This window comes from Duganella sp. Root198D2 (assembly GCF_001428585.1).
GTDB lineage: Bacteria > Pseudomonadota > Gammaproteobacteria > Burkholderiales > Burkholderiaceae_D > Rugamonas.
Map to the genome: position 1 here is coordinate 1 of NZ_LMIC01000003.1, position 57,671 is coordinate 57,671.

Here is a 57,671-nt window from a genome sequence, read left to right on the forward strand (position 1 = left end):
GTCGATTCCGAGGCGGCAACTGCATTTCGCGGTGCGCCAGACCCTTGGTCAGGTTCCAATCAAACCGATTGAATTACCCGACAAGTAGTCTGACACAGGGGGATTCATCGTACGCTACATCGGCAGCAATGCCCCGGTAAAAGGCGCGTCGTATGTCATCAAGCTGAATAACGGCAATGTCATCAGCGGCAAAACCAATGCCAAAGGCGAAACCGAGCTCAGTAAAGAACAAGAAATGCTTATCGCCGATATCGAGATCCGCGATGACGCAGACGCCTGACAAGAAGATCGAGAAATGACAGACAACACACCAACTCGGGAAATCCCATCGCAATATGACGGCACCACCGTGCGCGCGAAGTCCGTGCTGTCGCCGGAAGGCTTTCCGGTACGAGCACTGGTCAAACTTTACCCAAAGCGCATCATCCCGATCATCTTCATCCCAGGAATTATGGGAACAAATCTGCGCGTGAAAGACAGCGACGAGCGCGCGTGGCGGCCACCAAATGGAAAGTTGGCTGGACTTGTACAAATCATCCAATATCTGGGAAAAGATGCGGTCGCTCGGAAGAAAGTTCTTCACCCCGACCGGGTCGAGGTCGATGAAGCAGGGCCAATAAAATTAACTGGAAAAGTTGAGCGCCAACTCAAGGGCGCACCAGATTTGGCTCCAGAAAAGCTTGCACGTCTATTCGGATGGGGTGAGCTCCATCAAGACAGTTATGGTCGCATTCTCAATACGCTGCAGGAACGCTTGCACGACATTTTGACGATCGACGGCAATCCGGATGATGCTTGGCGGACGCTTGTTTTGGAACAGCAAAAGGCACATCAATTCGGTGCAGAGAAGTCGTTTGAGGCATTGACGCCAGAAGATCTGAAACGATTCGCCAATGCGGCTTACCCAGTGCATGCCGTGGGTTATAACTGGCTTCAATCTAACAATGTGTCTGTCAAACGCTTGCTCGACAAAATCGATGCCATCACTGATTTCTATAAAAACACATTGCAAAAAGACTGTGAGAAGGTGATTCTTGTGACCCATTCCATGGGTGGATTGGTGGCACGTGCCTGCACACAACTGCAAGGTAAGAGTGACAAAGTCCTGGGCGTGTTACATGGCGTTATGCCTGCCATTGGAGCGCCCGCAACTTACAAGCGTATGCGTGCCGGCTTCGAAGGAGTGGAGCAAGTCCTACTTGGGCGTAACGGGGCGGAAGCTACCGCGGTTTTAACGCAGGCGCCTGGACCGATGGAGTTGTTGCCTACTGCGGAATACCAAGCCAAACTCACAGGCGGGGCACAACACTGGTTGCGTGCACACTTCGGAGATGCTAAGGGGGAGGAAAATCAGATCACGTCTTTTCTTGGCGAGGGCGACCCTTATGACACGATCTATCGCAACAAAACAGACTGGTGGAGGCTGGTTAAAAGCGAGCTAATTGATCCCAGCAAGTCAGACGGCAGAAGTCAAGCTTCGCCGTCCGCGGAAGAAAGCGAAAGCCCTTTGAATGCCGATCTCGATTTTGCCAATTATGAGAAGGCCTTACAAGTAGCTCGGGATCTTCACATAGGGATCAAGGGCCAATACCACGAGAATAGTCATGCCTACTATGCTGCCGATCATGCCCAACCCGCATGGGGAGAGGTGCGGTGGGTGGCAAGTAATCCGACGACCGACTTTTCACGAGGTGAAATTGTTGAGGATGACCAGAACGGTAAGATCAAAGTAAAGTTCGGTGAAAGTATTTGCAAGCTAAAAATTGCTGGTCAAGACCTACCAGGCGATGGAACCGTGCCAGAGTTCTCTGGCCAAGCTCCAAAACAATACGTGAAGCAGATCTTTCGTCACGAAGGTAAGAAAAAGGGACACTTTAGCTATGATCACCAGGGTAGCTACGGTAATGACTTCACGACCGGACTTACACTGTATTCGATCGTTAAGCTCACCTTAGAATCTGGAGTATTAAACGGGGTAGGTGATGCATAGTCCAACAAAGGTCATTTTCGAAGGTTTGGGTAGCCTACTGCTGGCTCTTTCTCTCATCTTCCCTGCTAATGCTGAGAACAAATCAATTTCGAAGGAACACGCCATGAGTGCGGTCGCACAAGAGAAAATGTCAACGCACTGCCTTGGTCGATTCCAGGTAGACCTTCCTGCCGATGCCGAATACGTCGCGGGAAGTCATGAATATAGTTTCGCGACAATTGAGTCGAAGGCGATTAGCTACGAGGCATTTCTGCAAGAACTGGATGCCTTCGAAGCGAAACTAAAATCCGCCAAGCATAAATCCGGCTCTATGCTGCTCTTAAAGAAAACCGCTGCCGACGAGAAAAGCCGGGTCCTGAGTTTTTGGGACGATTACAACTCCACCATACTGATTAATACATTTGGCTATCGCTGGATCGATGGTATGCGATATCAGGTCCGCACTACGCCGGATCCCGATAAAATGGAAATTGCCACGTCCCATGTGGGAAGCATCTTGTCCCATCTGAGTGCCCGCTCTAACGAAGTGCCTTCAACTCCAGGATTCTGTATTGCACATGGGATGATTTCAGACGAAGGCAGCAGCAAGAGTGAAAGCATAAAGGCTCGATTCCGTCTAAAGAGTCGACCGGATATCGTCATCGATATCGCCACCACGCGCAATTCCGGCACTCCTCCTGAATCGTTGTTGTCGCGTAAGCCTAGTGTATTTAGCGCGCTAGGTGCACTCGGTGCAACTCTGAGTGGCATATCCACCGTCAGAGAGGGCGACCGCAAAGTGGGTGGGATGCCCGGCCAAGAGTGGCTCTTGAAAGCTCCCAACGATGATGGGCATCAAGCCCATCTATTCACCTGGGAAGCACCTGGATTGCGCCGGGACGCGTTACATCCGCAGGTCCGCATAGATCTCCAGTCCGCCAACAACGATGGTGGTCGTGATCCTGCGCCGGCCAGTCTGACAAATCCACAAATGCTCGAACTATGGGAGCGCATCCTCAATTCGTTGCGCCTTCGTTCAACCAATGGTGGGCAAGCTGCAGAGGTGGGGAATTCATCGCCTCAAGCCCATAGTGGCAGTGTTCTCCCATTAGGAGAGCTTGTGCGTACCGGAGCGAGTTGCCCGCAGACTGGCTACTGGCAATGTCCCGAGAATGACGTACACGGCAGCACGCGTCTGTTTAAGTCCGGCGACCCCATGCCGCCTGCGATAATCAAACGCGACTTGTCATTTGTAGAGCGCCTTAGAGGAAGCAGCGACCAGCATAGTTCCAGCACTGTCTGGCGACTGGTTCGCTATGACGAGCCGATTGCAATCAATACGCCCACTGCGTTAGGGAATGATGACGCCATCAAACCCTCAAGCGATGCTTAAGCATGCCTAACGTCATTCGCCTTAACGACCCGACCTCGCATGGTGGCAAAGTCGTCAACGTAAGTGCGACCTGGTTCACGGTAGATGGAATCCCAGTTGCTCGCGTTGGCGATCAATGCATCTGCCCTTTGCCTGGTCATAGCGTCTGCGTCATCATCGAAGGAAGTTCTGAGCATGTCATTGACGGAATTCCGGTGGCGTACGATGGCCACAAGACAAGCTGCGGCGCTTCTCTGCAATCTACGTTATCAAGCTTTAGCACGACGTAGGGTTACCACTACCGTTGCACAAATATAGAAATGTACCCTGGCAATCATGCATTGGGAGTATTGGCGCTTTGCGCAGCAATGCTCGGTGCTGGAGACGCGTCCGCTGGCAAGCAAACGATGAACGAGACCGGCATTGAAAATACGGTTACGCACTGCGTTGGCCGTTTCTTGATCGACCTTCCTGCAGATGCAGAGTATGTCGACGGAAGTTATGACTATGCGTTTGCGACAATTGAGCGCCAACCTATGGAACAGAGCGAATTCCGCCAGGAGGTGGACAAGCTAGAGGCGAAGTTAAAAGACGGAAAGCACAAATCCGGGGCACCACTTCTTTTGACAAAAGCGACGCCGAACGAGAACACTCAGATTCTCGGGTATTGGGCTAATGAAAACCGAAGCTCCGCAGTCGAGATTTCCGGTTACAGATGGATCAGCGGCATGCGGTATCTAGTCCATAAACGTGCCAATTATGACAAGGTGGAAAGAGCTGTGTCGCGCATGGGCACGACGATCTCTTTGCTTCAGTCGAGAGAGGCGAGTCCTCCAACAACGCCCGGCTTCTGCGTTGAGCACGCAATATTCGCTGATGAAGGTAAGAGCGGTAACGAAAGCCTCAACATCCGATTTCGTCTAAAGGAGTATTCAGATATCGTAGTTGACATTGCGACTAATCTCAACGCCGGCGACCCTCCTGAATCGCTGTTGTCCCGCAAACCCGGGGTGCTTAGCGCGTTGGGAGTGCTCGGGGCGACCCTGGGTGGAATTCGCAACATTAAAGAGGGGGATCGCAAGATTGGCGAACATCCTGGCCAAGAGTGGTTAATGAAAGCCCCGAACGATCGTGGTCAGCAGGCGCATCTGTTCACGTGGGAGGCGCCAGGGTTACATGCCGATGAACTCCACCCACAGATTCGTATTGACCTTCAGTCGGGGAATTCAGATGGAGGTCTTGACCCTAAGCCAGTCACCGTGACCGACCAACAGATGCTGCAAATTTGGGACAAGATCCTGAACTCTCTGCGGCTGCGACCGACAGATGGCAGTAAAGGTGCGACAGACAAAAAGGCATTGCTGCAATCCGATAATGCTGATGCGCTCCCTTTGGGCGAACTTGTGCGTACCGGCGCAAGCTGTCCGCAGACTGGTTTCTGGCAATGCCCTGAGAACGACGTGCACGGCAGTACGCGTCTCTTTACGTCCGGGGATGCCATGCCGCCTGCCATCATAAAGCGCGACTTGTCATTTGTTGAGCGTCTTCGAGGCAGCAGTGACCAGCACAGCACCAGCCCGTCTGGCGCCTGGTCCGCTATGACGATCCCATTGCAAGCAATACGCCATCGCCGTTATCGAATGACGGCGCCAACGGCCCATCAGGCGATGCCTAAGCATGCCTAACGTCATTCGCCTCAACGACCCGACCTCGCATGGGGCAAGGTGGTCAGCGTCAGTGCGACCTGGTTCACGGTCGACGGAATCCCAGTTGCACGCGTTGGCGACCAATGCGCCTGTCCTGTGCCGGGCCATAGCGTATGCGTAATCATCGAAGGGAGTCCCGAGCATGCCATTGGCGGGATTCCGGTAGCTTATGACGGCCACAAGACAAGTTGCGGGGCCACTTTGACATCCACCATCACGACGTTCAGCTCGGCCTAGAATTGCTCTACTTCACGCCACGGTTGCGCCGGCCTTGGTCAATCGTTAATATTATGTAAATTTTGTTAACCCGAAGCTGGCGCGCGCATGCTGGATGTCTTGATTACTGTCGATGTGGAGATCTGGTGCGATGGCTGGCAAGGCATCGATGCCCGCTTCCCGGATGCATTCCAGCGCTACATCCATGGCCCCACCGCAGATGGCGACTATGGCTTGCCCTACCAGCTTAAAATGCTGTCCGAGCATGGCTTGACAGGCGTGTTCTTCGTCGAACCGCTGTTTGCAGCCCGTTTCGGCCCCCAGCCGCTGGCGGAAATCGTCGGCATGATTCAGGCGGCAGGACATGAGGTGCAGCTGCACCTGCATACCGAATGGGTGGACGAGGCGCGCGAGCCGCTGCTGCCGCCTGCGGCAGGCAAACGCCAGCACCTGCGCTACTTTTCCCTGGATGAACAGACGATCCTGATCCGCAAAGGCCTGGCCATGCTGCAACAGGCCGGCGCCAGGAACGTGAACGCATTCCGCGCCGGCAGCTTCGGCTTCAACCGCGATACCCTGCATGCGCTGGCCGCCAATGGCCTGCCGTTCGACAGCAGCTACAACGCGACCTTGATGGGCCCGGACAGCGGGGTCATGCCCGGTACCCTGATGACCGATCCGGCCAACTGCGATGGGGTAACGGAATATCCGATGACGGTATACCGCGATGGCCGCGGCCTGCGCCACGCGCAACTGACATCATGTTCGTCGGCTGAGCTGGAGGGCTTGCTGTGGCAAGCGTTGGAGCAGGGCAGGCAGGCATTCGTGCTGCTGTCGCACGGCTTCGAATTGCTGAACACGGCCAAGACGCGCAGCGACCCGGTGGTCGTGCAGCGCTTCCACCGGCTGTGCCAATTTCTGCAGCAGCACAGCGACAGTTTCCGTACGGCTGGATTTGTGGGCCGCGACCCATCCGCGGCGGGCATCCAGCATGGCCCGCTGACTTCGCCATTTCATCGTACCGGCATGCGCATGGTGGAACAGGCTTATCGCCGGAGGTATGGATGAGTCGCTGGGAATTGCGCCCGGTCCCGTTCAGGTTCCAGCTCAGCGACCTGACCCTGGCCAGTTATGCACTGCCGCTGCAGGTACGCCCGGAGAAACTGGGGGCCCCGGTACGGCAGGCGCAAGCGCTGCACGCGCCCGTGCAGGAGCTGCTGCACGGCAGCCAGGGCTTCGTCGAGCGTGGCGTTCCGCTCGACGGGCAGGCGCCGCCGTTCCGCAGGGCTGGCGACTACCTGTGCTACGTGCCGCAGCATTACCGCCATTGCTTTATCGACCTCGGCATGGGATTTGCCGCCTACCAGGCCAAGTTTTCCTCCAAGACCCGCGCCACCATCGTGCGGAAGGTGCGCAAGTTCGCCGAGCAGACCGGTGGTGAGCTGCGCTGGAAGAGCTACCGTACGCCGGATGAAATCGACGCTTTCCTGCAACTGGCCCTGCCGCTGTCGCGCCGCACCTACCAGGACCGCCTGCTCGATGCCGGCCTGCCGTCCAGCGAATCGTTCCGCCAGCAGGCGCGTGGCTGGGCTGCCGATGACCAGGTACGCGCCTACCTGCTGTTCGATGGCGAGCGCGCCGTCTCCTACCTGCTCTGTCCGGCCAGCGATGGTGTGCTGAGCTACTCCTACCAGGGGTACGATCCTGAGTATATGAAACTGTCGGTCGGCACCGTCTTGCAATGGCTGGCGCTGGAAGATCTGTTCAACGAGGGCAAGTTCCGCTTCTTTGATTTCACCGAAGGGGAAACCGAGCACAAGCGCCTGTTCGCTACCGAGCAGCGCCTGTGCGCCAATATTTTCCTGGTACGCCGCAGCCTGGCCAACAGCCTGCTGCTGCGCGCGCACTTCTCGATGAACCTGTTGTCGGGATGGCTGGGACGCATGGTTGAGCGCTTTGGGCTGAAAGCCCGCCTGAAACGCATGCTGCGTTTTGGCCGGGTTGCCGCCGTATGAAAGCGCTGCTCAAGCAACTGGCGAAAGCCCTGTTGGGCGATTATTCCATCTACCGTGTGCTGCAGCGCGGCGCCGGTGCCGGGCCGGCACCGATGCCGCCGCAGGCTGCCGGTTATGTCATCGGCCCGGTGCAGCGTGCCGAAATCGAGGATTGTCCCGACCCGGTCATGCGCGAGCAAGCTTTTTACGCAGGCGAGGGCGCCCATGCGTATGCCTGCCGCGATGCCGGCCAGATCGTCGGCCTGTGCTTCTATTGGTATGGCGAACGCTACCGTCCGCGCGGCTTCTGGCCCTTGCAGGACAAACAGGCCAAGCTGGTGCAAATCATTACCTCGCCGGCTATGCGCGGGCGCAAGGTGGCGCCGGCATTGATCGCCGCCTCGGCCGCCGACATGGCGGCGCAGGGCTTTGACTGCCTGTTTGCACGGGTGTGGCATAACAACCACCCATCCTTGCGTGCCTTTGCTGCGGCCGGCTGGCGCCGCCGCGCGCTGGTGGTGGAGCTCAACCCCCTGCGGCGGGCGCGGCCATGGCGGCTGCGCCTTCGATAAGCTGGCCCAGCCAGACTTTTTCATGCAAGAATATGAACTCGACCTTCGAGGTACTGCGCCATGACGAACAAACCGAACCTTGACCTGCTGCGCGCGGTGGCGGTGCTGTTCGTTCTGTTCTCGCATGTATTCCGCACTGCCAGCGGCCATTCCACCCCGGCCTCGTATGCGATGGGTCAGTTGGGCGTCATGATCTTCTTTGTGCATACCAGCCTGGTGCTGATGCAATCGCTCGAACGCCAGCAGGCCAGCGGGCCTGGGCTGTTCAAGCGTTTCTACATCCAGCGCATCTGCCGCATCTACCCCTTGTCGATGACCCTGGTGCTCGGTGTGTATTTCCTGATGGACCAGCACTGGACTTATTTTGAATTGTTCACCAACCTGGCGTTGGTGCAGAACCTGGCGTACACGCGGCTGATGAGCGACCCGCTGTGGTCGCTGCCGCTGGAAGTCCAGATGTACTTCATGTTGCCGTTCCTGTTTATCTGGTTCCGCAACAGGCCGCTCAAATGGTTGTTTGCCTTCTGGCTGGTGTCGCTGCCGGTGGCGCTGCTGCCGCCTGTCGTATCGCCGCGCTTTAACGTGTTGTGCTACGTGCCTTGCTTCCTGGGAGGGGTGATTGCCTGGCGCCTGGGCGAGCGGGAGCGCTTGCCAGCCTGGCTGTGGCCGCTGGCCTTGGGTTTGGCCAGCCTGGCCTACATCCTGTTTGCCGAAACGCGCAGCAATTACTATTCGCGCTGGGCGGTCTGCCTGGCGCTGGGCCTGACCATCCCTTGGGTGCGCCAGCTCGGCACGCCGGCCCTGAATGCCGCGAGCAAGACCATTGCCAAGTACAGCTATGGCATTTACCTGTTCCACTATCCGATGCTGGCCCTGTGTTTCGAGACGCTGGCAGGCTGGCATCCGCTGCTGCAGTGGAGCCTGTTCTGGGCCTTGATGGTGGTGCTGCCTTACCTGGGCTATCACCTGGTTGAACATCCGATGATCAAGCTTGGCGCGGCCTGGCACGAACGCAAGCCGGTCGGCGCCAGCCAGCTCACCGGCGCATGATGCAGCGCAAAGCTTAGGCCCCGAGCGTAGTGCAGACTGAAGGTCCTGCGCCACGCGAGCGGAGCCATGATGCTCAAGCCGAACCTTGATTTCCTGCGTGCGGTCGCCGTGCTGCTGGTGCTGGCCGCCCATCTCGCCGGCTACACCATCCGTACCAGCCCAGCCTCCTTCGCGTTGGGCCAGCTCGGCGTCATGCTGTTCTTCGTGCACACCAGCCTGGTGCTGATGCAGTCGCTGGAGCGCCAGCAACTGGCCGGTGCGGCGCTGTTGCGCGCCTTTTACCTGCAGCGCGCCTGCCGCATCTATCCGCTGTCGGCGGTCATGCTGCTGGGGATCTATTTCTTGCAGGATGCGCAGTGGACGCCTTTCGAGCTGCTCGCCAACCTGCTGCTGGTGCAGAACCTGGTGTATGCGCGCTATATGTCGGCGGTGCTGTGGTCGCTATGCCTGGAGCTGCAGATGTACCTGGTGCTGCCCTTGCTGTTCCTGCTGTTGCGGCGGCGACCGCTGCGCTGGCTGCTGGCGCTGTGGCTGCTCTCGATTCCGTTGGCCCTGCTGCAGCCGCTGGTGACGGCGCGCCTCGGCCTGTTCGAATTCGCGCCCTGTTTCCTGGCCGGCGTGCTGGCGTGGCGCCTGCAGGGCAGGGCGCGCCTGCCTGCGTGGCTGTGGCCGCCATTGCTGGCGCTGGCCAGCGCGGCGTTTGTCGCGTATGCCGAGCCGCGCGCCAACAATTACGGCCGCTGGATGGTCTGCCTGGCGGTCGGGCTGGTCCTGCCGTGGCTGCGCGAAATCTCGGCGCCACGGCTGAACCGTGCCAGCAAGTTCATTGCCAGGTACAGCTATGGCATCTACCTGTTCCATCCGCCAGTCATGGGGCTGGCGTTCCGCACCTTGGACACGCTGCACCCGTTCTGGCAATGGAGCTTGTTCCTGTCGCTGCTGGCAGTGTTGACCGGCCTGGGCTACCACCTGGTCGAATTGCCGATGATCAGGCTTGGCGCACGCTGGAGTGCAGGCCGGCAGCAGCGGCCAGCGGCCGTGCCGCCAGTTGTTCCGGGGTAGAGTAGATGGTCAGGTTTTCGCCGGCCAGGCGTTGCAGGTGATCGAAGAAGCCTTGCGCGGGAATCCACCACGAAGGCGCCTCGCCCACCTGGCCGGCATGCAGCAGGCCGGCTTGCCTGAACTCCGCCATGAAATAATTGCGCAAATCTTCGCGCGAGCCATGGTCGATGCGGCGCTTGGCCAGCTCCGGGTCGAATGGGCGCAGCGGCACGTCGCTGCGCTGGCCGGCCTGGTCGATGCACGGCAGGCGGAAGGTCTCGTCGCCCCATACCGGGACCGGGAAGGCTTCGCCCATCGCGTCTTCCAGCACGTGGTAGAAGGTCACCGGACCCATCGAAATCCCCAGGCCCAGCACCTTGGCGTTTTCCAGGCCGACGAAGCGCTGCCATGGCGAACCCTTGCCGAAGACCGACGGTGCGCGGTGGTGGGCTTCGGTCAGGTAGGCCGCATGGCGGCCCCAGGCGGAAACCGAGTGGGTCGGGTGCACGCTGCGCGCGATGCCGGCGCTGGCCAGGAAGGCTTCCGGCAGGCGCCCCATATTGGTGCCGTGCTTGCGCACGTCGAATACATAGTCCTGCATTTCGCAGGTGCCGCGGATCGACCCGCCCGGCATGTAATAGGTGGGCAGTACCAGCGTGCCCTGCGGGCCGACGGCTTCCTGCAGCGCCTGCACCACGGTGGCGGCGCCGCCTTCCACATAGCCCAGGCTTTTCAGCGAAGAGTGGATGAACACGGCATCGCCCTTGGCAATGCCGAGCCGGGCCAGGCCCGCCACCAGTTCCGCACGGCTGACGTGGCGTTGCGTCTGCCTGATTTCCTGGGCGCTGCTGCGCCGGCGCAGCTTTTCCAGCACGGCCTTGGCCAGGCGTTTGGCCTGCTTAAGCATGGCGCGCCTTGAGCAGGTCCAGCTCCAGCAGGTTGGCGTCGATGCAGAACTTGGCTGCCCAGTTCAGGAATTCGTATTCGCCGTAGGCGCCGTCAACCGGGAAGGCGCCCTTGACGGCGCCGCGCGTCTCTTTCGGGCCATCGACCTTGATGGTACGGCGTACGTACCGGGTCAGGCGGCGGCCGCTGTCGAAGTAGCGTTCGTCCCCCGTCAGCTGGTACAGCAGGAACAGGCAGTGGGCATTCTGTAGCGAACCGGTCAGGCAGGCCCAGCTGGCCGCAGGGCGCCACTGGCTGTCCAGGCGCCCGGGCAGGAAGCCATCCGCGCCGACCACGTCCAGCAGGGCGCTGCCGGTGCGTTCGGCGGCCGCCAGCAGTTCCGGCCGTTGCGACAGCAGGTAGCCTTCCAGCACGCCGCGCAGCACATAGCCGATGGTGTGGCTCAGCGGATGCACCGGGTCGTTCAGGCAGTTCGAGGCAAACCAGCCGTTGGGCTGCTGTTTGCCCAGTGCCCACGCCACCTGGCGCAGGCCGGCCTCGCCATAGCCGTGGCCGGGCGCGACGCGTTCGGCTTCAAACAGGCCCCAGGCGACGTGCGTTTCGTAGGCTTTTTCGCCGGGCTTGGCGAACGGGGTGGCGTGCTTGCGCCAGCAGCCATCTTCATCCAGCGAATCGCGCAGCCAGGCGGCGGCGCGGTGCATGGCGTCGAGGTATTTGGCGTCGCCGTATTCCCGGGCGCCGGCCGCCAGCCCAAGCAGGATCTGGCCGGTGTTGAACGTAACCGGCACGCGCGGGCTGGAATCGATGCGGCCGCCCTGGAAGCCGCCTTCCGGGAACTGGATCGCGACGAACCAGTCCAGCATGCGGCGCGCCCGCTGGTGCAGCTCGGCGCTGCCCTGGCGGCGCGCCAGCTCGATCACGGTCGGCACGATATAGCCGGTGGTTTCGGGATACGAAGTGGCCCAGCCCTTGACCAGGCTGAAGTCGCGCGCCACGCCGCCATCGGCGGAAACGGAATGGTCCTGGGCTGCGCCCAGCCACTCGGTGCAGGCGGCCAGTACCGCCTCAATGCCCGGATCGCGGCCTGGCAAGCCGCGCTGGTCGGCCGCGCGCTCAGCCTGGGCACCCATGGGCAGCGGTGCTTCAGGGGTGAATTTGTTCTTGATCGAGCGCAGGAGCTGGAGCATTTTATTCCCGTTAAATGTTGTCAATTGACCATTAAGATCATGCCAGCCGGCCCGCCCGCTGTCAATTTCGCGATTGCCGGGGTCGTATCATTAAGATAATATGCTGGACGTTTTGGCAATCCCGCGCCCGGTTGCGGCGCTTGCGGCGTCCAGCCCGCTCACTTATCCTGATTGCAATCCCTTTCTCCAACGCCACGATGCTTCGATGACCGATGAAACTCCAAACTGAGCTGGCGCGTGGCGTGAAATGGGTGGCGGGGGCGAAGCTGGGCTCGCAAGTGGTTACCTGGGGCGTGACGATTTTCGTCATGCGCCTGCTGGCGCCCTCCGATTATGGCTTGCTGGCCATGTGCACGGTGGTGCTGGGCTTGCTGGGCATGTTTGCCGAAGTGGGCCTGGGCCCGGCCCTGATCCAGCGCAAGGATGTCAGCGAACAGGATTTGCGGCAAGCCGTGGGCGTGGTCTGGCTGGTCAACCTGGGCCTGTTCCTGCTGGCCAATGCGCTGGCGCCGCTGGTGGCAGCTTTCTATGGTGAAGCGCGGCTGCAGCTGCTGCTGCACGTGCTGTCCGTGCAATTCCTGCTGCTGCCGCTGGCCATCATTCCCGATGTGCGGCTGCAGCGCCGCCTGGAATACAGGCAGCGTTCGCTGGTCGAACTGAGCGCGGCGCTGGTCGGCTCGCAGGTGACGCTGTTCATGGCGCTGTTCGGCGCCGGCGTCTGGTCGCTGGTGGCCGGCATGCTGGCGACCCAGGCGTGGCGCATGGGGGCGCTGAACTGGTGCGCGCCGGGCCAGCCGCGGCCGGACTGGTCGCTGGCAGGGATGGGCAAGCTGCTCGGCTTTGGCGGCAGCCTGACCGCCACCCGCCTGTTGTGGTACAGCTTCATGCAGGCCGACGTGGCGATCGTCGGCCGGGTGCTGGGCGACCAGGCGCTGGGCTGGTATTCGGTCTCGATGCACCTGGCTTCACTGCCGGTGCAGCGCATGGCCGGCATCCTGAACCAGGTGTTGTTCCCCATCTTGTCGCGCAGCCAGCACGACTTGCCGGCCATCCGCGCCGGGGTGTTGCAGATGCTGGGCTACATCAGCCTGTTGTCCTTCCCCATCCTGTGGGGCATGGCCAGCGTGGCGCCGGAACTGGTCAGCGTGGTGCTGGGCAAGGGCTGGGAGGGCGCCGTACTGCCGCTGCAGGTGCTGTGCCTGGTCATGCCCTTCCGCACCCTGGCCCAGATGCTGCCCACCGTTACCGATGCGCTCGGCCAGCCGGGCATCAATTTGCGCAATGTGCTGCTGTCCTGCCTGCTGATGCCGCCCGCTTTCTACCTCGGCACCCGCTGGGGCATCCAGGGCGTGGCCTATGCCTGGCTGCTGGCTTACCCGGTAGTGCTGTTCCTGAATATGCGGCGCATGCTGGCGGCCATCGGCGTGCAAGCGCAGGCGGTGGCGCGCCGCACGGGCCCGGCCTTGTTATGCGCTGCGCTGATGCTGGGCGCCGTGACGCTGTTGCGTGCCCCGCTGGCCGGCCAGCCGCGCGCCTGGGCCTTGGTGGCGGAAGTGCTCGGCGGCATGCTGGCGTATGGCGTGGCCAGCCTGCTGCTCAATCGTCCCATGGTGGCCGAGGTGCGCAGCGTATTGCGCCGTCGCACGCCGGCGTGAAGCGGATGCGCCACATAATCTCATTGAATTTTCCTATTGAAATTATTCGTGAGTTTCCAGTGCGCATCACCTTCCTATACTTGAACGCATGACATGGCTTGGGACGCCTGCTCGCGTCCCGCCTGCGCCATGCGGACCCCAACGCCCGGTTCGTGCCCAGCTTCCCCATCGCCGAACAAGGAGTTCCAGCATGCGCCTCAACACCCCTGTCACCCACCAGGAGTTCATCCTGGACGAGGGCAAGACCATTGTCTCGACCACGGACCTGAAGGGCAAGATCAGTTACGCCAACCCCTACTTCATCGAAGTCAGCGGCTTCACCGAAGCGGAGTTGATCGGCGCGCCGCAGAACATCCTGCGCCATCCGGACATGCCGGTGCAAGCGTTTGCCGACCTGTGGTCCACCATCAAGGCCGGCATGCCATGGAGCGGGATGGTGAAGAACCGCTGCAAGAACGGCGACTTCTACTGGGTGTATGCGAACGTGACGCCGGTGATCGAAGCTGGCCGCCCGGTCGGCTATATGTCGGTGCGTAGCAAACCCAGCCGCGAGCAGGTGGCGCAGGCCGAGCAGCTTTACCGCGAAATACGCGAGGGCAATCCGCGCCGCCTGCGCCTCGAGCGCGGCCGCCTGCGCCGCACTGGCTGGCGCAACTGGGCCAGCCGGCTGCGCGATATTTCGCTGGCCAGGGTGATCGGCATCGGCATGGGCGCGCTGACCGGCTTCCTGGCCATGCTTGCCATCTCCGGCGCCGCGCACCAGGCGCCGCTGTGGATGACGCTGGCCGATGCCGGCTTCATCGTGCTGGCGCTGTGCTTCTGGTACGCGCTGCAGCGCGCGGTCGTGCTGCCGCTGCGCATGGCAACCGGCTTTGCGCGCAAGATGGCCGGCGGCGACCTGACCGGCGCCCTCGATATCGGCGCCGACAATGAAATGGGGCAGTTGCTGGCGGCGCTGCGCCAGACCAACGTCAACTTGCACAGCATCATCGGCGACGTGCGCAGCAACTTCGATGAAATCCAGACCGCCACCAGCGAAATCGCCAGCGGCAACCTGGACCTGTCGGGCCGCACCGAGTCGCAGGCATCGAGCCTGCAGCAGACCGCGGCCAGCATGGAACAGCTGACCAGCAACGTGCAGCAGAGCGCGGCCAGCGTGCACAGTGCCAACGAACTGGCCGGCCAGGCCTCCAGCGTGGCGGCGGCCGGCGGCTCCATCGTCTCGCAAGTGGTGCAGACCATGGACGATATCAGCCAGTCCTCGCGCAAGATCCTCGACATTATCGGCATGATCGACGGCATCGCCTTCCAGACCAATATCCTGGCCCTGAATGCGGCCGTGGAAGCGGCGCGGGCCGGCGAACACGGCAAGGGCTTTGCCGTGGTGGCCACCGAGGTGCGCAGCCTGGCCCAGCGCTCTGCCAGCGCCGCCAAGGAAGTCAAGCAGCTGATCGACAGTTCGATCGCCAAGGTCGATGCCGGCGCCAGGCTGACCAGTAACGCCGGCGCCACCATGAGCGAAGTGATCGAATCGGTCGGCCGCGTCACCCGCGTCATGGACGAGATCCACCATGCCACCCAGGAGCAAAGCCGCGGCATTGGCCAGGTCAACCAGGCGGTGCTGCATATCGACGACATCACGCAGCAGAACGCCGCCCTGGTCGAACAGGCTGCCGCGGCCGCCGGCAGCCTGGCGCGCCAGGCCGAATGGGTGGCGCAAGCGATCGCAGTGTTCAAGCTGAAACAGATCGCCGCCCGCAGCGCGCTGCCGCAAGGTGTGGCGCCGGCGCCTCTTGCCAAGCGAACGGTCATCGCTTTGTCGCAATAATCATTTATCATTTAGGCAATGCTGGCGGCCCGCGGGTCGCCGCGTTGCTTTATGGTGCAGTGCAATCAAAAGGCTGTGACAGCCTCCGGGCTTCCGTGTAAAATTGACAAGCCGTATCAAATGGACAAGTTAATTGGCAAACATTCCATACATTTCTGTCGCATTTGGCCAACGGAAAGCCCGCTGAATTGTTACACGCACCATAGTGCAGGGCCCACTTTTTAGCCGCCCGGCGGACGCAAATTGTGAACTGTACATTGTAGTTGCGGGGCTTCTGGAATATATTGTTAGCATAATAGTAAGTGGCAATTCTCACGGGAACTGATATGGATCAGAACAAGGTGGTAGCAGTCGTAGGGTTGGGCTATGTGGGCCTGCCCTTGGCGGTAGAGTTTGGCAAGAAGCGCAAGACTATCGGTTTCGACCTGTCGCAGTCCAAGATTGAAAATTACCGGCAATTCTGCGATCCGACCGGCGAAGTGTCGGAAGCGGAACTGCGCGAAGCGACCCAGTTGCACGTGACCTATGACCCGGCCGCGCTGGCCGAGGCCGATTACATCGTGGTGGCAGTGCCGACCCCGGTCGACAACGCCCATTCGCCCGATTTCAGCCCGCTGGTCGGCGCCTCGACCACGGTTGGCAAGTACATGAAGAAGGGCGCCATCGTCGTCTATGAATCGACGGTGTACCCGGGCGCCACCGAAGAAGTCTGCATCCCCGTGCTGGAAAAACATTCCGGACTGAAATGGCCGCAAGACTTCAACGTCGGCTATTCGCCGGAACGTATCAATCCAGGCGACAAACAGCACCGCCTGACAACGATTTTGAAGGTGGTTTCGGGAGATAATCCAGCAACTCTCGAAGAGGTTGCTAAACTATATGAATCGATAGTGACTGCTGGGGTATACCGGGCTTCCAGCGTGAAAGTTGCGGAAGCGGCCAAGGTGATCGAAAATACGCAGCGCGACCTGAATATCGCGCTGATGAACGAGCTGGCAATCATCTTCGACAAGATAGGCATCGATACGCTGGAAGTGCTGCAGGCGGCTGGCACGAAGTGGAATTTCCTGCCTTTCCGTCCCGGCCTGGTTGGCGGCCACTGCATCGGCGTCGATCCCTACTACCTGACCCACAAGGCCGACATGATCGGCTACCACCCGCAGGTGATCCTGGCGGGGCGCCGCATCAATGACGGCATGGCCAAGTTCGTGGCCGAGAAAACCGTCAAGCAGATGATCGCGGCGGGCTGCCACATCAAGGGGGCGAAAGTGAACGTGCTGGGCCTGACCTTCAAGGAAAACTGCCCGGACTTGCGCAATTCGAAGGTGGCGGACGTGGTGTTTGAACTGAAGTCGTATGGCCTCGACGTGCACGTGCACGATCCGGTGGCTGATTCGGAGGAATCGGTGCACGAGTACGGCATTCGCCTGGAAAGCTGGGACAGCCTGCCGCAAGCCGATGCGGTCGTGGCTGCGGTATCGCACCAGGAATTGCTGGCGCTGTCGCTCGGGGATTTGTCGTCCAAGCTGAATCCGGGCGGCGTCTTCATCGATGTGAAATCGGCATTCAATATGGCAGGCCTGGAAGAAGCTGGTTACAGCGTCTGGCGCCTGTAACAAAAATATCAGGGAAGCCTGGGAGGGCTGTAGTGGGCAAGTTTGACGACGTGCGGCTGCATTTGCGTGGCCAGCGATACCATTGGCTGGTGACGGGTGCTGCCGGTTTCATCGGCTCCAACCTGGTCGAGGCGCTGCTCAAGCTCGGCCAGCAGGTCACGGGCCTGGACAACTTCGCCACCGGCCACCAGCACAACCTGGACCAGGTGCGCGAAGCGGTCGGTTCCGCGGCCTGGGCCTCGTTCAGCTTCATCCAAGGCGATATCCGCGACCTGGCGACCTGCCAGCAAGCCTGCGCCGGGAAAGACTATGTCCTGCACCAGGCCGCACTTGGTTCGGTCAGCCGCTCGATCGACGATCCGCTGCTGACCCACGGCACCAATGTGACCGGCTTCCTGCACATGCTGGTGGCGGCGCGCGACGCCCGGGTGCGGCGCTTCGTCTATGCAGCGTCCAGTTCCACCTACGGCGACCATCCGGCGCTGCCGAAAGTGGAAGACACCATCGGCCGGCCGCTGTCGCCGTATGCCGTCACCAAATATGCCGACGAGCTGTATGCCGATGTTTTCGCCCGCACGTATGGCATGGAAACCATCGGCCTGCGCTATTTCAACGTGTTCGGCCCGCGCCAGGACCCGGACGGCGCCTATGCGGCCGTGATACCGCAGTGGGTGTCGGCCCTGATCCGCAACCGTCCCCTGTTCATCAATGGCGACGGCGAAACCAGCCGCGATTTCTGCTTCATCGACAACGTGGTGCAAGCCAACCTGCTGGCAGCCATGGCCGACAAGCCGGGCGCTGCCAACCAGGTGTACAACGTGGCGCTCAATGAGCGCACCAGTCTCAACCAGCTGTACCTGATGATGCGCGAGTTGCTGCAGGAGCGTTTCCCGCACCTGTTGCAGCACCAGGCGCAATACCAGGAATTCCGGGCCGGCGACGTGCGCCATTCGCAGGCCGATATCAGCAAGGCGCGCGAGCTGTTGGGTTTCAATCCTTCGCACCGTATTGGCGAAGGCTTGAAGGAGGCCATGGACTGGTACGTCCGCCACCTGGCCCCACGAGACTAGTTAACGAGACATGGCCGCAAGGCTCCGCGCGCTTACACGGCCAGCATGAGCAGTAAAGCGGGAGGGAATAAAAATGCTAAGAATTTCCAATCACTACATTTCCAAGGTTGTCTTCAGCCTGCTCTTCCTGGAGGTGTTGATCCTGATTGGCTCGTTCTACGCTGGCGCTGGGCTGCGTTTTTTCGACGGTGAACAGTTCGCCATACCGAAGCTCGACCACTTCTTCATGTCGGCCTGTATTTTTGCGGCCGCTATCGTGTTCAGCATGTCTGCGCTGGGCATGTACCAGATCAATTTCCAGGAAGGCTTGCGCAATCCCTTCTTCCTGCAATTGATGCCTTCCTTCGCCATGGGCTTTTGCATCCTGACCCTGGTGTTTTACCTGGCGCCGGACCTGTATTTCGGGCGCGGCATCCTGGTCCTGGTGTTCATCATTTCCGGCTTCGGCATCCTGCTGGCGCGCGCCATGTTCATGAAAACGTCGCGCACGCATTTCCTGTCGACCCGCATCATCTTCCTCGGCTGCGGCAGCATGGCCAAGGAGTGCGGCGAGCTGGCCACGCGCGACACCAACTACCGCCGCTACGACGTGGCCGGCTATGTGGCGGTGCCGTCGGAAGAAACCTGCGTGCCGCAGAACCAGCTGCTGCACCTGCCCGAAGGCGGTTCGCTGGTAGCGCTGGCAAACGCCCAGCGCGTATCGGAAATCGTGGTCTCGGTGCAGAACCGCCGCGGCGGCGCCTTCCCGATCAAGGAACTGCTCGAGTGCAAGCTGTACGGCATCCAGGTCACCGACGCCGCCACCTTCTTCGAGCGCGAAACCTACCAGATCCGGGTCGAGTCGGTGCAGCCTTCCTGGCTGGTGTTCGGCGGCGGCTTCGACCAGAGTTTCATGCGCACCTTCATGAAGCGCGCGGTGGACGTGGTGGCCAGCCTGTCGTTGCTGGTGGTGTCCCTGCCGGTGATGCTCATCACCGCGCTGGCCATCGTGATCGAAGACGGCGCACCGGTGTTCTATTCGCAGGAACGGGTGGGCATGGACGGCCGCGTGTTCCGCGTCCTGAAGTTCCGCAGCATGTTCAAGAACGCGGAAAAGAACGGCACCCCGCAATGGGCCGCCAAGAACGACCCGCGCATCACGCGCGTGGGCAATATCATCCGCAAGCTGCGGATCGACGAATTGCCGCAGATCCTCAACGTGCTGAAGGGCGAAATGTCCTTCGTCGGCCCGCGCCCCGAGCGTCCTTACTTTGTCGAGCAGCTGACCGAGCGCGTGCCTTACTACAATGTGCGCCACAGCATCAAGCCGGGCATCACCGGCTGGGCCCAGGTGCGCTATGGCTATGGCGATACGGTGGAAGACGCGCTGCAGAAGCTGCAGTACGACCTGTACTACGTCAAGAACAACAGCCTGCTGCTCGATGTGCTGGTCCTGATCGATACCATCAAGGTGGTCATGTTCAGGGGAGGCCGTTAAGCACATGGAGTCCTGATGCCGACCAGTATCACCGCCTTCAGTTACGCCAGCGCTGCGCTGGCGTTTCTGTTATTTAGCGTGCTGGTCCTGACCGGCTGGCGCCAGCGCCCGGACCAGCGTCCGCACCAGCGCGTGCTGGCCGCCGCTTCACTGCTGACAGTGCTGTGGGGCGCGGTGATGGCCAGCGCCACCGTGGTGCCGTGGGCGCTGTGGGTGCTGCATGGCGCCGAGTGGCTGCGCAACGCGGCCTGGACCGCCGTGCTGCTGGCCATGCTGGGCCTGTGGCAGCGCGCCGCGCGCACCTTCCAGGCCAGCCTGGCGGTGTATGGCGCCATGCTGCTGGCCAGCCTGCTGGCGCAGCAGCTGCCGCCAAGCCTGGCCTTCCATGTGCTGGCCATCGGCCGCCTCGGCATGGCGGTGCTGGGCATGCTGCTGGTGGAACAGCTGTACCGCGACCGCAGCGTGCAGATACGCTGGGCCATGAAGTTCATCTGCCTCGGCCTGGGTGCGCTGTTTGCCTACGACTTTTACCTGTACAGCGATATGCTGCTGCTGCGCGAACTCGACCCTGAACTGTGGGCGGCGCGCGGCCTGGTCAATGCGCTGATCGTGCCGCTGCTGGCGATTTCGCTGTTGCGGCGCGCTTCCTGGCCGGCCCAGCTGGCAGTGTCGCGCCGCGTCGCCTTCCATTCCGCGGCCCTGCTCGGTTCGGCGGTCTACCTGCTGGCCATGAGCCTGGCGGCCTACTACCTGCGTTTCGTCGGCGGTTCCTGGGGCGGCCTGATGCAGCTGGCCTTCCTGTTTGGCGCCACCTTCCTGCTGGCGGGCGTGCTGTTCTCGGGATCCTTCCGCGCCTGGCTCAAAGTTTTCATCAGCAAGCATTTCTACCGCTACAACTACGACTACCGCGAAGAGTGGCTGGCCTTTACCCGCACCCTGTCGGATACCGGCCCCAACCTGGGCGAACGCACCATCTCGGCCCTGGCCGAACTGGTGGAAAGCCAGGGCGGCGCGCTGTGGATACGGCGCGAACAGCGTTTCGAGCCGCTGGCCTCCTGGCATGTGCAGGCCCAGCATGCGAGCGAAGCGGCCGATTCGGCGTTTTGCCAATTGATGGAAAGCAAGCAGTGGCTGGTGGACGTGGGCACGCACGAGTTGCACGACCCGCAAGTGCCGCTGCCGGCCTGGCTGCTGGCCTTCCCCAAGGCCTGGCTGGTGCTGCCGCTGCTGCTGCAGGGGCGGCTGGCCGGATTTGTGGTGCTGATGGCGTCGCGCAGCGAGGTCAAGCTGAACTGGGAAGTGCTGGACCTGCTGAAAATTGCCGGCACCCAGGCCGCCTCCTACCTGACGCAGCAGGAAGCCGACAATGCCCTGATGCTGGCGCGCCAGTTCGACTCCTTCAACCGCCTGTCGACCTTCGTGGTGCACGACTTGAAGAACCTGGTGGCGCAGTTGTCGCTGATGACGGCCAATGCGGAAAAACATGCCGACAATCCGGAGTTCCAACGCGATATGATGGAGACCGTCACCTTGTCGGTGCAGAAAATGAAACTGATGCTGCAAAAGCTCAGCCGTACTGCTTCGCCGGAACGCGCCGTGCCGCATGACCTGGGCCAATTGCTGGCGCAGGCGGTAACGCTCAAGGCTGCCTTCGAGCCCAAGCCCTCGCTGCAGCTGGCCGAGGCCGGCCTGAAAGTGCTGGCCGAAGGCGAGCGGCTGGAACGCGTGCTGGGCCACCTGATCCAGAACGCGATCGAAGCCACCCCGCGCGACGGCAGGGTCGGCGTGCGCCTGGCGCGCGACGGCGAACGGGTGCTGGTGGAAGTCAGCGACACCGGCAGCGGCATGAGCGAAGACTTCATCCGCGAGCGCCTGTTCAAGCCGTTCGACTCGACCAAGTCGGCCGGCATGGGCATCGGCGCTTTCGAAAGCCGGGAATACATCCACCAGCTGGGTGGAACGCTGCAGGTGCGCAGCGCGCCGGAGCAAGGCACTACATTCACGGTCAGCCTGCCGCTGTACCGCCAGCAAACCATTGAACAAGCCGCCTGAAGGCGCAAGGACCCGTTGTGAGCCAGAGCAAACCCAAGCTGTTGATTATCGAAGACGATCCCGGCCTGCAAAAGCAGCTCAAGTGGAGTTTCGACGACTATGACGTGGTGGTAGCGGGCGACCGCGAAGCCGCGCTGGCCCAGCTGCGGCGCCACGAACCGGCAGTCTGCACCATGGACCTCGGCCTGCCGCCCGACCCGGATGGCGCCACCGAGGGCCTGGCCACGCTGCAGCAGATCCTGGCGCTGGCGCCGGACACCAAGGTCATCGTGTTGACCGGCAACCAGGACCGCTCGCACGCGGTGCAGGCCATTGCCATGGGCGCCTACGACTTCCACCAGAAGCCGTGCGAGCCGGAATTGCTGGCGCTGGTGATCCGGCGCGCCTTCGTGCTGCACGGGCTGCAGCAGGAAAACCGCCGCATGCAGCAAAGCAGCGCCGACAGCCCGCTGTCGGGCATCATTTCGCGCGACCCGGGCATGCAGAAGGTCTGCCGCCAGGTCGAGAAGGTGGCGCCCAGCACCGCCACCACCATGGTGCTGGGCGAGTCCGGCACCGGCAAGGAAGTGATCGCGCGCGCCCTGCACCAGGGCAGCCCGCGCGCCAAGGAACGCTTCATGGCGATCAACTGCGCCGCGATTCCGGAAACCCTGCTCGAGTCCGAGCTGTTCGGCTACGAGAAAGGCGCCTTCACCGGCGCCGTCAAGCAGACCAAGGGCAAGGTGGAAGCGGCCAATGGCGGCACCTTCTTCCTGGACGAGGTGGGCGACCTGCCGATGCCGCTGCAAGCCAAGCTGCTGCGCTTCCTGCAGGAGCGCGTGATCGAACGCGTTGGCGGCCATGAGGAAATCCCGGTCGACGTGCGCATCGTCTGCGCCACCCACCAGAACCTGAAAGAGCTGGTGAAAGCCGGCCGCTTCCGCGAAGACCTGTATTACCGCCTGTCGGAAATCGTGCTGACCATCCCGCCGCTGCGCGAACGCGACGGCGACTCGGTGCTGCTGGCGCAGCACTTCAAGAACCGCTTCTGCGCCCAGGAAGGCCGCGCCAACCTGCACTTTTCACCCGATGCGCTGGCGCAGATCGCGCACCACGACTGGCCGGGCAATGTGCGGGAAATGGAAAACTGCATCAAGCGCGCCATCATCATGGCCGACGGCCCGGCCATCACGGCCGACGACCTGGGCCTGTCCGGCGCGCCGGTGGAAGAAGAGCCGTTCAACCTGCGCCAGGTGCGCGACGAAGCCGAGTACCGCGCCATCATCCGCGCCCTGGCCCGCGTCGAGGGCAATATCGTCAAGGCTTCGGAACTGCTGGGCGTGTCGCGCCCGACGCTGTACGACCTGCTGGAGCGGCACGCCATCAAGGCCAGCTGAGCCCTCAGGTCGAGACGGCGCCGGCCTCCTCCGCTTCGGCTTCCGGGCGCCGGCGGCGCAGCTTGATGCGCTTGCGTGCCGGCTTCAGGCTGCCGGCCAGCGCAATCAGCAGGAACACAATGGTCAGGCGCGGCACGTCGGTGATGGAATCGAACAGCCCTACCATCATGCAGCCGGTCAGCGCCGCCAGGCTGACAGTGGCATAGCTGTCGCCGGCCAGGCCGCGCGCCACCATGCGCCCGCCCAGGGCCAGCAGCAGGAAGGCGGTGGCCAGCGCGCCCACCCAGCCCAGTTCGAACACCTGGTTGACCGCGAAATTCTTCACGTGCCAGGGCATGTGGTTGCGGTCGCTGCTGAAGAACCAGAAATCATGGCCGCCGCTGAAGCTGCCGTTGCGTATCAGTTCACGCTCGCTGCCGGCTTCCACCAGGCTCACGTTGTCGACCTCGAGCGGCGCCTTGTGCGAGCGGTTGTACAGTTCGAGCACCAGCGGCGCGCCCCAGCTGCCGCGCGCGCCGCGCAGCGGCAGTTCGCCCTGCACGGTTTGCCAGCCCTCAACCAGCGGCGCGGCCTGCCATTTGACCACGCTGCAATCCTGCGGGTAGATCAGCCAGCGCTGGCACACCATGGCCACCGGCAGCGCGTCCGCGCTCTTGCGCCGGATGTCGAGCCGGAAGCGGTACTGCTTGCCGGGCTGCACATCGACGTGCTGCAGCATGCGCAGCACCTCGCCCCAGCCGCGTGCATACTGGGCCGCCCCCAGCAGCAGGTAGCGGTTGCCCGGCTCGTCGGCATAGCTGAAGGTGCCCGGTACTTCGCCTTGCGTGTTGTGCCACATGTAGGCGATCGGGAAGCGGCCCAGGCCCTGGCCGAACGCGGTTGCCATGGCCGTGTCGTCCATCATGTCCAGCGCATCGCTCCAGTGCGTCACGCGCACCGTGAGGTCGTTGCCGACCGTGGCGAAGCGGCTGCCGGTGTAGTAGCTGCTGGAAATCGGGATCAGGGCGGCAAACACGATGGCGCTGAAGAAGGCCACGGTAAGGGTGCTACGCTCGAGTTTCCAGGGCGGTTGCGGCAGCAGGCGGCCGGCGCCGATGGCCAGGGCCAGCAGGATCGCCAGCGCCATGCCCGGCAGCGCAAGGTTGCCGCCGTAGTGGCGCGCCACCAGGGCCGCCGCCAGCGCCTGTGCCGGCAGCGCCGCCGCCAGCAGCAGCACGCCCCAGCGCCGCTGCGGCGCCGGCGCGGCCGCCAGCAGCGCCGCGCCGCCGGCCGCGCACAGCAGGGCGATGGCGTAAGCCAGGTAGGGTCCTTTGGCGATCGGGCTGGCCGCGCCGAGCATGCCAACCAGCCCCACCAGCAGCAGCAGCAGCAGGGCCAGGCCGGCAGCGGCAGGGGGCCGGGGCAGGCGCGGCGCGGCGCCGCCCAGCAGCAGGGCAGTGGCGAGCAAGCCCAGCGCAGCGCCCAGGCCGCGGTAGCCGCCATGCACAAACACCTGGCTCAGGACCCAGTAGCTCAGTAACAGCAGCAGCAGCGCCGCGGCCATGCGGCGCGCCGACAGGGTGCCGCCGCGCAAATGGTGGGCCGAACCCAGCACCACGATCACCGCGCCGGCCGCGGTATAGGCCAGGTAGATGTCGCGCGAAAAGGTGGTCAGGCCGGCAAACAGGCCCAGGCCCAGTGCCGCCAGGCCGAGCGCCAGGCGGCGCGGCGGCGGGTGGTTGACCAGCCACAGCGTGACAAAGGGAAAGGCCATCGCCAGGTAGGCATCGAGCGCGGCGCCGCCGGTATGCATGGCGGAAAACGGCGCTGTCGGGCGATAATCGCTGGAAAAATTGAACAGGCCGGGGAAGGCCATGCGCTCCCACACCACGGCCAGGCTGCAGGCGGCCAGGCCCAGCAGCATGCCCGGCACCAGCAGGCGCTGCAGGTTGCCGCCCTGCTCGCCCGCGGTGGCGCGCAGCAGCGGCAGCAGCAGCAGCGGCCACAGCACCCCTTTCAGCACGCGCAAGCCGTTATACGGGCTGGTGTAGTTGGCAAAGGAGTTGGCGTCGAGCGGCGCCAGCGGCATCACGCCGCGCCAGGCCGCCACCAGGTAGCACAGCACGAACAGGCCCAGCGCGAAGCGGGCCAGGCCGGGCAGCCTGGTGGGCGCCGCCTCGCGCCCCACGGCCCAGTAGCCGGCGGCGCAGGTGGCCAGCAGCAGCAAGTCCAGCTCTTCCAGGAAAAACCAGCCGGTCCACGGCGCAAAGTCCAGTACCGGCAGCAGGGCCGGCACGGCCAGCAGCCAGGCTTGCGGACGCCACAGCAGCAGCGCCATGTAGCCGCTGAGCAGGATGGCCAGCGGCAGGCGCGGCGCCGGATACACGCTGGCAGCCGCCATCAGCAGCAGCAGGGCGGCGAGGGCGGCGCCGCGCCGCCACAGCAGCCGCATCATGGCTTGGCTGGTGGCGCCGAGGCGGCGGGGGCGGCGCCCTCGCCAGGCTTGTCCTCGCGCCGGGCTTCCGCCTTGCTTTCCTCGTCAGTCTTTTCTTCCGCTTTTTCTTCCGCTTTTTCTTCCGGCAGCGGCGGCGGCTCCACCCACTTGCCGGCCTTGACCAGGGTTTGCTTCAACGCCGGCAGCGGGAACTGCAGCGCGTAGGCCTTCTGGGCATAGGGCAGGGCCTGCTCGAACTTCTTCTGCTTGGCATAGATCAGGCCGATGTTGTAGTTGATGGCCGGGTCCTCGGGGGAAATTTCCAGCCCCTTCTGCAGCATATCCAGCGCCTGCCCCTGGCGCCCCTTGGCATAGGCGAAGCGCGCATACATCAGCCAGGCGTTGCTGTCGTCGGGATAGAAGCGTACCGCGCGCTCGAAATAGCATTCGATGGGCAGCTTGGCCCCTTCCAGCACGCCGCTCGGGGTGCGCGGCGCCAGGCGCAAGGCCGTGTTCAGCGCGCGCGGATGGTTCGGGATGTGGACCAGCGTGTACTCCAGGTCGCCGCCCAGGGTACCGGATTCGCCGCGGATGCCCTGCTCGATGTCGTCGGTGAAGTGGCGCGAGTGCACCAGTTTCAGGAAATAGTCCGGCACGGTGCGGAAGTCGTGCTGGTTGATCGAGGTGTCGCCGCAATACATGCGGGCGCTGCCGGGCACGGCAACGGCGTACAGCATGGCGGCCAGCGCCAGGAACCGGGTTTTCATACTTCCTCCGTGGTGCCGGCCGGAGCCGGCAGGGCCTGCGATTGGGGCAGCAAGCTGTCCAGCATGCGTGCCAGTTCGATGGTGCGCGCCTGGCGCGACGCGGCAGCCACGGCGGCCGGGGCCGGCAGCGGCGCGCGGCCGGCGCGTGCCAGCTGCAGGAAGTGCAGCAAGCCGTGCCGGATGCCGGCGCTATCGTCGAGCGGGGCAATGGTGTCGACCCCGGCTGCGCGCAAGGTGGCGGCGGTGTCGCCGGCAGCATCGGTCAGGGCCAGGATCGGCCGCCCGGCGCGCAGGTATTCGTACAGCTTGGCCGGGATCTGGTGGTTGCAGTTGCTGGCCTGCAGCACCAGCAAGCCGTCGGCCGCCAGCATTTCCGCCAGCGCCGCCTGGTAGGGCACATGCGGCGCCAGGCTGACCAGGTCGCTGATCCCGTGTTCGGCCAGCAGCGCGCTGACGTAGTCGTCGTGGGCCGTGGCGCGCAGCACGATGTGCAGCTGGGCGGCATCGATCAGGCCGGCAGCCTTGAGTTCGGCCAGGGCGCGCAGCAGCGGCACCGGGTCGCGTTCGGACGGGTAGATGATGCCGCTGTGCACCAGGGTGAAGGGCTGGCCGGGCGCGCGCGCGGCGCGCGCTGCCTGGGCGCCGGCGTTGCGGAAATTCTCTTCGTCGTAACCGTTTTCCAGCATGGCAAAGCGGCTGCGCGGCAGGTGCGGATAGCGCGTGGTATAGGTCACCACCGCGCTGGGCGTATTGCATACCACCAGCGCCGCGTTGTGCACGGCCTTGCGTTCGATCCAGCGCCACAGCGCGCGCACTTTCGGGTCGCGCGGGTAATTGGTGTCGGTCATCGGGTCGCGCAAGTCGAGTACCCACGGCAGGCGCGTCAGCTTGTGCAGCAGCAGGCCGATCAGGGTGGCGCTGGCAATCGGGTACGTGCTCCACAGCACTTGCGGGCGGTATTGGCGCACCAGCGCCAGCCCGGCCGGCACGGCGCCCAGGCACCAGCCGACAAAGCGGTCGGGCCAGGCCATGAAGCCGAGGTAGCGGCCGCGCCAGGCCAGGTGGCGCCCGGAATCGATGGCAAAGGCGCGCTTGACCACCGCTTCCGGCGGGATTTCCGCCAGCTGGTCCGGGCCCTGGTTGGCGTAGGCGCGCGGATGCGCCGACAGTACCAGCGGCTGCCAGCCCAGGGCCGGCAGGTATTGCGCGAACTTCAGCGTGCGCTGGATGCCGCTGCTGCCGCGCAGCGGCGGGAAATGGAAGGCCACCATCAGTACGCGCTTCACCATGCCAGCACCCATTGCGCAGTCCAGTCGGCCACCTGGTCGCGCCAGGCACGGGTGGAGAAAGTGTGGTCGGCGCCGGCCAGGGTGTGCTGCTGCACGGCGGGGGCCGCCAGCGCTTGCTGCCAGCGGCGCGAAGCCTTGGTCATGTCGAGGAACTCCTGCGCCGTCAGGTCGGCGCCACTGAAAATGAACAGGACGCGGCCCTGGAAGCGTTGCATCGCCTCCAGCAGGCGCGCCGGCAAGTCGGCACTCAGGGGCGGCGCGCTGCCGTCGCGCGCGATGGCCGCTGCCGGCCCGGCCGGCTGCTCCGGCGCGGCGGGCCGGCGCGCCGCGCCAAGCAGGCCGAGCATGGAGTGCAGCGCGGCCCGGGCGGCAAAGCGGCCGCTGAACAGCTTGCGCCACAGCTCCGGCTCGCGCAGGCGCTGCCAGTAGTAGTGCTTGAGGGTGCTGCGCGCCAGGCCGGCAGCGGTGCGGGCCCAGGGATTGAGCAGCACCAGGCCGGCCACGCGCGCATCGCGGTGGCCGTAAAACAGGGCAGCGGCGGCGCCGTCGCACAAGCCCCACAGCACTACCTCGCGCAAGCCCGGCAGCGCGGCCTGGAAGGCGTCGATGGCGGCGCCGATATCCTCTTCCACCTGTTCGAAGCCGCGCGCCGCGCCCGCGCTGTCGCCCAGGCCGCGGTAATCGAAGCGCAGCACCGGGATGCCGCGCGCGGCCAGTGCGCGCGCCAGCAGGGTGAACTGGCGATGGCTGCCGGCGCGGTATTGCGGACCGCCGACAATCACCAGCACGCCGCGCGCGGCGGGGCCGGCCGCCGGGCTGAGGATGCCGACCAGGGTGTCGCCGCCGCAGGCAAAGCTGAGGGCGCGGTCGTCAGGCATGGCAAGCCTCGTCCAGCAAGTTGCAGGTGGCTGCCAGCAGGGCCGGCGCTTCGGCCAGCTCCTGGGTGGCCCAGAACTGGGGACCGGGCGCCAGGCGCAGCGTGGCGGCCACGCCCGCCTCCTGCCAGGCCTTGAGCACGCGCGCCGCAGCCGGCGGCAGCGCGCGGCCGTCTTGCGCCACCACCTCGCACCAGTGCACCGGGCAGGGCGGCAGCAGGCGGCTGGCGTCCAGGCCGTCGAAGCCCAGTGCCAGGGCCGGCGCCAGGGTATAGCCGGCGATCTCCAGGGCCGCGCCGCGCGCCAGTTCGGCGCGCAGGCTGGCCGTGCCGCCTGCGCCGCCTTCCTCGCCCAGCATCCGGGCCGCGACCTGCAGGCGCAGGAATTGGGTCAGGTGGGCGCTGCCCTGCAGCACCGGTTGCCACAGCAGGAGCGCGGCCGGGGCCGCGGCGGCGCGGCTGGCATAGTCGAGCGCCAGCAGCGCGCCCAGGCGCAGGCCCCACAGGCCGGGCGGCTGCGGCAGTGCCGGCCCCAGGGTGGCGGCCAGCCATTGCAGGCCGCTGGCGACGTCGGCCAGCCAGCTGTCCCAGCTGGCGTCGCCGAAATCGCCGGCGCTGTCGCCGCAGCCGTGCAGGTCGAGCTGCAGCACGGCATAGCCCTGGCGCGCCAGGGCCGCCGCCTGCAGCGCCGCCATGCGGCGCGCCTTGTTCATTTCTTCGCCGAAGGGCGGCAGGTACAGCCAGGCGCCGCGGCAGGGCGCGGCCGGGGCATGGTACAGCCCGAAGCGCGCCGCGCTGCCCTGGCCGATGAACAAAGGCTGTACCGGTGGCGGCATTATGCAGTCAGCTTGTGCTGCACGAACGCTGCCAGGCTGCCCAGGGTGGCGAAGGTGGCGGCGTCGATCTCGTCGTCGTCGATGGTGAAGCCGAACTGTTCTTCCAGGGCGCCGATCAGTTGCACCACCGCCATCGAATCGAGCTCGGGCAGGCTGCCCAGCAGGGCCGAGTGTTGGTCCAGGCTGCGTCCGGCGGGACCGAGGGCCAGCACATCGGTCAGGATGGTCTTCACTTCTTCCAAATACATGCGTTACTCCGTGGCAGCAATAAAAGTGACATGGTACATGGTCCGCTTTTTACCGGTCCAGCACGCCGGGCCGCGGACGGCGGCCATTTGTCGCCTGAATTGCATATTGTGCATCATTGTTGTCGATTATGGAATGGGGCGCGCTGTGGCTGTGGCGCGGCCGCGCTCAGCCCGGCGCGACTGCCAATTCGCTGGCGCGGCCGGCGCGCCGCTGGCGCAGCAGGGCGCGCACCGACAGGTACAGGCGCAGCGCGGGCGCCAGCACATGGCGCCGGTTCAGCACCTCCAGCGTGAAGCAGGGATTTTCCTGCTCCATCCAGAGTCCCTTGTAGGGGTCGGCGCCCAGCATGAAATCAATGCGCTCGACCTGGTCGTGGCGGTAGACATGTTCGATCAGGTGCCCGGTCAGCAGGCTGCCGGGCGAGAAGCGGTCGGCATTGCAATCCTGGGCCAGCTTGAAAATATGCGCCACCCCGTCGTTGACCAGCCAGAGCTGGCTGGCCACCACCTGCTGGTCCAGGTACAGCAAGCCCAGGCGCAGGTAGCCGCGCGCGGCGCTCCATTGCATCAGCCAATCGATGAAGGAGCGCGACGGCTCCCGCCCCTTCCAGCTATGGCCGTAGGTCGACCAGTAATGCTCGACCTGCTGCGCGGTCGGTGCGGTCACCACTTCGAAGCGGTGCGCTTCCCGTGCCAGCGCCTTGCCTTTGCGCTTGAGGGTATTCAGCAGCTGCGACGGGCGCTTGGCCCAGTAGCTGTCCAGGTCCGGGGCGTAGGCCGAATAATTGGCCGACAGCGGCACCCGCAGCACGGCATGGCCCTGGGCCGACAAGCCTTCGCTGGCCTGCTCGGCCTGCGCCAGGCTGGCCGGCGCGGCGCTCAGTTTGAGCCAGCCCTTCTCCAGCTGGTCCAGCGCTTGCAGCAGCACCTGCCAGCCTTGCGCCGGCGCCAGCAGGTCGCGGTCGATGAACAGGCCGACGCAGGGCGAATAGAAATTGCTCAGCAGCCGCACTTCCATGCTGCGCAGCAGGCCGGGCAGCCGTTCGACCGCGACCGCCAGGCAGGGCTGCTCGCCGCGCCAGGCAAACAGCCAGCTGAAGCTGCGGCCGCTGTCCGGATGCACTTCGCGTTCAAAGCGCACCAGGGCCTGGTACCAGTCCAGCGTGCAGAACAGCGGGTCGGGCTGGTGTGTGCGCAGCCAGTTCGCCAGCTCGGGCGGCAGCGGCTGGTCCATCGACAGCTCGCGCACGCGCAAGGCATTGCCGCGCTGCTCGCGCGGCGTGCCCAGCAGGCGCTTCAGGCGCGCGCGCAAGCGCCAGGCCAGGCCGACGCGGCAAGCCTGCAGGAAGGGCCGCGGGTCGCTGGCGCGCCAGTAGGTAAATGCCGGCCGCTTGCCGCCGTAGGGGCGCAGCGTGCGCTGGGCGCGCACTGCGCGCCAGTAGGACAGGGTATCGTTTTCGGCGTCGAACCAGGTGACCGGGCCGCGCAGCGCGCCCGCCTGGGCCGGCTGGCCCAAGGCCAGCTGGAATTCCTGGTAGACCTGGTTGAAGCCGGCCGCCACGCACAGCTCGAGCCAGAAGTCGGTGCGCCCGACAGTCGGCTCGATGACCCAGAAGCTGCCGTCCGGCGCGCGCTTGAGCTCGAGCGACACCGGGCCCGACATCTCGAGCCCGGCGAAGAACTGGCGCGTCAAGGCCAGCACCTCCGGCTCGTCGACGCTTTCGGCCACCGTGGTCTGGCCGCGCGCCGGCGGGAACGAGGCGATCTTGCGGCCGACCATTTCCTGCACCACCTTGCCGCGGTCGAGCACCAGGGCGCCGAAATACAGGCTCTGGTCGCCGCCGGCAATGTATTCCTGGGCCAGGATCGGCAAGTCGCCCTGGTATTGCTGCAGCAGCGCCAGCAGTTCAGGCAGGGCGTGCGCCAGGGCCGTCTTGAACGAGGACAGCGGGCGCGCCGGTTTCAGGATCACCGGGTAGCGGAAGGCGGCCACGGCCGCCTCGGCTTCGTCGACGCTGAGCAGGGTGGCCGAGCGCGGATAATTCAAGCCCTGGCTGCGGGCAGCCTGTTCCAGTTCATTCTTGCGCTGCAAGCGCAGCACGTCGGCGGCGCAAGCGGCCCAGCTCAGCAGGTAGTGCGGCAGCAGCAGCTGCATGCCCTCGCCCATCTGGCGCACATGGGTGTCATTGCTGGGGAACAGCACCACCTGGCGCCCGGCCGGCAGGCGGCTGCGCAAGGCGGCCAGGGTCGGCGCCAGGTCGGCCATCTCGGCTTCGCTGCACAGGAAAGTGCGCACGATGGCATTGCTGCGCACGCCGGGCCGCCACGCATCCTTCTCCAGGGCGTACACTTCGACTCCCGCCTCGTGCAGGCCGCGCACCACGGACAAGCCGTGGCTGCACAAGCCGACAACCAGGGCAATGGCCGGCTTCGGCGACGACGGGGGGCGGACAGGATTTTTCACGACGCGGATTGATTTTGCACAGAAAACCATATATTAAATGCAATACTCTGGCTTGTGCGTGGATTGTTGCAACAAACCCGCAGCGGCAGCGCATTACGGGATGATGCACGGCAAGGATCCTATAATTTTGCAATATAATTAATGCAATTCCTATTGACGAAGTAATATGAGCGACCTGATCCATCAATTTATTTTTGCTTCGGCGCAACGTACGCCGCAGGCCGAGGCCCTGGTGTACGGTGAACGCCGCCTGGACTATGCCGCCCTGGCCGCCGCCGTGGAAGGCGCCGCCCATGGCCTGCTGGCAAGGGGCCTGCGCCGCAGCGAGCGGGTCGCGGTCTACCTGGAAAAGAATATCGAGAACGTGGCTGCCATGTTTGGCGCAGCCTGCGCCGGCGGCGTGTTCGTGCCGGTCAACCCCCTGCTCAAGCCGGAACAGGTCGGCTACATCCTGGGCGACTGCAATGTGCGGGTGCTGGTCACCTCGGCCGACCGCCTGCGCCTGCTGGCCGGCACGCTGCCATCCTGCCCCGACCTGCACACCGTGATCGTGACCGGCAAGGCGGACGATTTGCCCAGCTTGCCGCAGCTGCACGTGCTGCCGTGGGCGGCGGCCATGCAGGATGCGCCGCCGGCCGCGCCGCACCGCTGCATCGATACCGATATGGCAGCCATCCTGTACACCTCGGGCAGCACCGGCCGCCCGAAAGGCGTGGTGCTGTCGCACCGCAATATGGTGGCGGGCGCCGTCAGCGTCTCGAGCTACCTGGAAAACACGGCGGCCGACCGCCTGCTGGCCGTGCTGCCGCTGTCCTTCGACTATGGCCTGTCGCAGCTGTCCACCGCCTTCCGCGTCGGCGCCACCGCGGTCCTGATCAACCACCTGTTCGCGGGCGACGTGCTGAAAGCCGTGGTGGCGGAAAAGATCACCGGCCTGGCGGCGGTGCCGCCGCTGTGGATCCAGCTGGCGCCGCTGGCCTGGCCGGCCGACTGCACGCTGCGCTACCTGACCAATTCAGGCGGCGCCATGCCGCGCGCCACCCTCGACGCGCTGCGCGCCGCGCTGCCGCATGCCAAGCCGTTCCTGATGTACGGCCTGACCGAGGCCTTCCGCTCGACCTATTTGCCGCCGTCCGAACTGGAGCGCCGACCCGACTCGATGGGCAAGGCCATCCCGAACGCGGAAGTGGTGGTGCTGCGCCCCGACGGCAGCGAATGCGCGCCCAACGAGCCGGGCGAACTGGTGCACCGTGGCGCCCTGGTTTCGCTGGGCTACTGGAACGACCAGGCCAAGACTGCCGAGCGCTTCAAGCCTTACGCCTCGCCGCAGTATGGCTTGCCGCTGGTGGAGATGGCCGTGTGGTCGGGCGATATCGTGCGCCGGGACGAGGAAGGGTTCCTCTATTTCATCAGCCGCAACGATGAAATGATCAAGACTTCCGGCTACCGCGTCAGCCCGACCGAGGTGGAAGAAGTGGTGTATGCGCGCGACAAGGTGGGCGAGGCGGCGGCGCTGGGCGTCAAGCACCCGAGCCTGGGCCAGGCCATCGTGCTGCTGGCCTTCCCGCGCGCCGGCGAATCCTTCACCGACGCCGAGCTGCTGGCGGCCGTCAAGCCGCACCTGCCGGCCTATATGCAGCCGCAGAAGGTGATCGTGTCCGCCACGCCGTTGCCGCGCAACCCGAATGGCAAGATCGACCGCAAGCTGCTGTCGACCCAGTACGAAAACATCTTCGCGGAGGGCGTATGAGCATGGACGCACCGCGCCGGGCGCAACACGCGCCGCTGCTGCAGTTCGCGGTCGAAGACGACTGCCTGCTGATCGGCGGCATCCCGCTGCCGCGCCTGGCGGCCCGCGTCGGCCAGACCCCGTTTTACGCCTACTCGCGCGCCGCCATGACGCAGCGCGTGGCCGAACTGCGGGCCGCGCTGCCGCCGGACGTGCACCTGCATTACGCCATGAAGGCCAACCCGATGCCGGCCGTGGTGCAGCATATGGCGAGCCTGGTCGACGGCATCGACGTCGCTTCCGGCGGTGAACTGCGGGTGGCGCTCGACAGCGTGATGGCGCCGGCCAGGATCAGTTTTGCCGGCCCCGGCAAAAGCGAAGCCGAACTGTCCTGCGCGCTTGCCGCCGGCATCGTGCTGAACCTGGAATCGGAAGGCGAGATGGAGCGCGCCGCCGTGCTCGGCCAGCGCCTGGGCGTGGTGCCGAAAGTGAATGTGCGGGTCAACCCGGACTTCGAGCTGAAATCGTCCGGCATGAAGATGGGCGGCGGCCCCAAGCAGTTCGGCGTCGATGCCGAACGGGTGCCGGCGATGCTGGCGCGCATCGGCGCGCTGGGGCTCGATTTCCATGGCTTCCACATCTTCAGCGGTTCGCAGAACCTGAAGGCGGCGGCGCTGCAGGAGGCCCACGAAAAGACCTTCGCGCTGGCGCTGCGCCTGGCCGAAGCGGCGCCGCGCGCGCCGCGCATCCTGAACATCGGCGGCGGCTTCGGCATTCCCTACTTCCCGGGCGAAGAAAGGCTCGACCTGGCTGCGGTGGGGGCGAACCTGGCGCGCCTCATGGATGAGGTGCGGCCGCGCCTGCACGGCGCCGAGGTGGTCATCGAGCTGGGCCGCTACCTGGTCGGCGAAGCGGGCGCTTATGTGTGCCGCGTGGTGGACCGCAAGGAATCGCGCGGCCAGGTCTACCTGGTGACCGACGGCGGCCTGCACCACCACTTGTCGGCCTCCGGCAATTTCGGCCAGGTGATCCGCAAGAATTATCCGGTAGTGATCGGCACCCGTGTGGCCGGCGGCCCGCGCGAGCAGGCTTCGGTGGTGGGGCCGCTGTGCACCCCGCTCGACCTGCTGGCCGACCAGATGGAACTGGGCCAGGCGCAGGCGGGCGACCTGGTGGTGGTATTGCAATCCGGCGCCTACGGCGCCACGGCCAGCCCGGCGGCATTCCTCAGCCACCCGGCCGCGGTCGAAGTTTTCGTGTAAGCGGAAGGGAAGCATATGAGCGGGATCTGTGGATGGATGGGGCTGGCCGCTGCGCCGGAATTGCTGGAGCAGATGGCAGCGCCGCTGTCCCGCTTCGACCAGGGCACGCTGCATGCCCGCTGCGGCCAGCGCAGCGCGCTGGCGGTGGCGGCGCTGGACGGCAGTGCCGACGTGTACCAGCGCGATGGCTTGCTGGTGGCCCTGTGGGGCCAGCCGCGCCTGGATGACCCGGCGCTGGCGGCGCAGGCGGCCGGGCAGGGCGTGGCCGCCACGGTCGCCACCCTGTGGTCGCAGGGCGCGCAGCGCACCTGTGCACAGATCCACGGCTGCTTCACGCTGGCCATCCTCGATGAACGCAGCGGCGAGGCCTTGCTGGCCACCGACCGCATGGGCATCCAGCCGCTGAACTGGCAGCTGGCCGGCGAAACCCTGGTGTTTGCCAGCTCGGCCGATGCGCTGCTGCGCCACCCGCTGACGCCCGGCGTACTCGACCACCAGGGCCTGTACAACTACGTCTATTTCCACATGGTGCCGTCGCCGGCCACCGTGTACCAGGGCCAGCAGCGCCTGCTGCCCGGGCGCTACCTGCACTACCGCCAGGGCCGCGTCGAAGAACACACCTACTGGCGCATGCAGTTCGAGGAAGACGGCAAGCGCTCGTTCGGCGAACTGAAGGAAGATTTCCTGTCGCTGCTGCGCCACAGCGTGAAGCAAGCCGCGGGCGAGCGCAAGGTCGGCGCCTTCCTGTCCGGCGGCACCGACAGTTCGACCATCGCCGGCATGCTGACCCAGGTCGGCGGCGTGGCGGCCGACACCTATTCGATCGGTTTCGAAGCCCAGGGCTACGACGAAATGGAATATGCGCGCCTGGCCTCGCGCCATTTCGGCACCCGGCACCATGAATACTATGTGACGCCGGACGACGTGGTGGCGGCCATCCCGCAAGTGGCGGCCGTGTTCGACCAGCCTTTCGGCAATGCGTCGGCGGTGCCGGCCTACTACTGCGCGCGCATGGCAAAAGCCGACGGCGTGCAGCGCATGTTCGGCGGCGATGGCGGCGACGAGCTGTTCGGCGGCAACGAGCGCTATGCCAAGCAGCACGTGTTCGAGCTGTACGAGCGGGTGCCGCGCCTGGTGCGCAAGGCCCTGCTGGAGCCGGCCGTGTTCAACTTCCCCGGCGGCGAGCGGGTGCGCCTGCTGCGCAAGGCGCGCAGCTATATCGAGCAAGCCTCGGTCGGCATGCCGGCGCGGCTGGAAACCTATAACCTGCTGGGCCGCTACGGCCCGCAGCAAGTGTTTACCGACGACTTCCTGGCGGCGGCCGACATCGGCAACCCGATCGCTACCCTGGAGCGCAACTACGGCCGCAGCGAAGCGCGCTCCCTGATCAACCGCATGCTGGCGCTGGACTTGCAGATCACGCTGGCCGACAACGACTTGCCGAAAGTGATGAAGGCTTGCGAGCTGGCCGGCGTCGAGGCGGCTTTCCCCTTCCTGAACGATGCCCTTGTGGCTTTTTCGGCAGGCCTGACCCCGCAGCAGAAGCTGAATGGCACCCAGTTGCGCTGGTTCTTCAAGGAAGCATTGCGCGGCTTCTTGCCCGATGCCATCATCAGCAAACAGAAACACGGTTTCGGCCTGCCGTTCGGCGTCTGGCTGCAGCAGCACCGCTCCCTGCAGCAGCTGGCGGCGGACAGCCTGAGCGACCTCAAGGCGCGCAAGGTGGTGCGCGGCGAGTTCATCGAACAACTGGTCGGCACCCACCTGAAAGAGCACGCCGGCTACCACGGCACCATGGTCTGGGTGCTGATGATGCTGGAGCAATGGTTCCGCGCCCACCGCAACGCATAACAAACGATACGCTTACTGAGGACAATATGGCACATCGCGTAACCCGGCTGGCCGTTGCCGCCACCCTGGCCGCCAGCGCACTGCTGGCCGGCTGCAAGTCGGATACCCCGGAAAGCCTGCTGGCCGATGCCAAGCAGCTGCAGCAGAAAGGCGACCGCAAGGGCGCCCAGATCCAGCTCAAGAATGCGCTGGCCAAGGACCCCAACAACGGCGAGGCGCGCTACCAGCTGGGCAAGCTGTCGCTGCAATTGGGTGATCCGGTGTCGGCGGAAAAGGAAGCGCGCCGCGCGCTCGAATTGAAATACCGGCCGCAGGACAGCGAACTGCTGCTGGCCGAGGCCTTGCTGCGCCTGGGCGACATGCAGAAGATGCTCGATGAAACGGAAAAGTTCCAGCAAAGCCCGGCCATGCTGGCGGTGCGCGGCGAGGCCCTGATCGGCCTGCGCAAGCTCGATGAGGCGAAAAAGCAATTCCAGAGCGCCCTGGATGCCGAACCCAACAGCGCAGACGCGCTGACCGGCATGGCGCGCCTGGCGGCCATCGGCAACGACCTGGAGGGCGCGCGCGCGCTGGCCGAGCAGGCCATCGCCAAGGACGGCGGCAATATCAATGCGCTGACGTTCAAGGGCGAGCTGCTGCGCGCCCAGTCCAAGCCGGAAGAGGCGCGCGCCGCCTTTGCCGAAGTACTCAAGCTGGACCCGACCAATAGCGGCGCCAACCTGGAGCAGGCTTACCTCGACATCGTGGCCGGCAAGCTCGATTCCGCCCAGGCCGCCATCAATGCCGCCAAGAAGACCGCGCCGCGCAGCCTGACCACCTTGTACACCCAGGCCCTGCTCGACTATTCGCGCGGCAATTACACGGCAGCGCGCGACAACCTGCAAACCATAGCCAAAGGCGCGGCCAAACATGCGCCGAGCCTGCTGCTCTCGGGCGCGGTCGATTTCCAGCTCGGCACGCTGAAGCAGGGCGAGGCCAAGTTGCGCACCTATCTCGAAATGCAGCCGGGCAATGAGTTTGCCCGCAAGCTGCTGGCGGCCACGCTGTTGCGCGGCAACAACCCGGCGGAAGCGCAGAAAGTGCTGGAACCGGTGCTGAAGGGCCAGGTCAGCGATGGCAGCCTGCTGGAACTGTCGGCGCAAGCCCATATGCTGCAGCGCGAACCGGCCAAGGCCGCCGCCCTGCTGGAGCAAGCCGTCGCGCTCAACCCGAAACGCGCCGCCAGCTATATTGCCCTGGGCGGAGCCCGCATCGCGCTGGGCGAGCGCGACAAAGGCCTGGCCATGCTGCAGAAGGCGCTCGAGCTGGAGCCCGACTCGCTGCCGGCCGCGACTGCGCTGGCGCGCACCCAGCTGGCCATGGGCAACTACGACCAGGCCCTGGCCGTGCTGGCCAAACAGGATGGCAAGCATGGCAAGGATGCTGAACTGCACGTCTTGCGCGGCCACGTGCTGCTGGCCAAGCAGGACAAGGCCGGCGCCCGCGCCGCCTTCGGCAAGGCGGTGGAACTGGCGCCGGCCAGCTATGCCACGGTGGTCAACCTGGCGCAGCTTGAAATGATGGAGCAAAAGCCCGATGCCGCGCGCCAGCACTTGCTGAAACTGCTGGACAAGGACAAGGACAATGTCCCGGCCATGACGGCGCTGGCGCAACTGGCCGAGCGCGCCAAGCAGCGCGACGAAGCCGCCCAATGGCTGGAAAAAGCCGCCACCGTCGACCCCGATGCGCTGGTGCCGGCGGTGCGCCTGGCCGGCTACTACCTGCAGACGCGCCAGCCGGCCAAGGCGGTGGCGCATATGCGCAATGTGCTGATCGTGCATCCGGCAGCGCCGCTGGCGCTGGAAATGATGGGCCGCGCGCAGCAGATGACCGGCGACACCGATGGCGCCTATGAAAGCTATAGCAAGCTGGTCAGCGTGGCGCCGAAGCTGCCGCAGCCCCAGCTTTACCTGGCCAGCGTCCAGGTGCAGAAAAAGGATTTGCCGGGCGCCCAGTCGAGCGTGAAGCGCGCGCTGGGCCTCGATCCGGGGTCGGTGCCGGCGCATATGCTGCAGGCGGACCTGGCCCTGCTGCAGAACAAGCCGGACGATGCGCTGGCCGTGGCGCGCAGCCTGCAAAAATCCCAGCCCAAGCAGCCCAGCGGCTTCCTGCTCGAAGGCGACTTGCAGATGCGCGCCAGCAAACCGGCGCTGGCCGTGGCGCCTTACCAGCAAGCGTTCGCACTGGCGGCGCGGCCGGACCTGGTGCTCAAGCTCAGTGCGGCACTGCGCGCGGCCAACCGCGGCGCCGAAGCCGATGCCCAGATCGCCGCCTGGCGCAAGGCGCATCCGGACGAGCCTTTGGGCCTGATGTATGCTGCCGAGCAAAACCTGGCCGCCAAGCAATACAAAGCCGCCATCGGCCAGCTGGAAAGCGTGATTGCCAAGATGCCGGACAACGCCATGGCGCTCAACAACCTGGCCTGGGCCTACCAGCAGGACAAGGACAAGCGCGCCCTGGCGACGGCCGAGAAGGCCCAGCAACTGGCCGGCGACAACCCGACCGTCATGGATACCCTGGGCTGGATCCTGGCCGAGCAGAACCAGCTCGAGCGCGCACTGACGGTGCTGAAGAAGGCCAGCGACCTGGCGCCCAAGGCGTCCGACATCCGCGGCCACTATGCGGCGGCGCTGTGGAAAAAGGGCGACAAGGCGGGCGCCCGCAAGGAACTGCAGGCCGCCATGGCCGATGCACGCTTCGCCCAGACCGACGAAGCACGTAACTTGCAAAAGCAATTTGAATAACTAGCAACTTCTGCGCAGTAAAACCCGCACGCGCGCAGCCGCGTGCGGCCACCCCCTCCTCTACGCCTATTGTGTTATCGAAAACAATAGAGTCATTTTCCCAACATTTACTTCGCAGGTATTGTGCAGCGGGCGCTGCCATGCCAACATGTAGAAAGTTAGTAATTTTTACATAACTCACTTGCAACCCGATACATTTTCGTCCCGGCATCAATCGTGCGCACCCCCGCAAGTGTAATCAACTATATTTTGCCGTTGAGCACGGCGTCCGCGCCGCTCGCCGTGCTCATTGGTAGTGGCAAGCCGTAAGGCTTGCGGGTACCAAAGGAGGAAGAGCCATGAATGGAACTGCCATCCCTGTGCTGGAAGCCGAGCCCATCCGGAAGACTCCAGCCGACTCCCATGCGCGCGCCACGCTCGAGGACTTGCTTCCGGAAAATATGGAAGACCTGGTCACCGACGAAAAATCTTTTGGTATACGCATGATCGATACGGTTGAAGGCCGCAGCAAGGCTAGCCTGCTAATCAACAAAATGTACTCCTGGCGTGGCTATGCCGGGACCCATAAACTCAGCGATGATCCGAACCGGATCACGCTGACCGCCAGCGACAAGGGCGAAGTGGTCGGTACCCTGACCCTCGGGCTGGACTCTTCGATCGGCATCATGGCCGATGAAATTTTCAAGGAAGAGGTCGATTCGGTGCGCATGATCCCGGGCGCCCGCGTGTGCGAGATCACCAAGCTCGCTTTCGACAATGGCGGCAGCAAGTCGCAGATGGCATCGCTGTTCCACCTGTCGGTGATTTACGCGCGCGACCTGCACCACTGCACCCACATCTTCATCGAAATCAACCCGCGCCACCGGCGCTTCTACGAAGCCATGCTCGGCTTCAAACGGCTGGGCGAACTGAAGACCAATCCGCGCGTCGATGCGCCGGCCTACCTGCTGGTGGTCGAACTGGCCCATGTCAGCGAACAGATTGAAAAATACGGCGGCCAGGGCGCGGAAGTGGCGATGGCGGCGCGTTCCTTCTATCCGTTGTTCTATTCGCCGCGTGAAGAATGCGGCATTGTGCAGCGCCTGAAGAACCTCCAATAGTCTATTGAGATTTGATAGTCGATTGACAATTATTGTGGTATTGTCAATATCCTGACCACCATGCAGGGGTTTCCATGCCACGTCGCGAGAACCGGGGGGCGCAGCGCGCCCTCGCCATCTTCGGCAGCCTGATGCTGGCTGTCGGCCTGTCCGGCTGCCTCAAGTCCGAAACCAGCGCCACGCTGATGACGGAAGCCCAGCAGTATCTGCAGAAGGGCGACAGCAAGGCGGCCCTGATCCAGCTCAAGAACGCCGCCGACAAGAGCCCGCAGGACGGCGAAATCCGCTTGCTGCTGGCGCGCGTCTACAACGACAACAACGAGCCCGCCCTGGCTGAAAAGGAAATCCGCAAGGCGCTCGGCCTCAATATCGAGCGCGTCCGCGCCTTGCCGCAGCTGCTGCGCGCCTTGCTGGCGCAGGACAAGGCGCAGCAAGCGCTCGATGAAAGCAGCGCCGACGCGGCCCATGCCAAGCCGGCCCTGCTGGCGCTGCGCGGCGATGCCTGGCTGGTGCTGGGCGACAGCGCCAAGGCCAGGGAAGCTTATGCGCAAGCGCTGGCCGGCGAACCCGGCCAGGCGAATGCGCTGCTGGGCCAGGCGCGCCTGGCCCAGCAGGCTGGCGATAGCGCCGGCGCGGTGGCGCTGGCCGAACAGGCGCAGCGCAGCCATCCGCAAGACCTGGCCGTGCTGCGCTACCAGGCTGCGCTGCTGCGCAAGCTGGGCCAGAGCGAGGCCGCGCTGGCGGCGCTGGGCCGGGCCCTCGGCGTACAGCCCGACCACCTGCTGGCCCGCGTCGAGCGCACCGACCTTGAAATCGCGCTCAAGAAATTCGACGCCGCCAAGGCCGATATCGGCGAACTCGACAAGCTGCACCCGGACACCCCGCATACGCTCTACCTGCAAGCCCTGCTCGACCACACCCAGGGCAAGCATAGCGAAGCGCAGGCCAGCCTGCTCAAGCTGCTGAAGGTGGCGCCCGGCCATATGCCGACCGTGCTGCTGGCAGGGGCCAACGAACTCAAGCTGGGCAATGCCACCGCGGCGCAGGGCTACCTGAACGCCTACCTGGAGAAATTCCCGGACGACCTGTTTGCGCGCAAGCTGCTGGCGCAGTCCCTGCTGGCCACCAGGCAGCCGGCTGAAGCGGCGGCAGCACTGGCGCCGTTGCTGCGCAGCGGCGCCAAGGACCCGCAGCTGCTGGTGCTGGCCGGCGAATCGAACCTGCGCAACAAGGACTACGCTGCGGCCTTGCAGTATTTCGAACAGGCGGCGCAGGTGCTGCCCAATGAAGCGACGCTGCACTTGTCGATCGGGCTGGCCCAGCTGGGCCAGCGCCAGTATGACAAGGCGCTTGAGCAGCTGCAGCGGGCCACCGAGCTCGACCCCAAGTCGGAGCAGGCCGCGCTCTACCTGATCCACACCGAAATCAGCATGCGCCGCTACGACAAGGCGCTGGCGGCAATCAAGGCTTACCACGCCAGCCAGAAGGACAGCGCCGTGGTGCGCAACCTGGAAGGCGGCATTTACCTGGCGCAGAAGAACGCGCCGGCGGCGCGCGCGGCCTTTGAGAAAGCCGTGGCCCTGCAGCCGAACCACCTGGCCGCCAACCTGAACCTGGCCCAGCTCGACTTGCAGGACAAGCAGCCGGAAGCGGCCCGCCAGCGTTTCGCCATCGTGCTGCAGCACGACCCGCACAATGTCGGCGCCATGACGGCGCTGGCCGATATTTCCAGCCAGCAGGGCAAGGGCGGGGAAGCGCTCGGCTGGCTGGAAAAAGCGGTGGCGGAAAAGCCCAAGGCCAGCGAGCTGGGCACGCGCCTGGCCCATGCCTACCTGCAGGCCGGGCAGGTCGCCAAGGCCAGCACACTGGCGCGCCAGCTGCAGCTGGACGATCCTGCCAGCCCCTACCTGGCCGAATTGCTGGGCCAGGTGCAGTTGGCCAACAAGGACGCCAGCGGCGCCCTGGAAAGCTTCGGCAAGATGGTGCAGCTGGAACCGAAATCGCTGCGCGCCTGGTTCGGCATGGCAACCGCCCACCTGATGCTGAAAAATGCCGCGGCCGCCAGCAGCGACTTGAAAAAAGTGCTGGCGATCGACCCGAAATACCGCCCGGCGCGCCTGGCGCTGGCGGAAATCGCCCAGCAGCAGAACCGCCCGGCCGAAGTCCTGGCCATCGCGCGCCAGATGCAGAAGGAAGAAGGGCAGCAGGCGGCCGGCTATGTGCTGGAAGGCGACCTGCTGGCGCGCCAGCAGAAATACAAGGAAGCGGTGGCGCTGTACGAAACGGCCTATGGCTATGAAAAGGACGGCCGCATCCTGCTGGCCCTGCACCGCACCCTGCTGGCAGCGGGCCTGCCGCGCGACGCCGACCAGCGCCTGGCACAGCACCGCAAGGAACAGCCGGGCGACCTGGCCGCCGCCATGTATGCGGCCGAACTGGCCCTGTCGCGCCAGCAGTATGCCGCTGCGGCGGCCGACCTCGAGCTGGTATTGAAGACCGCGCCCGACAGCCCGGTGGCGCTGAACAACCTGGCCTGGGCCTACAGCCAGATGAAAGACCCGCGCGCCATGGCCACGGCCGAGAAGGCGCTGAAGGCGGCGCCGGACAGCCCGGCCGTGCTCGATACCACCGGCTGGCTGCTGGTGGGCAAGGGCGACACCGGGCGCGCGCTGCCGCTGCTCAAGCGCGCCAGCACGCTGCAGCCGGCCAATGCCATGCTGCGCTACCACCTGGCGGTTGCGCTCAGCCAGTCGGGCGACAAGAAGGGCGCCCGGGTGGAGCTGGAAAAACTGGTGGCTGCCGGCACCTCGTTCCCGCACCTGGACGATGCCATTGCTTTGCTGAAAGTCCTGAACGGCAGTTAAGCGCGATGAGCGACCCCTTCATCTACAGCAAGGCCTTTGCCCGCAATATCGGCTGGGTCACCGAAGCCGAGCAGGCCAGCCTGCGCGGCAAGCGGGTGGCCATTGCCGGCGCCGGCGGCGTCGGCGGCGTGCACCTGATGACCCTGGTACGCCTGGGCGTCGGCTCCTTCCACATTGCCGACTTCGACAAATTCGACCTGGCCAACTTCAACCGCCAGGTCGGCGCCATGCAATCGACGCGCGGCTTGCCGAAGATCGACGTGATGGCGCGCATGGCGCGCGACGTCAATCCCGAACTCGAGATCAAGACCTTCCCGGACGGAATCAATGCCGGCAACCTCGAGGCATTTTTCGACGGCGTCGACATTTACATCGACAGCCTCGACTTCTTCGCCTTCGACATCCGCCAGCAGACCTTCGCCCTGTGCGCCGCGCGCGGCATCCCGGCCACCACCGTGGCGCCGCTGGGCATGGGCGCGGCGCTGCTGAACTTCCTGCCGGGCCGGATGACGTTTGAAGAGTATTTCGGCTGGGGCCAGCTGCCCGAAAGCGACAAGGCGATCCGCTTTGTGGTCGGGCTGGCGCCGGCCGGCCTGCACCGGCCCTACCTGGTGGTGCCGTCGGCCGTCAATTTCGCCGAACGGCGCGGGCCGTCGACCATCATGGCTTGCCAGCTGTGCGCCGGCATCGCCGCCACCGAAGCGCTCAAGATCCTGCTCGGGCGCGGCGATGTGCGGGCGGCGCCGCACGGCATGCAGTTCGATGCCTACCGCAACCAGCTGGTGCGCACCTGGCGCCCCGGCGGCAACAACAACCCGATCCAGCGCCTGGCCATCATGATCGGCAAGCGCGCCTTTGCGAAAATGGCCCAATCATGACTACCATCGAACAGATCCTGGACCTGGCGCGCTGGGCCCCCAGCGGCGACAACACGCAGGTGTGGCGCTTCGAAATCCTGGCGCCGGACCATGTGGCCGTGCACTGCCACGACACGCGCGAGCACGTGGTGTACGACCTGGACGGGCATCCGAGCCAGGTCGCCGTGGGCGCCATGCTGGAAACCATGGCGCTGGCCGCCAGCGGCCATGGCCTGCGCGCCGATGCGCTGCGGCGCGGCGACAGCCCGGATACCCACCCCGTGTTCGATGTGCGCTTCACGCCTGATGCCGCCATCAAGCCCAGCCCGTTGCTGGCGGCGATCACCACGCGCAGCGTGCAGCGCCGCCCGCTCAGCACGCGGCCGCTGAGCGCGCAGGAAAAGCAGGCGCTGGAAGCGGCGGTCGGTCCGGCGCACCAGGTGCAGTGGATCGAAGGCTTCGGCGGCCGCTGGGCGGCGGCGCGGCTGATGTTCAACAACGCCAAGCTGCGCCTGACCATGCCGGAAGCGTACGAGGTCCACCGCAGCATCATCGACTGGGGCAAGACGCACAGCCCGGACAAGGTGCCGGACCAGGCGCTGGGCGTCGACCACGGCACCCTGGCCCTGATGAAGTGGGCGATGGCGAGCTGGCAGCGGGTCAACACCATGAATACCCTGATGGGCACCTGGGCCCCGCGCCTGCAGATGGACCTGCTGCCCGGCATGGCCTGCGCCGCCCACTTCGTGATCCGTGCCAGCCGCGCGCCGGCCGGCATCGACGATTACGTGGCCGCCGGCCGCGCCACCCAGCGCTTCTGGCTGACCCTGACCACGCTCGGCCTGCACATGCAGCCGGAAATGACTCCGCTGATTTTCGGCCGCTATGTGCGCCATGCACTGCGCTTCACCCGCCTCGACAAGCTGCAGGAGTCGGCGCGCCGCCTGTATGGCCAGCTCACCGGCGTGATCGGCGCCGCGCCGGAAACCGCGGTCTTCATGGGCCGCCTCGGCGCCGGCAAGGCGCCCACGGCGCGCTCGCTGCGCAAGCCGCTGGCCGAGCTGATGAAATAGGCCGGGCGGCCCATGATGCAGCGCAAGAAAATCCTGTTCGTTGCCGAAGCCGTCACGCTGGCGCACGTCGGCCGCCCGCTGGCGCTGTCGGCCAGCCTCGACCGTACCGAGTACGAAGTGCACTTTGCCTGTGCCGACCGTTACGGCTTTTGCTTCGAAGGCGCGGACCTGGTGCGCTGGACCATCCACAGCATCCCGAACCAGCAATTCCTGCAGGCGCTGGCGGATGGCAAGCCGGTGTATGACGCGGCGACGCTGGCCGGCTATGTGGAAGAAGACCTGCAACTGCTGCGCCAGGTCCGGCCCGATGTGGTGGTGGGCGACTTCCGCCTGTCGCTGTCGATCAGCGCGCGCCTGGCCGGCGTGCCCTATGTCTCGCTGATCAATGCCTACTGGAGCCCCTTCGTGGAGCAGGAATACATCGTGCCCAGCCTGCCGCTGACACGCTTCCTGCCGATCCCGCTGGCCAATGCGCTGTTCAAGCTGGCGCGCCCGCTGGCATTTGCACTGCACACCATTCCGCTCAACAAGGTGCGGCGCCGGCATGGCCTGCCGTCGCTGGGCTGGGACCTGAACCGGGTGTATACCGATGCCGACTACACCTTGTACGCCGATGTGCCGGAACTGTTCCCGCCGCACGACCTGCCCGCCAACCACGCCTTCATCGGCCCCGTGCTGTGGTCGCCGCCGCTGCCGCTGCCAAACTGGTGGGACCAGTTGCCGGCCGGGCGTCCGCTGGTGTACGTGACCGTGGGCAGCTCGGGCCATGGCGCCTTGCTGCCCGGCGTGCTGCGCGCGCTGGCCGGCTTGCCGCTGACGGTGCTGGCCGCCACCGTGGGCATGGTCAAGCTCGATGCGGTGCCGGACAACGCGCGCGTGGCCGACTTCCTGCCGGGCGAAGAGGCGGCGCGCCGCGCCGCGCTGGTGATCTGCAACGGCGGCAGCCCGACCAGCCACCAGGCGCTGGCGGCCGGCGTGCCGCTGGTGGGCATTGCCGGCAACCTCGACCAGTTCCTGAATATGCAGGGAATTGTCGCGGCCGGTGCCGGAGCGCTGCTGCGGGCCGACCGCTTCGATGAGGCGGCGCTGCGGCAGGCCGTGGAAGGCTTGCTGGCCACGCCGGCCGCGAGCGCTGCCGCGCGCCAACTGATGGTCATATTCGGTAACTATCGGTCGTCGGAATCTTTTAGCAAGTTACTGTCGAAAATCCTTACAACGACATAAGTTAATACCAACATGGTACTAACAGTAATCTTGCAAGTTATTGATTTCTATGGGAACCGGGTGACTGGCACAACTATTGCTCATAGGAGTATGTGCCCGCTGCGAGGCCGGAGAGCAGCAAAAGGTCAAAACAGCCCCTTAACTCAGGAGTCAAAACAATGAAGATTTTCCGCAAACTGCTCCCGCTCGCTACTGCAGCCAGCCTGCTGTTCGCTGCTGGTGCAGCCCAGGCAGATGTGATCACCCCATTCACCATCAAGGACGGCACCAATGTCCTGGCGACCAATGTCAATTCGCTGGACTGGGCTGAAACCGGCAGCGGCCTGGCCAAGGGCATCGGCCCCTTCGGTTCCCCGCTGCAAGTTGGCTCCACTTTCGAATTCCTGTACCAGGCCACCCTGGTCGGCAAGGCTGGCGGCACCGGCAGCCCATCGCTGGGCGGCCGCCTGGACGGCGAAGCGAACGGTTCGGCTGACGGCCTGTTCGAGATCACCATCGCTGCCCGCATGACCGAAGTCGTGTCCAGCGTCGTGCCAGGCCCAGGCGGCACCGCCACCGCCAACTTCAACCTGGCGCCAGGCCAGAACCAGGTCGCGATCTACTTCGATACCAACCAGAACGCCAATACCGCGACTGGCGTCGGCTTCGACGACGGCATCATGATCGCCCTGTTGACCATCGATTCCAACTCGTCCGTGTTCCAGCTGCTGGCACCGAATAACGGCCAGGGTTCCGCCCGCCTGCACGCAGGCCTGCTGTCGCCGACCGACTTCATCGACGCCAACTACCTGGAAGGCGTGACCAGCCTGCTGTTCGGCATCGACTTCCAGTCGAGCCTGAACTATCCGGCTGACACCTCGACCACCACCGGCTTCCACCGCAACGGTTCGAGCAACAACGGCGACCCGTTCGGCACCGAAGTGGTGGCCCGCAACGACATCCTGTTCAAGGTTGATGGCTCGAACCGCTTCACCCGCGTGCCGGAACCAGGCACCATGCTGTTGATGGGCATTGGCCTGCTGGGTCTGGCTCGCCTGCGTCGCCGCGCCTAAGCCGCGATGCTTCCGGGAACCGCGCTTCGGCGCGGTTTTTTTATTGTGGCGGCTTGAACATCTTGCCCACTTCGCGGATCACCATGCTGTGCGGGAACAGGCCGGCGAAGAAGCGCTGCTTGTACGTGCCCTTGATCGAGGCTACCACCGGGTCGCCCTTGGCCAGGCCCGCCAGCGAAGCTTTCACTACTTCGGCCGTGCTGCCGCGCGTGGCCAGGGCGCTGGCGTAAGCGCCGGCCTTGGCGTCGAATTCGGTGTCGGTGGGTCCCGGCACCAGGGTCTGCACCAGGATGCCGCGCTCCTTCCATTCGCCGTGCAGGGCCTGGCTGAAGCTTTGCACGAAGGCCTTCGAGGCGGCGTACACCGCCATGTACGGCACCGGCTGGTAGCTGGCCTGCGACGAGACATTGATCACCGCGCTGCCCGCATGCGATGCCAGGTCGGGCAGGAAGTGGTAGCACATTTCCACCATGGCGCTGTTGTTGACCTCGATCATGTCGCGGTAGTCATTGAGCTCCCAGTGTTCGAGGCGGTTCCAGCGCCCCATGCCGGCGATATTGCACAGCAGGCGGATGCGGATGCCAACCGCGTCGAGGCGCTCCTTGACATGGGCCACCGCGCCTGGTTTGGCGAGGTCGACGCGTACCACTTCGGCCCTGGCGCCCAGCTCCTGCTCGACGCGCTGCGCCAGTTCCTGCAGGCGTTCTGCGCGCCGTCCCACCAGCACCACGTTGACGCCGTTGCGCGCCAGTTCGCGCGCGAATTCGGCGCCGATGCCGCCCGAGGCGCCCGTTACCAGCGCCCAGTGGCCGCGCAAATCTTCAAGCTTGATCATCGTAGATTCCTTTTCCCGTCAGGTGGCGCGCCACGCGCAGGGCGTTGGCGGCAATCGTCAGGCTGGGATTGGTCCCGCCGCTGGACGGGAAGAAGGAGCCATCCACCACGTACAGGTTGGACAGGCCGTGGGCGCGGTTGTTGGCATCGAGCACGCTGCTGCGCGCATCGCTGCCGAAGCGGCAGGTGCCGCAGACGTGGGCAATGCGCTGGTTATTGCCGGCCTGTTTCACCAGGTCAAAGGCGTAAGGCCTGAGCGCGTCCTTCATCAGCCGGCGCATGGCATCGATGCGTGCCGCAGCATGCGGACGTACGCGGTACTCGAGTGCCAGCCGGGCATCGCCGCTGGCTGGCGTGACGCGGTTGTCGGCATACGGCAAGTCTTCCAGCGTGGTGGCCAGCACCAGGCGCTCGTGCACGAATTGCCTGAGGATGGGCTTCATTACCGGCTGCGCCAGCTTGAACAGGGGCGCCAGCCAGGGCAGGGCGCCTTGCCGGATATCGTCTTCCATCGACGCCGCCAGCACCGGCACCGGCGGCAGGCGGCCGAAGGATTGGACCGAGCCGAGCTTCTGGCCGTCGCGCTGGTAGAAATCATTAAAGCCGAATTCCTTTTGGCGGTTGTCGAAACCGGCCGGCGTTTTCGGCTTGATCACGTACAGGTCGATGTGGTGGCGCATCAGGTTGCGCCCCACCAGGCCGGAAGAGTTAGCCAGGCCTTTTGGCCAGTACGGGGAGGCCGACTGTAGCAGCAGGCGTGGCGTTTCCAGCGCGCCGGCAGCCAGGAACACCCGCTTGCTGCGCAAGGTCAGGCGCTGGCCGCGCTGCTCGCATACCACGCCCGTCACGGCCTCGTGCGTGGCTTCCAGCTGCACCACTTCACATTCATCCATCAGCGTGGCGCCATGCTGCGACAGGGCCGGCTCCAGGCAGACGCGGCTGGCGTCGTTCTTGCACCGGCGGTCGCACAGGTAGCCCTGGCAGGCGTCGCAGCCGTCGACAAATTCGCAGGCCAGCGGCAGGCGGTAGGGGTGCAGCGCGCGCTGCGCAAAGAACGCGAACAGTTCGCCGGCCGCGGGCGTCAGCGCCGGCGGCGCGCGGAAGTGCGCGGCCCAGTCGCCCAGTCGCTCATGGCGCAGCGGGTCCGGCGTACCGCGCACGCGGAACAGTCGCTCTGCTTCCTCGTAATGCGGCAGCAGCGCCTGGTAGGCGATTGGCCAGGATTCCGGCAAGTCGGCGTCTGCCGCCTCCGGATGCTGGGCGCGCGGCGCGAAATCAGAAGGAAAAAAACGCTCCAGCACCATGCCGTACAGGGCACTGGAACCGCCGGTGCCGCTGCCGATGAAGGGCACGAAATGCTGGATGCGCGGGCCGGCGTTGGTGCGGATGGTATCGCTGTAGCGGCCGGCGCGCTGCAGCGTGGCGCGGTGCTGCGGGCCCGGCGCGGCCGGCGCGGCAAAATGCGTTTCGGCGTAACTGTTGGTCAGCGCGCCCGGCTGCAGATGGGACTTGCCTTTTTCAAGGAACAGCACGCGCTGCCCGGCCTTTGCCAGCGCATAGCCAAGCGGCGCGCCGCCCATGCCGGTGCCGATGATGATCGCGTCCCATTCCATCGGGCAAGCATATCATCGGCGTGCGCGAATTGCTATGCGGTGCACGCAGCGTTCCGGTGCTGCTGCCGTAACGGGATGGCTGGATTTGCCGTACAGTTTCCCGATGCGCCGTACGTAGGCGCGCGTTTCATCGTAGGGCGGCACGCCGCCATACTGGTCGACCGCCTGCTCGCCGGCATTGTAGGCGGCCGTGGCCAGCGTGACGTCGCCGCTGTAGCGCGCCAGCAGCCAGCGCAGGTAAGCCAGGCCGCCGCGCAGGTTCTGCTCAGGATTGAAGGCGTCGAGCACGCAAAAACGCGAGGCGGTGGCGGGGATCAGCTGCATCAGGCCGCGCGCATCCCTGGGCGAGACGGCGCTGTGGTTGAACCCGGACTCGACGGCGATGACGGCCAGCGCCAGGGCCGGCTCGATTTCATATTCCGGCGCCAGCTTGTCGACCAGGGCCCGCAATTGCGGCGTGGCGGCGCGGTAGTCTGGGGTGGGCAAGGCGAGGTCGAGTTCTAGCGCGGGCTCGGGCGCCATGCAGGCCGGCAACGCGGCGCCGGGGGCCGCCGGCAGCAGCGCCTGCATGCGCGTGCCTGCCGCGTATCCTTGCCCGGCCGCCAGGCCGAACAGGCGCCAGGCCATGCCGTCGTCGTGCGCCACGCCGCGTGCGTTGGCATACATCCAGCCCAGCGCGTACTGGGCCTCGGGGGCGCCAAGCCGGGCGGCGCGGCAGTACAGCGCCGCTGCCTGTTCCAGGTCGCGCGCCACGCCTTCGCCGTGTTCCAGGCGCTGGGCTTGTTCATACAGGGTGGCGGCATTCTGCGCGCAGGCAGCATGGGCCAGCAGGCTGGCCGCCACGATGGCAGGGAGTCGCATGCATGCTCCGTGCAAAGCAATGTCCCAGCAATTGTAGCGGGAGCGCGCTGGCAGTTGCTGCTGTTATGCGGCCGCACCCTGCGAATTTTTGGGTGTCAAAAATGCTTTATGGAACAGGTGGCGCGCCAGGCGCAGCGGCGGCATGCGCAGCCAGTTGCCGCGCATATACAGCAGGAAGTCGGCGACTGCGGCGCCGGCGCCGCGGCAGCTCGGGTGGTGCGGCAGCAGTGCGCGCGTGAACAGTGCATCCATCACGGCCAGCAGGAGCGGCGGCGGGCCGTCGGCCGCCATGGCCGCCAGCGCGGCCGGCGGTACCCGGGTGCCCAGCAGCAGGGCGCTGTAGCGCAGGCCGTAAAACATGAAGCGCTGCAGCTGGTGCTGGCGCGCGCGCGCCGGCAGCGCTTCCCAGAAGCCGGGCTCGTGTTCAGCGAAATGCGTGAGCAGGCAATGCAGGTCCCACAGGTCGCGCAAGCCCTTGTCGAACTCGCCGTCGGCAAACAGGTGGGTGGCGCTGTGCAGCACCATGTCGAGCGGCGCCAGGACGGCCGTGTCCGGCGCTGCGCCAGCGCCCGCCAGCGTTCGCGCCGCCGCGCGCAACAGGCGCGCATCGGGGCGCTGGGCCGCCGTGCGCGGCAGGATGGTGTGGTGGACGTCGATGGCGGTCCGGCGCAGGACATGCATCATCGGCGGCAGCTCGTGCATCCATTCGCGGTAATAGCGCTGGTCGTAATGGTCGTGGTGGGTGCCGACCCAGCCGTGGCGCATCAGGGCCGCTTCCACCTGCGCCAGGCTGTCTTCCGGCACCAGGATATCGATGTCGGAAAACAGGCGGCCGGCAGCCGGCGGCAGGCTGGCGGCGGCATAGGCGCCGCCTTTCAGCAGCAGCAGCGGCAGGCCGAGGCCGGCCAGCGCCTTGCCGATCAGGCGGATTTCCCAGTAGGTGGCCTGGCGGTGGCGGCGCGCCATCACGGCGGCCCACGACAGTTGCTCGCGCGCCTGCGGCAAGGCTTGCGCCAGCATGCCGTGCTGGTCCAGCCAATGGTGCAGGGTGGCGCTCAGGTTGGCATGCGCGGCCTGGCGCAGCAGCAGGTCCCAGCCGGCCGGCGGCAGGCCGGCCAGCTGCTGCGGCGCGCGCAAGGCGCGCAACAGGAGCGGCACGTCAGCTTTCATTGAGGCGGGCGAAGGTGTCCAGGGCTTCATCCAGCGCACTATAGCGGAAGCGGAAGCCGGCTGCCTGCTCGATCAGGCGGCCCAGGGCGTGGAAGCCGGGCGCCCCCAGCACGCTGTAGTTGAAGCTGTTGCCGGCCAGTTCCATGAAGGTGGCGGCGCGCGCCAGCGGTTCCAGCGTGGTGGCGGCGCCGGCGCTGTAATGGGGGAACACGATCCAGGCCGGCGGCGCGCAGTCGGCGGCGCGCAGGACGGCGTCGCCCGGCGCGCGCATATGGGCTACCGTGCCCTTGCTGGTGTCGCGCACCGGCGTGCTCAGCACCGCATCCGGCAGGTAGGCGCGGATGATGCCGATCGAGGCGTTCTTCAGGCTGATCGGGCGCGGGTTGGGCACCAGCAGGCCGGTGTCGAGTTCGAGCAGGGTCAGCTCGTCGGACAGCAGGCGCCAGCCGCCCTTGCCGCACAGGGCGGCCGTCAGGGTGCTCTTGCCGGAGCCGGGCGGGGCCGGCAGGATGACGGCGCGGCCATGGCGTTCCAGCACCGCGGCATGCACGATCAGGTAGCGGTGGGCACGGCTCGAGACACACCAGTTCAAGCCCCACTCGAACATGGGAAAGGCGTGCTGCAAGGGCATCGGCTGGAACATTTCATAGCCGTCGCAATGCAGGCGCACCTGCGGGCGCAGCCAGCGGCGCGCCGAACGGGGGCGCCGCAATTGCAGGTGGAAGTCGGCGAAATCGCTGTCCTGCAGCAGCGGGTAGTCGCCATACAACTGGCCGATGCCGGCCGCCACGCTGGGCATGTCGGCCTGCAGCCGCACCGTGAAACGGCCGGTACGCAGGCGCAAGCCGTCACCGGCCAGGCGCGCCTGCAGCGCGGCAGGCGCCAGCGAGGCCACGCTCAGCATGGTTCCACCAGGTAGAGTTTGCCCAGGTCGGCACAGGCCAGCTGAAGCTCGGCATCGTGCCACTCGTCGGGCCCGAGTTCGCCGTCGCGCAAGGCTTGCAGCAAGCCCAGGGTCTGCTCATCCAGCAGGTGGGTGGCGCCGGACACTTCGTTGTAGAGCACGACCTGGCCGTCCCAGCTGCGGTGCAGCAGGGACTGGCCCGGCACCAGTTGCCACTGCTGCGGCATCAAGCCATGGTACCCGACAGGTAGTCGACCACTTGCTTGGCATCCCACTTCACGCCGGCGGTCGGGCTGAAGTAGCCGGTATTGCGCAGCTCATTCCAGATGTTCTGCAGCATCGGCACGCTCTGGAAGCCAGACTTGCCATCGAGTACGTTCAGGTAGGCCGCCACCAGGTGGGCGCCCAGCTTGTCGGTGTCGAAGGTGGCCCCGCTGCCGAGGATAAAGTCGAGGGTACAGCTGTCCGAACCGTAGGTGCTGTTCATCTCCAGGGTGCAGGTGAACACGCTGCGGAACTTATCGGTTGGCAAAGCGCCAGCCGGCCAGACCTTGTCCGGCAGCGGCGCCGGTGTCGGCTTCTTGCCGCCGCCCTTGCCGTTGCCTTGGCCGCCGCTGCTGTCGACCGGATCGGTATTTTTCCAATACCCCGGCGAGCGGCCGGCACAGGCGCCCGGATCGTTGGGGCGTGCGCTGACCAGGCCCGACTGGAAGCCCGACGGTCCGGCGCATACCACCGCTGCCATGCCGGGCTGGCTGTGCAGGGTCAGCAGCACGCCGGATGCTGCGGCACCGGCGCGGGTGAAGCGGCGGCGCGCAGCGCCTTTAGCGCTCAGTTGCTTGCCTGGCTGTTGTTCGTTGGCCACGTCGTCGTCCTTGCGAATTGAGATGGGCAGCTCGGCTGCCCGTGATGCTTAGTGAATAAGCAAGTACCGTTCCAGATACGAGTTTCACCTAAGGAATAGCTGGAAAATCAGCTGCTTAGCTGCGTCAACGGGGGCGCAGCAGGCCCCCGTTGGCTAATGATATCTTGAACTGTAAGAATTCTCGACACCTGCAGGAAACTATCGAATTGGTACTTCCAGTTTAGAAGAAGCTCTCCGGCACCACCAGGATATCGCCCGGCCGCATCGGCACATTGGCGGAAATATCGCCATCCTTGATCAGGTCGTTCAAGCGCACGTTGAATTGCTGCTGTTTGCCGTCGACCATGCGGATGATGCTGGCCTTGTTGCCGGCTGCAAATTCGGTGACGCCGCCGACGGCAATCATCACATCCAGGATCGACATGTCGCGGCGGTAAGGCAGCGACTGCGGCTTGGCGGCCTGGCCGATCACGCGGATCTGCTCGCCATAGGTGCCGACAAAGCCGGTGACGATGACGGTGACCACCGGCTGCTGGATGAATTTGGCCAGCGCCTTTTCAATATCGCGCGCCAGTTCGGTCGAGGTCTTGCCGCTGGCTGGCAAGTCTTCCACCAGCGGGGTGGTGATCTTGCCGTCCGGGCGCACCGGCACCACTTGCGATACTTCCGGGTTGCGCCAGACGATGATGCTCAGGTTGTCGCCCGGGCCGATCAGGTAATCGGTCTGCGGCACGACGCCGGCATCGGCCGGGGCGCCGCTGTGGGACGTGGCGCAGCCGCCCAGGCCCAGTGCACCCAGGATCACGGCGCTCGCGGCAAGCACGCGGGCCAGCTTGGTTTGTGTATTCACATTATTCTCCTTGTTTGCTTTTTAGCATTGCCTGTTATACCACGAGTCTTGCCATTTTATCTTGCTATTTTTGTGCGCCGCCCTGCTGCAGCAGTTCCAGCACATGGCGCACCGGGATGGCGTAGCTGATGCCGCTGGGGGCGGTGATCGCACTTTCCTTGGTGCCCTTGACCAGGGTCATATTGATCACGGCCACCACGCTGCCGGTTTCCGGATCATACACGGGGCTGCCGCTATTGCTGGGGTAGGCTGTACCGTCGAGCTGGTAAATCGTGAACGGCGCGCCACGCTGCAGCTGCAGCACGGCGCGCGGGTTGAGGCCGCGCGAAGTCGGCGTCGGCAGGATGGCCGGCGTCTGCGCCGCCAGCAGGGCGCGGTGGGTGACCGGGTTCAGGCCCAGCAGGATGCCCAGCGGGTAGCCGGTAAAGGCCAGCTCATTGCCTTCCTCCAGCATCTCGCTGCTGCCCAGGGCCAGCGCCGGCAGCGGCGCGCCAGCCAGGCGCAAGTGCACCAGGTCGTGCACGCGGTCGATGGTGACCACGCTGGCTTCGCGGAACTGCAGCTGGTCGCCCTTGCCGGTGACGATGCCCAGGGTTTCCAGCTTTTCCGAATCGAGCGCTGTCACCGCGTGGGCGTTGGTGATCACCGACAGTCCATCGCCCACCACAAAGCCGGTGGCATGGAATACGATGGCGGGACTGCGGGTGCGGTTGAAGGTGCCGATGCCGACCACGCTGGGCTTGACCGCAGCGATGGTGCGCGTCAGCGGCGCCGCCGCGGCCAGCGGGCCGGCGCAGCCCAGGCAGGCCGCCAGGAAAAGTGAAATCAGCTTAGCCATGCAGCCTCCAAAGTGGTGAATTTCCATGTGGAAATGTTAAATTCTTTTCGTCAGCAGTGCGCAACAGACATAAATTAATAGTAACAGCCAGCGCGTTCTGCTGTATGATAGAGATTAGATGTTATTTAGGCAATATTAGATGTAGGCATTTGCGACAGTTTGCCTGCCTAACCAGGGATGAGTGATCGAGATGGCAGAAATTTTGGCATTGCTGTTGACCTTTCTTAAAGCAATCGGGAAATACCGCTGGTATGCCGTTGCCATTGCCTGGCTGGTGGCCCTGGTCGGCTGGGCCGTGGTATACCGCCTGCCCAGCGATTACCAGGCCTCGGCCCGGGTCTACGTCGATACCCAGAGCATCCTCAAGCCGCTGATGGCGGGCATGACCACCACCCCCAACGTGGAGCAGCAGGTGATGTTCATGCGCCGCACCCTGATCAGCCGCCCCAATGTGGAGCGCGTGCTGCGCATGGTCGACCTGGACATCAAGGCCAAGGACAGCAAGGAGAAAGAAAAGCAGGTCGACGAACTGATGACGGCGATCAAGGTCACCGGCACCGAGCGCGACGACATCTACACCATCTCCTACAACAACGAGAATCCCAAGCTGGGCAAGGAAGTGGTGCAGGCGCTGCTGACCATCTTCGTCGAAGGCTCGTTCGGCGGCAAGAAGCAGGACTCGGAAAAGGCCGTGCAATTCATCGACGACCAGATCAAGATGTATGAAGAGCGCCTGGCGGCCGGCGAAAATTCGCTGAAGGAATTCAAGATCCGCCATATGGGGCTGCTGCCGCGCCAGGGCACCGACTATTCGAGCAACCTGGGCGACCTGTCGGAAAAGCTGAACCAGGCGCGCCTGGAATTGCTGGAAGCGGAACAGGCGCGCAATGCCATCAAGCGCCAGATCGCCGGGGAAGACATGGCGCCGGCGGCCGATGCGACCAATATCGCCAACCCGGAAATCGACGGCCGCATCTCGACGCTGGAAAAGCAGCTCGACGGCCTGCGCATGCAGTACACCGAAGAGCATCCGGACATCATTTCCGCCAAGCGCCTGATTGCCAACCTGCAGCAGCGCAAGAAGGAAGAGGCGAAGAAGGCCGCCAAGAGCGGCGACCCGGGCGCCGGCTACAGCCCGATGCTGCAGCAGATGAACGTGGCGCTGTCAGTGGAAGAAGCGCGCGTGGCGTCGCTCAAGGCCCGCGTCGGCGAATATTCGTCGCGCATGGAGCGCATGCGCTCGCAGAGCACGGCAGCGCCGGAAGTGGAGGCGCAACTGGCCCAGCTCAACCGCGACTACGCGATCAACAAGGAAAATTATGAAAAGCTGGTGCAGCGCCGTGAATCGGCCAAGCTGTCCGGCGACCTCAGTTCGGCCACGGACATGATGAGCTTCCGGGTGATCGACCCGCCGATCGTGCCGCAAACCCCGGTCGGCCCGAACCGCGCGCGCTACTATTCGATCGTCTTCGTGGCCTCCCTGCTGTCCGGCCTGGGCAGTGCGTTCCTGATGAGCCAAGTCCGGCCGACCTTCCTCAGCCAGCACAGCTTGCGCGAAGTGACCGGCGTGCCGATCCTCGGCACCATCGGCATGAACTGGACCGAGCAGCAGCGCTCGTCGCGCCGGCGCCGGGTGTATGTCTTTGGCTTGGCCGTGGCCTCGCTGCTGACCGCGTTTGGCGGTGTCCTCACCATTACCTTGCTGCGCGCCGCCTGAGCTGCGCAACACCCAGGGAGTCCATCAAGTGAGCATTATTGAAAAAGCCGCCAATCGCCTCGGACAAGCGCGTCCTGCCGACGCCACTGCCGAGGCCACCATTCCCCAGGCACCGGCCGCGGCTCCGGTAGCCGAAGCAGCATTTGCGGCCGCAGCTGCTGCGGCTGCCGCCCCCGCGGCGCCTTCGCCCGTGGTACCGACGCTGGCCACCCTGCAGCCGCACGGCGACGCCAGCCGCCGCACCAC

General features: G+C 64.9%; 46 protein-coding genes and 1 pseudogene (1 of these 47 running past the window's edge). 29 read left to right on the top strand and 18 right to left on the bottom strand.

Annotated elements, in window-relative coordinates:
- The first annotated feature begins 295 nt into the window (after positions 1-295).
- The 10 genes and pseudogenes from ASE26_RS05100 to ASE26_RS05140 all read left to right on the top strand — a co-directional run bounded on the left by ASE26_RS05100 (position 296) and on the right by ASE26_RS05140 (position 9,941).
- Positions 296-1,990 carry a triacylglycerol lipase gene (locus tag ASE26_RS05100; RefSeq protein WP_082591292.1) on the top strand — a complete coding sequence of 565 codons (1,695 nt, stop codon included), beginning with the start codon at positions 296-298 and terminating at the stop codon, positions 1,988-1,990.
- A 103-nt stretch (positions 1,991-2,093) separates the two neighbouring features.
- Positions 2,094-3,362, top strand: coding sequence for a T6SS immunity protein Tli4 family protein (locus tag ASE26_RS05105; RefSeq protein ID WP_156409879.1), 1,269 nt, complete (start codon positions 2,094-2,096; stop codon positions 3,360-3,362).
- Between the two features lie 2 nt (positions 3,363-3,364).
- Positions 3,365-3,631, top strand: a complete 267-nt coding sequence (locus ASE26_RS29685; RefSeq protein WP_082591293.1) for a PAAR domain-containing protein — start codon at positions 3,365-3,367, stop codon at positions 3,629-3,631.
- Positions 3,632-3,748: 117 nt separating this feature from the next.
- On the top strand, positions 3,749-5,026 hold the full coding sequence (locus tag ASE26_RS05115) for a T6SS immunity protein Tli4 family protein (protein WP_156409881.1): 1,278 nt from the start codon (positions 3,749-3,751) through the stop codon (positions 5,024-5,026).
- Positions 5,019-5,284 (top strand): annotated as a pseudogene (locus ASE26_RS29690) (PAAR domain-containing protein). Before ASE26_RS05115 ends, ASE26_RS29690 begins: the two are co-directional and overlap by 8 nt.
- An 87-nt stretch (positions 5,285-5,371) precedes the next feature.
- Positions 5,372-6,331, top strand: a complete 960-nt coding sequence (locus ASE26_RS05120) for a hypothetical protein (RefSeq protein ID WP_055927002.1) — start codon at positions 5,372-5,374, stop codon at positions 6,329-6,331.
- The gene (locus ASE26_RS05125; protein WP_055926999.1) at positions 6,328-7,278 is read left to right on the top strand and encodes a GNAT family N-acetyltransferase; all 951 of its coding nucleotides are present in this window, start codon (positions 6,328-6,330) and stop codon (positions 7,276-7,278) included. Before ASE26_RS05120 ends, ASE26_RS05125 begins: the two co-directional genes overlap by 4 nt.
- Positions 7,275-7,829 carry a GNAT family N-acetyltransferase gene (locus ASE26_RS05130; protein WP_057245714.1) on the top strand — a complete coding sequence of 185 codons (555 nt, stop codon included), beginning with the start codon at positions 7,275-7,277 and terminating at the stop codon, positions 7,827-7,829. The genes ASE26_RS05125 and ASE26_RS05130 overlap by 4 nt, the downstream gene beginning before the upstream one ends.
- A 60-nt stretch (positions 7,830-7,889) precedes the next feature.
- A complete protein-coding gene (locus ASE26_RS05135) occupies positions 7,890-8,879 on the top strand; it encodes an acyltransferase (protein ID WP_055926995.1) in 990 nt (329 codons plus the stop codon).
- 66 nt (positions 8,880-8,945) lie between these two features.
- The gene (locus ASE26_RS05140) at positions 8,946-9,941 is read left to right on the top strand and encodes an acyltransferase (RefSeq protein WP_055926993.1); all 996 of its coding nucleotides are present in this window, start codon (positions 8,946-8,948) and stop codon (positions 9,939-9,941) included.
- Here ASE26_RS05140 and ASE26_RS05145 read toward each other — a convergent pair.
- On the bottom strand, positions 9,868-10,827 hold the full coding sequence (locus ASE26_RS05145) for an AAC(3) family N-acetyltransferase (RefSeq protein ID WP_055926991.1): 960 nt from the start codon (positions 10,825-10,827) through the stop codon (positions 9,868-9,870). The two genes, ASE26_RS05140 and ASE26_RS05145, sit on opposite strands and share 74 nt — an antisense overlap.
- Positions 10,820-12,013: a hypothetical protein gene (locus ASE26_RS05150; protein WP_055926989.1), complete on the bottom strand. Its 1,194-nt coding sequence runs from the start codon at positions 12,011-12,013 to the stop codon at positions 10,820-10,822. Before ASE26_RS05150 ends, ASE26_RS05145 begins: the two co-directional genes overlap by 8 nt.
- 212 nt (positions 12,014-12,225) lie before the next feature.
- Here ASE26_RS05150 and ASE26_RS05155 point away from each other — a divergent pair, with 212 nt between their 5' ends.
- The 7 genes from ASE26_RS05155 to prsR all read left to right on the top strand — a co-directional run bounded on the left by ASE26_RS05155 (position 12,226) and on the right by prsR (position 23,087).
- The gene (locus ASE26_RS05155; protein ID WP_055926987.1) at positions 12,226-13,668 is read left to right on the top strand and encodes a lipopolysaccharide biosynthesis protein; all 1,443 of its coding nucleotides are present in this window, start codon (positions 12,226-12,228) and stop codon (positions 13,666-13,668) included.
- 190 nt (positions 13,669-13,858) lie between these two features.
- On the top strand, positions 13,859-15,496 hold the full coding sequence (locus tag ASE26_RS05160) for a PAS domain-containing methyl-accepting chemotaxis protein (RefSeq protein WP_057245715.1): 1,638 nt from the start codon (positions 13,859-13,861) through the stop codon (positions 15,494-15,496).
- Positions 15,497-15,822: 326 nt separating this feature from the next.
- Positions 15,823-17,112: a nucleotide sugar dehydrogenase gene (locus tag ASE26_RS05165; RefSeq protein ID WP_055926983.1), complete on the top strand. Its 1,290-nt coding sequence runs from the start codon at positions 15,823-15,825 to the stop codon at positions 17,110-17,112.
- Between the two features lie 32 nt (positions 17,113-17,144).
- Positions 17,145-18,182, top strand: a complete 1,038-nt coding sequence (locus ASE26_RS05170) for an SDR family oxidoreductase (protein ID WP_055926981.1) — start codon at positions 17,145-17,147, stop codon at positions 18,180-18,182.
- 73 nt (positions 18,183-18,255) lie between these two features.
- Entirely contained in the window at positions 18,256-19,659 is a 1,404-nt protein-coding gene (locus ASE26_RS05175) for a TIGR03013 family XrtA/PEP-CTERM system glycosyltransferase (RefSeq protein WP_055926979.1), read from the top strand.
- 15 nt (positions 19,660-19,674) lie between these two features.
- On the top strand, positions 19,675-21,711 hold the full coding sequence (gene prsK / locus ASE26_RS05180) for an XrtA/PEP-CTERM system histidine kinase PrsK (RefSeq protein WP_055926976.1): 2,037 nt from the start codon (positions 19,675-19,677) through the stop codon (positions 21,709-21,711).
- Between the two features lie 17 nt (positions 21,712-21,728).
- A complete protein-coding gene (gene prsR / locus ASE26_RS05185; RefSeq protein ID WP_055926975.1) occupies positions 21,729-23,087 on the top strand; it encodes a PEP-CTERM-box response regulator transcription factor in 1,359 nt (452 codons plus the stop codon).
- A 4-nt stretch (positions 23,088-23,091) separates the two neighbouring features.
- On the opposite strand, the gene ASE26_RS05190 is transcribed toward prsR, so the two are convergent.
- The 7 genes from ASE26_RS05190 to ASE26_RS05220 all read right to left on the bottom strand — a co-directional run bounded on the left by ASE26_RS05190 (position 23,092) and on the right by ASE26_RS05220 (position 31,978).
- On the bottom strand, positions 23,092-25,521 hold the full coding sequence (locus ASE26_RS05190; protein ID WP_057245716.1) for a hypothetical protein: 2,430 nt from the start codon (positions 25,519-25,521) through the stop codon (positions 23,092-23,094).
- On the bottom strand, positions 25,518-26,267 hold the full coding sequence (locus ASE26_RS05195) for a tetratricopeptide repeat protein (RefSeq protein WP_055926971.1): 750 nt from the start codon (positions 26,265-26,267) through the stop codon (positions 25,518-25,520). The genes ASE26_RS05190 and ASE26_RS05195 overlap by 4 nt, the downstream gene beginning before the upstream one ends.
- Entirely contained in the window at positions 26,264-27,556 is a 1,293-nt protein-coding gene (locus tag ASE26_RS05200) for a glycosyltransferase (protein ID WP_055927361.1), read from the bottom strand. The genes ASE26_RS05195 and ASE26_RS05200 overlap by 4 nt, the downstream gene beginning before the upstream one ends.
- On the bottom strand, positions 27,550-28,434 hold the full coding sequence (locus tag ASE26_RS05205) for a hydrolase 1, exosortase A system-associated (RefSeq protein ID WP_055926969.1): 885 nt from the start codon (positions 28,432-28,434) through the stop codon (positions 27,550-27,552). Before ASE26_RS05205 ends, ASE26_RS05200 begins: the two co-directional genes overlap by 7 nt.
- The gene (locus tag ASE26_RS05210; protein WP_055926967.1) at positions 28,427-29,266 is read right to left on the bottom strand and encodes a hydrolase 2, exosortase A system-associated; all 840 of its coding nucleotides are present in this window, start codon (positions 29,264-29,266) and stop codon (positions 28,427-28,429) included. The genes ASE26_RS05205 and ASE26_RS05210 overlap by 8 nt, the downstream gene beginning before the upstream one ends.
- A complete protein-coding gene (locus ASE26_RS05215; RefSeq protein WP_055926965.1) occupies positions 29,266-29,514 on the bottom strand; it encodes an acyl carrier protein in 249 nt (82 codons plus the stop codon). Before ASE26_RS05215 ends, ASE26_RS05210 begins: the two co-directional genes overlap by 1 nt.
- 166 nt (positions 29,515-29,680) lie before the next feature.
- The gene (locus ASE26_RS05220; RefSeq protein WP_156397906.1) at positions 29,681-31,978 is read right to left on the bottom strand and encodes a GNAT family N-acetyltransferase; all 2,298 of its coding nucleotides are present in this window, start codon (positions 31,976-31,978) and stop codon (positions 29,681-29,683) included.
- Between the two features lie 166 nt (positions 31,979-32,144).
- On the opposite strand from ASE26_RS05220, the gene ASE26_RS05225 reads away from it, so the two are divergent.
- The 10 genes from ASE26_RS05225 (at position 32,145) to pepA (ending at position 47,773) form a co-directional block, all read left to right on the top strand.
- The gene (locus tag ASE26_RS05225; RefSeq protein ID WP_055926961.1) at positions 32,145-33,728 is read left to right on the top strand and encodes an acyl-CoA ligase (AMP-forming), exosortase A system-associated; all 1,584 of its coding nucleotides are present in this window, start codon (positions 32,145-32,147) and stop codon (positions 33,726-33,728) included.
- A 2-nt stretch (positions 33,729-33,730) separates the two neighbouring features.
- Positions 33,731-34,969: a pyridoxal-dependent decarboxylase, exosortase A system-associated gene (locus tag ASE26_RS05230; RefSeq protein ID WP_055927358.1), complete on the top strand. Its 1,239-nt coding sequence runs from the start codon at positions 33,731-33,733 to the stop codon at positions 34,967-34,969.
- A gap of 15 nt (positions 34,970-34,984) precedes the next feature.
- On the top strand, positions 34,985-36,820 hold the full coding sequence (locus ASE26_RS05235; RefSeq protein WP_055926959.1) for an asparagine synthetase B: 1,836 nt from the start codon (positions 34,985-34,987) through the stop codon (positions 36,818-36,820).
- 26 nt (positions 36,821-36,846) lie between these two features.
- A complete protein-coding gene (gene prsT / locus ASE26_RS05240; RefSeq protein WP_055926957.1) occupies positions 36,847-39,603 on the top strand; it encodes an XrtA/PEP-CTERM system TPR-repeat protein PrsT in 2,757 nt (918 codons plus the stop codon).
- 338 nt (positions 39,604-39,941) lie between these two features.
- Complete coding sequence (locus tag ASE26_RS05245; RefSeq protein ID WP_229207080.1) at positions 39,942-40,703, top strand: N-acetyltransferase; 762 nt, start codon at positions 39,942-39,944, stop codon at positions 40,701-40,703.
- A gap of 74 nt (positions 40,704-40,777) precedes the next feature.
- Positions 40,778-43,567, top strand: a complete 2,790-nt coding sequence (gene prsT, locus ASE26_RS05250) for an XrtA/PEP-CTERM system TPR-repeat protein PrsT (RefSeq protein WP_057245717.1) — start codon at positions 40,778-40,780, stop codon at positions 43,565-43,567.
- Between the two features lie 5 nt (positions 43,568-43,572).
- Positions 43,573-44,445 carry a ThiF family adenylyltransferase gene (locus ASE26_RS05255; RefSeq protein WP_055926953.1) on the top strand — a complete coding sequence of 291 codons (873 nt, stop codon included), beginning with the start codon at positions 43,573-43,575 and terminating at the stop codon, positions 44,443-44,445.
- Positions 44,442-45,497: a molybdopterin biosynthesis protein MoeY gene (locus ASE26_RS05260; RefSeq protein WP_055926951.1), complete on the top strand. Its 1,056-nt coding sequence runs from the start codon at positions 44,442-44,444 to the stop codon at positions 45,495-45,497. The genes ASE26_RS05255 and ASE26_RS05260 overlap by 4 nt, the downstream gene beginning before the upstream one ends.
- A 12-nt stretch (positions 45,498-45,509) precedes the next feature.
- Positions 45,510-46,721 (top strand): glycosyltransferase, encoded by a 1,212-nt coding sequence (locus ASE26_RS05265; protein WP_229208114.1) that lies wholly within the window; start codon positions 45,510-45,512, stop codon positions 46,719-46,721.
- Between the two features lie 158 nt (positions 46,722-46,879).
- Positions 46,880-47,773 carry a flocculation-associated PEP-CTERM protein PepA gene (gene pepA, locus ASE26_RS05270; protein WP_055926949.1) on the top strand — a complete coding sequence of 298 codons (894 nt, stop codon included), beginning with the start codon at positions 46,880-46,882 and terminating at the stop codon, positions 47,771-47,773.
- Positions 47,774-47,813: 40 nt separating this feature from the next.
- Here pepA and ASE26_RS05275 read toward each other — a convergent pair whose 3' ends face one another.
- From ASE26_RS05275 to ASE26_RS05315, 9 genes are all read right to left on the bottom strand, one after another.
- Complete coding sequence (locus ASE26_RS05275; protein WP_055926948.1) at positions 47,814-48,608, bottom strand: SDR family oxidoreductase; 795 nt, start codon at positions 48,606-48,608, stop codon at positions 47,814-47,816.
- Positions 48,595-50,220, bottom strand: a complete 1,626-nt coding sequence (locus ASE26_RS05280) for a GMC oxidoreductase (protein ID WP_057245718.1) — start codon at positions 50,218-50,220, stop codon at positions 48,595-48,597. The genes ASE26_RS05275 and ASE26_RS05280 overlap by 14 nt, the downstream gene beginning before the upstream one ends.
- Before the next feature lie 12 nt (positions 50,221-50,232).
- Positions 50,233-51,081: a lytic transglycosylase domain-containing protein gene (locus tag ASE26_RS05285; protein WP_055926943.1), complete on the bottom strand. Its 849-nt coding sequence runs from the start codon at positions 51,079-51,081 to the stop codon at positions 50,233-50,235.
- A gap of 63 nt (positions 51,082-51,144) precedes the next feature.
- On the bottom strand, positions 51,145-52,239 hold the full coding sequence (locus ASE26_RS05290; protein ID WP_229207078.1) for a nucleotidyltransferase family protein: 1,095 nt from the start codon (positions 52,237-52,239) through the stop codon (positions 51,145-51,147).
- A gap of 1 nt (position 52,240) precedes the next feature.
- A complete protein-coding gene (locus tag ASE26_RS05295; RefSeq protein WP_200960794.1) occupies positions 52,241-53,155 on the bottom strand; it encodes an HprK-related kinase A in 915 nt (304 codons plus the stop codon).
- A complete protein-coding gene (locus ASE26_RS05300) occupies positions 53,149-53,382 on the bottom strand; it encodes an HPr-rel-A system PqqD family peptide chaperone (RefSeq protein ID WP_055926940.1) in 234 nt (77 codons plus the stop codon). The genes ASE26_RS05295 and ASE26_RS05300 overlap by 7 nt, the downstream gene beginning before the upstream one ends.
- Positions 53,382-54,020: a hypothetical protein gene (locus ASE26_RS05305; RefSeq protein WP_055926939.1), complete on the bottom strand. Its 639-nt coding sequence runs from the start codon at positions 54,018-54,020 to the stop codon at positions 53,382-53,384. The genes ASE26_RS05300 and ASE26_RS05305 overlap by 1 nt, the downstream gene beginning before the upstream one ends.
- 220 nt (positions 54,021-54,240) lie before the next feature.
- The gene (locus ASE26_RS05310; RefSeq protein ID WP_055926937.1) at positions 54,241-54,870 is read right to left on the bottom strand and encodes an XrtA/PEP-CTERM system exopolysaccharide export protein; all 630 of its coding nucleotides are present in this window, start codon (positions 54,868-54,870) and stop codon (positions 54,241-54,243) included.
- 64 nt (positions 54,871-54,934) lie between these two features.
- Positions 54,935-55,708, bottom strand: a complete 774-nt coding sequence (locus ASE26_RS05315) for a serine protease (RefSeq protein ID WP_055926935.1) — start codon at positions 55,706-55,708, stop codon at positions 54,935-54,937.
- A 190-nt stretch (positions 55,709-55,898) separates the two neighbouring features.
- Here ASE26_RS05315 and ASE26_RS05320 point away from each other — a divergent pair, with 190 nt between their 5' ends.
- Together ASE26_RS05320 and ASE26_RS05325 are read left to right on the top strand one after the other, a co-directional pair.
- Positions 55,899-57,425 carry an XrtA system polysaccharide chain length determinant gene (locus ASE26_RS05320; protein WP_055926933.1) on the top strand — a complete coding sequence of 509 codons (1,527 nt, stop codon included), beginning with the start codon at positions 55,899-55,901 and terminating at the stop codon, positions 57,423-57,425.
- Between the two features lie 28 nt (positions 57,426-57,453).
- Positions 57,454-57,671 carry the beginning of an XrtA-associated tyrosine autokinase gene (locus ASE26_RS05325; protein ID WP_055926931.1) on the top strand. 721 nt of this gene lie beyond the right edge of the window, so only the first 218 of its 939 coding nucleotides appear in the window; the start codon lies at positions 57,454-57,456; its stop codon lies beyond the right edge, outside the window.

Excerpts from the sequence above, each read along its gene's own strand:
- ASE26_RS05100 (WP_082591292.1), top strand. The coding sequence starts at position 296 with ATGACAGACAACACACCAACTCGGGAAATCCCATCGCAATATGACGGC.
- ASE26_RS05105 (WP_156409879.1), top strand. The coding sequence starts at position 2,094 with ATGAGTGCGGTCGCACAAGAGAAAATGTCAACGCACTGCCTTGGTCGA.
- ASE26_RS29685 (WP_082591293.1), top strand. The coding sequence starts at position 3,365 with ATGCCTAACGTCATTCGCCTTAACGACCCGACCTCGCATGGTGGCAAA.
- ASE26_RS05115 (WP_156409881.1), top strand. The coding sequence starts at position 3,749 with ATGAACGAGACCGGCATTGAAAATACGGTTACGCACTGCGTTGGCCGT.
- ASE26_RS05120 (WP_055927002.1), top strand. The coding sequence starts at position 5,372 with ATGCTGGATGTCTTGATTACTGTCGATGTGGAGATCTGGTGCGATGGC.
- ASE26_RS05125 (WP_055926999.1), top strand. The coding sequence starts at position 6,328 with ATGAGTCGCTGGGAATTGCGCCCGGTCCCGTTCAGGTTCCAGCTCAGC.
- ASE26_RS05130 (WP_057245714.1), top strand. The coding sequence starts at position 7,275 with ATGAAAGCGCTGCTCAAGCAACTGGCGAAAGCCCTGTTGGGCGATTAT.
- ASE26_RS05135 (WP_055926995.1), top strand. The coding sequence starts at position 7,890 with ATGACGAACAAACCGAACCTTGACCTGCTGCGCGCGGTGGCGGTGCTG.
- ASE26_RS05140 (WP_055926993.1), top strand. The coding sequence starts at position 8,946 with ATGATGCTCAAGCCGAACCTTGATTTCCTGCGTGCGGTCGCCGTGCTG.
- ASE26_RS05145 (WP_055926991.1), bottom strand. The coding sequence starts at position 10,827 with ATGCTTAAGCAGGCCAAACGCCTGGCCAAGGCCGTGCTGGAAAAGCTG.
- ASE26_RS05150 (WP_055926989.1), bottom strand. The coding sequence starts at position 12,013 with ATGCTCCAGCTCCTGCGCTCGATCAAGAACAAATTCACCCCTGAAGCA.
- ASE26_RS05155 (WP_055926987.1), top strand. The coding sequence starts at position 12,226 with ATGAAACTCCAAACTGAGCTGGCGCGTGGCGTGAAATGGGTGGCGGGG.
- ASE26_RS05160 (WP_057245715.1), top strand. The coding sequence starts at position 13,859 with ATGCGCCTCAACACCCCTGTCACCCACCAGGAGTTCATCCTGGACGAG.
- ASE26_RS05165 (WP_055926983.1), top strand. The coding sequence starts at position 15,823 with ATGGATCAGAACAAGGTGGTAGCAGTCGTAGGGTTGGGCTATGTGGGC.
- ASE26_RS05175 (WP_055926979.1), top strand. The coding sequence starts at position 18,256 with ATGCTAAGAATTTCCAATCACTACATTTCCAAGGTTGTCTTCAGCCTG.
- prsK (WP_055926976.1), top strand. The coding sequence starts at position 19,675 with ATGCCGACCAGTATCACCGCCTTCAGTTACGCCAGCGCTGCGCTGGCG.
- ASE26_RS05190 (WP_057245716.1), bottom strand. The coding sequence starts at position 25,521 with ATGATGCGGCTGCTGTGGCGGCGCGGCGCCGCCCTCGCCGCCCTGCTG.
- ASE26_RS05195 (WP_055926971.1), bottom strand. The coding sequence starts at position 26,267 with ATGAAAACCCGGTTCCTGGCGCTGGCCGCCATGCTGTACGCCGTTGCC.
- ASE26_RS05200 (WP_055927361.1), bottom strand. The coding sequence starts at position 27,556 with ATGGTGAAGCGCGTACTGATGGTGGCCTTCCATTTCCCGCCGCTGCGC.
- ASE26_RS05205 (WP_055926969.1), bottom strand. The coding sequence starts at position 28,434 with ATGCCTGACGACCGCGCCCTCAGCTTTGCCTGCGGCGGCGACACCCTG.
- ASE26_RS05210 (WP_055926967.1), bottom strand. The coding sequence starts at position 29,266 with ATGCCGCCACCGGTACAGCCTTTGTTCATCGGCCAGGGCAGCGCGGCG.
- ASE26_RS05215 (WP_055926965.1), bottom strand. The coding sequence starts at position 29,514 with ATGTATTTGGAAGAAGTGAAGACCATCCTGACCGATGTGCTGGCCCTC.
- ASE26_RS05225 (WP_055926961.1), top strand. The coding sequence starts at position 32,145 with ATGAGCGACCTGATCCATCAATTTATTTTTGCTTCGGCGCAACGTACG.
- ASE26_RS05230 (WP_055927358.1), top strand. The coding sequence starts at position 33,731 with ATGGACGCACCGCGCCGGGCGCAACACGCGCCGCTGCTGCAGTTCGCG.
- ASE26_RS05235 (WP_055926959.1), top strand. The coding sequence starts at position 34,985 with ATGAGCGGGATCTGTGGATGGATGGGGCTGGCCGCTGCGCCGGAATTG.
- prsT (WP_055926957.1), top strand. The coding sequence starts at position 36,847 with ATGGCACATCGCGTAACCCGGCTGGCCGTTGCCGCCACCCTGGCCGCC.
- ASE26_RS05245 (WP_229207080.1), top strand. The coding sequence starts at position 39,942 with ATGAATGGAACTGCCATCCCTGTGCTGGAAGCCGAGCCCATCCGGAAG.
- prsT (WP_057245717.1), top strand. The coding sequence starts at position 40,778 with ATGCCACGTCGCGAGAACCGGGGGGCGCAGCGCGCCCTCGCCATCTTC.
- ASE26_RS05255 (WP_055926953.1), top strand. The coding sequence starts at position 43,573 with ATGAGCGACCCCTTCATCTACAGCAAGGCCTTTGCCCGCAATATCGGC.
- ASE26_RS05260 (WP_055926951.1), top strand. The coding sequence starts at position 44,442 with ATGACTACCATCGAACAGATCCTGGACCTGGCGCGCTGGGCCCCCAGC.
- ASE26_RS05265 (WP_229208114.1), top strand. The coding sequence starts at position 45,510 with ATGATGCAGCGCAAGAAAATCCTGTTCGTTGCCGAAGCCGTCACGCTG.
- pepA (WP_055926949.1), top strand. The coding sequence starts at position 46,880 with ATGAAGATTTTCCGCAAACTGCTCCCGCTCGCTACTGCAGCCAGCCTG.
- ASE26_RS05275 (WP_055926948.1), bottom strand. The coding sequence starts at position 48,608 with ATGATCAAGCTTGAAGATTTGCGCGGCCACTGGGCGCTGGTAACGGGC.
- ASE26_RS05280 (WP_057245718.1), bottom strand. The coding sequence starts at position 50,220 with ATGGAATGGGACGCGATCATCATCGGCACCGGCATGGGCGGCGCGCCG.
- ASE26_RS05285 (WP_055926943.1), bottom strand. The coding sequence starts at position 51,081 with ATGCGACTCCCTGCCATCGTGGCGGCCAGCCTGCTGGCCCATGCTGCC.
- ASE26_RS05295 (WP_200960794.1), bottom strand. The coding sequence starts at position 53,155 with ATGCTGAGCGTGGCCTCGCTGGCGCCTGCCGCGCTGCAGGCGCGCCTG.
- ASE26_RS05300 (WP_055926940.1), bottom strand. The coding sequence starts at position 53,382 with ATGCCGCAGCAGTGGCAACTGGTGCCGGGCCAGTCCCTGCTGCACCGC.
- ASE26_RS05315 (WP_055926935.1), bottom strand. The coding sequence starts at position 55,708 with ATGGCTAAGCTGATTTCACTTTTCCTGGCGGCCTGCCTGGGCTGCGCC.
- ASE26_RS05320 (WP_055926933.1), top strand. The coding sequence starts at position 55,899 with ATGGCAGAAATTTTGGCATTGCTGTTGACCTTTCTTAAAGCAATCGGG.